37 protein-coding genes, 1 tRNA gene, 1 pseudogene and 1 riboswitch are annotated in these 43,417 nt (G+C 74.8%); of the genes and pseudogenes, 28 read left to right on the top strand and 11 right to left on the bottom strand.

What is annotated here, in order from left to right; genetic code table 11:
* The first annotated feature begins 197 nt into the window (after nucleotides 1-197).
* The 3 genes from ACWGB8_RS19640 to ACWGB8_RS19650 all read left to right on the top strand — a co-directional run bounded on the left by ACWGB8_RS19640 (nucleotide 198) and on the right by ACWGB8_RS19650 (nucleotide 5,228).
* On the top strand, nucleotides 198-2,501 hold the full coding sequence (locus ACWGB8_RS19640; protein ID WP_452214782.1) for a HelD family protein: 2,304 nt from the start codon (nucleotides 198-200) through the stop codon (nucleotides 2,499-2,501).
* Nucleotides 2,502-2,909: 408 nt separating this feature from the next.
* A complete protein-coding gene (locus ACWGB8_RS19645) occupies nucleotides 2,910-4,382 on the top strand; it encodes a malic enzyme-like NAD(P)-binding protein (RefSeq protein ID WP_452214783.1) in 1,473 nt (490 codons plus the stop codon).
* Between the two features lie 564 nt (nucleotides 4,383-4,946).
* Nucleotides 4,947-5,228, top strand: a complete 282-nt coding sequence (locus ACWGB8_RS19650; protein WP_030059737.1) for an HU family DNA-binding protein — start codon at nucleotides 4,947-4,949, stop codon at nucleotides 5,226-5,228.
* A gap of 76 nt (nucleotides 5,229-5,304) precedes the next feature.
* Here the strand turns inward: ACWGB8_RS19650 and murA are convergent, their stop codons facing one another.
* Nucleotides 5,305-6,657, bottom strand: coding sequence for a UDP-N-acetylglucosamine 1-carboxyvinyltransferase (gene murA / locus ACWGB8_RS19655; protein WP_452214784.1), 1,353 nt, complete (start codon nucleotides 6,655-6,657; stop codon nucleotides 5,305-5,307).
* Between the two features lie 312 nt (nucleotides 6,658-6,969).
* Here murA and ACWGB8_RS19660 point away from each other — a divergent pair, with 312 nt between their 5' ends.
* The 6 genes and pseudogenes from ACWGB8_RS19660 to ACWGB8_RS19685 all read left to right on the top strand — a co-directional run bounded on the left by ACWGB8_RS19660 (nucleotide 6,970) and on the right by ACWGB8_RS19685 (nucleotide 14,698).
* Nucleotides 6,970-7,554, top strand: coding sequence for a YqgE/AlgH family protein (locus tag ACWGB8_RS19660; protein ID WP_452214785.1), 585 nt, complete (start codon nucleotides 6,970-6,972; stop codon nucleotides 7,552-7,554).
* Nucleotides 7,555-7,618: 64 nt separating this feature from the next.
* Entirely contained in the window at nucleotides 7,619-7,900 is a 282-nt protein-coding gene (locus tag ACWGB8_RS19665) for a DUF3039 domain-containing protein (protein WP_452214786.1), read from the top strand.
* Between the two features lie 116 nt (nucleotides 7,901-8,016).
* A complete protein-coding gene (locus ACWGB8_RS19670) occupies nucleotides 8,017-9,627 on the top strand; it encodes a beta-N-acetylhexosaminidase (protein WP_452214787.1) in 1,611 nt (536 codons plus the stop codon).
* A 441-nt stretch (nucleotides 9,628-10,068) separates the two neighbouring features.
* Complete coding sequence (locus tag ACWGB8_RS19675; RefSeq protein ID WP_452214815.1) at nucleotides 10,069-10,935, top strand: FAD binding domain-containing protein; 867 nt, start codon at nucleotides 10,069-10,071, stop codon at nucleotides 10,933-10,935.
* A gap of 71 nt (nucleotides 10,936-11,006) precedes the next feature.
* A pseudogene (locus ACWGB8_RS19680) lies at nucleotides 11,007-11,457 on the top strand ((2Fe-2S)-binding protein); the annotation flags it as partial.
* 910 nt (nucleotides 11,458-12,367) lie between these two features.
* Nucleotides 12,368-14,698: a xanthine dehydrogenase family protein molybdopterin-binding subunit gene (locus ACWGB8_RS19685; protein WP_452214788.1), complete on the top strand. Its 2,331-nt coding sequence runs from the start codon at nucleotides 12,368-12,370 to the stop codon at nucleotides 14,696-14,698.
* Between the two features lie 159 nt (nucleotides 14,699-14,857).
* Here ACWGB8_RS19685 and ACWGB8_RS19690 read toward each other — a convergent pair.
* Nucleotides 14,858-14,932 (bottom strand) — tRNA-Cys (locus tag ACWGB8_RS19690).
* Between the two features lie 240 nt (nucleotides 14,933-15,172).
* Nucleotides 15,173-15,238: riboswitch (guanidine-III (ykkC-III) riboswitch) on the top strand.
* Between the two features lie 43 nt (nucleotides 15,239-15,281).
* Between ACWGB8_RS19690 and ACWGB8_RS19695 the strand changes: the two genes are divergently transcribed.
* Together ACWGB8_RS19695 and ACWGB8_RS19700 are read left to right on the top strand one after the other, a co-directional pair.
* Nucleotides 15,282-15,596 (top strand): DMT family transporter, encoded by a 315-nt coding sequence (locus ACWGB8_RS19695; protein WP_452214789.1) that lies wholly within the window; start codon nucleotides 15,282-15,284, stop codon nucleotides 15,594-15,596.
* 112 nt (nucleotides 15,597-15,708) lie between these two features.
* Nucleotides 15,709-17,166 carry an MFS transporter gene (locus ACWGB8_RS19700; RefSeq protein ID WP_452214790.1) on the top strand — a complete coding sequence of 486 codons (1,458 nt, stop codon included), beginning with the start codon at nucleotides 15,709-15,711 and terminating at the stop codon, nucleotides 17,164-17,166.
* A 33-nt stretch (nucleotides 17,167-17,199) separates the two neighbouring features.
* Here the strand turns inward: ACWGB8_RS19700 and ACWGB8_RS19705 are convergent, their stop codons facing one another.
* Nucleotides 17,200-18,471 (bottom strand): hypothetical protein, encoded by a 1,272-nt coding sequence (locus tag ACWGB8_RS19705; RefSeq protein ID WP_452214791.1) that lies wholly within the window; start codon nucleotides 18,469-18,471, stop codon nucleotides 17,200-17,202.
* A 271-nt stretch (nucleotides 18,472-18,742) separates the two neighbouring features.
* On the opposite strand from ACWGB8_RS19705, the gene ACWGB8_RS19710 reads away from it, so the two are divergent.
* The gene (locus tag ACWGB8_RS19710) at nucleotides 18,743-19,417 is read left to right on the top strand and encodes a class F sortase (protein WP_452214792.1); all 675 of its coding nucleotides are present in this window, start codon (nucleotides 18,743-18,745) and stop codon (nucleotides 19,415-19,417) included.
* A 12-nt stretch (nucleotides 19,418-19,429) separates the two neighbouring features.
* Here ACWGB8_RS19710 and ACWGB8_RS19715 read toward each other — a convergent pair whose 3' ends face one another.
* The gene (locus tag ACWGB8_RS19715; RefSeq protein WP_452214793.1) at nucleotides 19,430-19,876 is read right to left on the bottom strand and encodes an SsgA family sporulation/cell division regulator; all 447 of its coding nucleotides are present in this window, start codon (nucleotides 19,874-19,876) and stop codon (nucleotides 19,430-19,432) included.
* A gap of 336 nt (nucleotides 19,877-20,212) precedes the next feature.
* Here ACWGB8_RS19715 and ACWGB8_RS19720 point away from each other — a divergent pair, with 336 nt between their 5' ends.
* The 3 genes from ACWGB8_RS19720 (at nucleotide 20,213) to ACWGB8_RS19730 (ending at nucleotide 23,926) form a co-directional block, all read left to right on the top strand.
* A complete protein-coding gene (locus ACWGB8_RS19720) occupies nucleotides 20,213-22,045 on the top strand; it encodes a DEAD/DEAH box helicase (RefSeq protein WP_452214816.1) in 1,833 nt (610 codons plus the stop codon).
* A 386-nt stretch (nucleotides 22,046-22,431) separates the two neighbouring features.
* On the top strand, nucleotides 22,432-23,082 hold the full coding sequence (locus ACWGB8_RS19725) for an IclR family transcriptional regulator (RefSeq protein WP_452214794.1): 651 nt from the start codon (nucleotides 22,432-22,434) through the stop codon (nucleotides 23,080-23,082).
* Between the two features lie 37 nt (nucleotides 23,083-23,119).
* A complete protein-coding gene (locus ACWGB8_RS19730; protein ID WP_452214795.1) occupies nucleotides 23,120-23,926 on the top strand; it encodes a S16 family serine protease in 807 nt (268 codons plus the stop codon).
* 79 nt (nucleotides 23,927-24,005) lie between these two features.
* Here the strand turns inward: ACWGB8_RS19730 and ACWGB8_RS19735 are convergent, their stop codons facing one another.
* Nucleotides 24,006-24,545, bottom strand: a complete 540-nt coding sequence (locus ACWGB8_RS19735; RefSeq protein ID WP_452214796.1) for an Lrp/AsnC family transcriptional regulator — start codon at nucleotides 24,543-24,545, stop codon at nucleotides 24,006-24,008.
* A 259-nt stretch (nucleotides 24,546-24,804) separates the two neighbouring features.
* On the opposite strand from ACWGB8_RS19735, the gene ACWGB8_RS19740 reads away from it, so the two are divergent.
* Nucleotides 24,805-25,335, top strand: a complete 531-nt coding sequence (locus tag ACWGB8_RS19740) for a VOC family protein (protein ID WP_452214797.1) — start codon at nucleotides 24,805-24,807, stop codon at nucleotides 25,333-25,335.
* A 13-nt stretch (nucleotides 25,336-25,348) separates the two neighbouring features.
* Here the strand turns inward: ACWGB8_RS19740 and ACWGB8_RS19745 are convergent, their stop codons facing one another.
* Nucleotides 25,349-25,897 (bottom strand): hypothetical protein, encoded by a 549-nt coding sequence (locus ACWGB8_RS19745; RefSeq protein ID WP_452214798.1) that lies wholly within the window; start codon nucleotides 25,895-25,897, stop codon nucleotides 25,349-25,351.
* 190 nt (nucleotides 25,898-26,087) lie between these two features.
* On the opposite strand from ACWGB8_RS19745, the gene ACWGB8_RS19750 reads away from it, so the two are divergent.
* The 4 genes from ACWGB8_RS19750 to ACWGB8_RS19765 all read left to right on the top strand — a co-directional run bounded on the left by ACWGB8_RS19750 (nucleotide 26,088) and on the right by ACWGB8_RS19765 (nucleotide 31,614).
* The gene (locus ACWGB8_RS19750) at nucleotides 26,088-26,813 is read left to right on the top strand and encodes a response regulator transcription factor (RefSeq protein WP_452214799.1); all 726 of its coding nucleotides are present in this window, start codon (nucleotides 26,088-26,090) and stop codon (nucleotides 26,811-26,813) included.
* Nucleotides 26,814-26,830: 17 nt separating this feature from the next.
* On the top strand, nucleotides 26,831-28,234 hold the full coding sequence (locus ACWGB8_RS19755; protein ID WP_452214817.1) for a sensor histidine kinase: 1,404 nt from the start codon (nucleotides 26,831-26,833) through the stop codon (nucleotides 28,232-28,234).
* 186 nt (nucleotides 28,235-28,420) lie between these two features.
* Nucleotides 28,421-30,001 carry a glycoside hydrolase family 18 protein gene (locus tag ACWGB8_RS19760; RefSeq protein ID WP_452214800.1) on the top strand — a complete coding sequence of 527 codons (1,581 nt, stop codon included), beginning with the start codon at nucleotides 28,421-28,423 and terminating at the stop codon, nucleotides 29,999-30,001.
* A 212-nt stretch (nucleotides 30,002-30,213) separates the two neighbouring features.
* On the top strand, nucleotides 30,214-31,614 hold the full coding sequence (locus tag ACWGB8_RS19765; RefSeq protein ID WP_452214801.1) for a glycosyltransferase 87 family protein: 1,401 nt from the start codon (nucleotides 30,214-30,216) through the stop codon (nucleotides 31,612-31,614).
* A gap of 155 nt (nucleotides 31,615-31,769) precedes the next feature.
* On the opposite strand, the gene ACWGB8_RS19770 is transcribed toward ACWGB8_RS19765, so the two are convergent.
* Nucleotides 31,770-32,195, bottom strand: coding sequence for an SsgA family sporulation/cell division regulator (locus ACWGB8_RS19770; protein WP_452214802.1), 426 nt, complete (start codon nucleotides 32,193-32,195; stop codon nucleotides 31,770-31,772).
* A 425-nt stretch (nucleotides 32,196-32,620) separates the two neighbouring features.
* Between ACWGB8_RS19770 and ACWGB8_RS19775 the strand changes: the two genes are divergently transcribed.
* From ACWGB8_RS19775 to mycP, 6 genes are all read left to right on the top strand, one after another.
* Nucleotides 32,621-34,234: an RDD family protein gene (locus tag ACWGB8_RS19775; protein WP_452214803.1), complete on the top strand. Its 1,614-nt coding sequence runs from the start codon at nucleotides 32,621-32,623 to the stop codon at nucleotides 34,232-34,234.
* A gap of 178 nt (nucleotides 34,235-34,412) precedes the next feature.
* Nucleotides 34,413-35,135 carry an RDD family protein gene (locus ACWGB8_RS19780; RefSeq protein WP_452214804.1) on the top strand — a complete coding sequence of 241 codons (723 nt, stop codon included), beginning with the start codon at nucleotides 34,413-34,415 and terminating at the stop codon, nucleotides 35,133-35,135.
* Between the two features lie 158 nt (nucleotides 35,136-35,293).
* Nucleotides 35,294-36,064 carry an endonuclease V gene (locus tag ACWGB8_RS19785; protein ID WP_452214805.1) on the top strand — a complete coding sequence of 257 codons (771 nt, stop codon included), beginning with the start codon at nucleotides 35,294-35,296 and terminating at the stop codon, nucleotides 36,062-36,064.
* A gap of 220 nt (nucleotides 36,065-36,284) precedes the next feature.
* Nucleotides 36,285-36,734, top strand: coding sequence for a hypothetical protein (locus tag ACWGB8_RS19790; protein ID WP_452214806.1), 450 nt, complete (start codon nucleotides 36,285-36,287; stop codon nucleotides 36,732-36,734).
* A 61-nt stretch (nucleotides 36,735-36,795) separates the two neighbouring features.
* Nucleotides 36,796-38,232 carry a PPE domain-containing protein gene (locus ACWGB8_RS19795; RefSeq protein ID WP_452214807.1) on the top strand — a complete coding sequence of 479 codons (1,437 nt, stop codon included), beginning with the start codon at nucleotides 36,796-36,798 and terminating at the stop codon, nucleotides 38,230-38,232.
* Nucleotides 38,233-38,290: 58 nt separating this feature from the next.
* Complete coding sequence (mycP, locus tag ACWGB8_RS19800; RefSeq protein WP_452214808.1) at nucleotides 38,291-39,616, top strand: type VII secretion-associated serine protease mycosin; 1,326 nt, start codon at nucleotides 38,291-38,293, stop codon at nucleotides 39,614-39,616.
* Nucleotides 39,617-39,637: 21 nt separating this feature from the next.
* Here the strand turns inward: mycP and ACWGB8_RS19805 are convergent, their stop codons facing one another.
* On the bottom strand, nucleotides 39,638-40,126 hold the full coding sequence (locus ACWGB8_RS19805; protein WP_452214809.1) for an N-acetyltransferase family protein: 489 nt from the start codon (nucleotides 40,124-40,126) through the stop codon (nucleotides 39,638-39,640).
* Nucleotides 40,127-40,188: 62 nt separating this feature from the next.
* On the bottom strand, nucleotides 40,189-40,881 hold the full coding sequence (locus ACWGB8_RS19810) for an NAD(P)-dependent oxidoreductase (protein WP_452214810.1): 693 nt from the start codon (nucleotides 40,879-40,881) through the stop codon (nucleotides 40,189-40,191).
* Nucleotides 40,882-41,010: 129 nt separating this feature from the next.
* Between ACWGB8_RS19810 and ACWGB8_RS19815 the strand changes: the two genes are divergently transcribed.
* The gene (locus tag ACWGB8_RS19815) at nucleotides 41,011-41,412 is read left to right on the top strand and encodes a winged helix-turn-helix transcriptional regulator (RefSeq protein ID WP_452214811.1); all 402 of its coding nucleotides are present in this window, start codon (nucleotides 41,011-41,013) and stop codon (nucleotides 41,410-41,412) included.
* A gap of 188 nt (nucleotides 41,413-41,600) precedes the next feature.
* Nucleotides 41,601-42,218, top strand: a complete 618-nt coding sequence (locus tag ACWGB8_RS19820) for a DinB family protein (protein WP_452214812.1) — start codon at nucleotides 41,601-41,603, stop codon at nucleotides 42,216-42,218.
* A 76-nt stretch (nucleotides 42,219-42,294) separates the two neighbouring features.
* On the opposite strand, the gene ACWGB8_RS19825 is transcribed toward ACWGB8_RS19820, so the two are convergent.
* Nucleotides 42,295-42,756: an RNA polymerase sigma factor gene (locus tag ACWGB8_RS19825; protein ID WP_452214813.1), complete on the bottom strand. Its 462-nt coding sequence runs from the start codon at nucleotides 42,754-42,756 to the stop codon at nucleotides 42,295-42,297.
* 465 nt (nucleotides 42,757-43,221) lie between these two features.
* A partial coding sequence (locus ACWGB8_RS19830) for a hypothetical protein (RefSeq protein WP_452214814.1) occupies nucleotides 43,222-43,417 on the bottom strand: 196 nt, incomplete at its 5' end.

The following is a 43,417-nucleotide window of genomic DNA, read 5'->3' on the forward strand; positions in this document are numbered from 1 at the left end:
GAGGTCGAGCGTGCCGGTGTGGTGGGCGGCGGCCACCCCCACGGTGTGCGGCAGCGCGCCGCCCGGGGGGCGGCGCCGGGGGGGGGGGCCCGCCCCCCGGGGGGGGGGCGCGCGGACCGGGGGGTGCGGCGTAGGATCGTCCGTCCGCCCGATCCCGGGGGCCCGCCCCCGGGGACACCGCCGCAACCGACGAGGCCATGCACAGCAACACGGAAACCGCCACCGCCGCCGATTCCGAGACCGTCCGCGACCGCGAGGTCGCCGGGGAACAGCGCCACCTCGACACCGTCTACCACCGGCTGGAGGAGAAGCTCGCCGAGGCCGAGTACATCCTTGAGGACGCCGCCAAGCGGGTCCACGTCGGCACCCCCGGCGCGCTCGCCGAGCGCGACGCCCAGGTCTACCGGGCCGGCGCGCACCTGCAGCGGCTCAACAACGAGTTCGAGGACTTCCTCTTCGGCCGGATCGACCTGCAGCAGGCCGACGCGCCGGAGGAGCACGGGATCCCCTCCGACACCCCGCTCGACCCCGCCGACCCGGCCGTCGCCGAGACCCTGCACATCGGCCGGCTCGGCGTACTGGACGCCGAGTACGGCCCGCTGGTGATCGACTGGCGGGCCCCGGCCGCCGCCCCGTTCTACCGGGCCACCCCGCTGGAGCCCGGCCGGGTGGTCCGCCGCCGGGTCATCCGCTCCAAGGGCCGCCGGGTGATCGGCGTCGAGGACGACCTGCTGCGCCCCGACCTCACCCCCACCCTGGACGGCCGGGAGCTGGCCGTGGTCGGCGACGGCGCGCTGATGGCCTCGCTCGGGCGGGCCCGCAGCCACTCGATGCGCGACATCGTCTCGTCCATCCAGAAGGAGCAGGACGAGGTCATCCGGGCCGCCGCGGCCGGCGCCACGCTGGTCACCGGCGGCCCCGGCACCGGCAAGACCGCGGTGGCCCTGCACCGCGCGGCGTTCCTGCTGTACCAGGACCGCCGCCGCTACGCCGGGGGCATCCTGGTGGTCTCCCCGACCCCGCTGCTGGTCTCGTACACCGAGGGCGTGCTGCCCTCGCTCGGCGAGGAGGGCCAGGTCGCGATCCGCGCGGTCGGCTCGCTGGTGGACGGCATCGAGGCGGCCACCTACGACACCCCGGAGGCGGCCCGGATCAAGGGCTCGGCCCGGATGGTGCAGCTGCTGCGCCGGGCGGCGCGGGCGGCGCTGGAGCTGGGGGCCCCGCAGGAGCTCAAGGTGGTGGCCCGCGGCGAGGTGCTGCGGCTGGACGCGGGCCGGCTGAAGGCCGTGCGCGGCAACGTGGTGGGCTCCGGCGGCACCCCGCTGAACCTGCTGCGCCCGCGCGCCCGCCGGCTGCTGCTGGACGCCCTCTGGCAGGAGGCCACCCGGCACCTGCCGCGGCCGTCCGACCACTACGCGCGCGAGCAGCGCCAGGAGGAGAAGGAGTCGTTCGACGAGTACGTCTCGGACGAGCAGCCCTTCCTGGACTTCCTGGACGCCTGGTGGCCCGCGGTCACCCCGCGCCGGGTGCTCGGCACGCTGAAGCGCACCCGGCACACCAACCGGATCGCCCGCCGCGCCGTCACCCCGGACGAGGCGCGGGTGCTGGCCGAGTCCTGGCGCCGCCTGACCGAGCACGGCGAGGGCGCGCTGTCGCCGCACGACGTGGCGCTGGTCGACGAGCTGCAGGTGCTGCTCGGCGAGCCGGCCCGCCCCAAGGTGCGCGAGGTGGACGCGGTCGACCTGCTGAGCGGGCTGGACGAGGTCACCACCTACGCCGACCGCACCGCCCGCCAGCGCGAGAAGGTGCCGGTGGAGCGCACCGAGTACGCGCACATCATCGTGGACGAGGCGCAGGACCTCACCCCGATGCAGTGGCGGATGATCGGCCGGCGCGCCCGGATGGCCACCTGGACCATCGTGGGCGACCCGGCGCAGTCCTCCTGGCCGTTCCCGGCGGAGGCGCAGGCCGCGCTGGACGAGGTGCTGTCCGGCAAGCCGCGCCGCCGCCACACGCTGACCGTGAACTACCGCAACCCGGCCGAGATCGCCGAGGTGGCCGCCAAGGTGCTGGCGCTGGCCGCCCCGGGCACCCCCTCGCCGAGCGCGGTGCGCCGGGTGGGCGTGGAGCCGCGCTTCGCGGCCGTCGCGGACCCGTCCGCGGAGGCGTTCGGCGCGGCGGCCAGGGCGGAGCTGGAGCGGCTGCTGGCGGAGGTGGACGGCACCGTGGCGGTGGTCGTCCCGATGGAGCGGCGGGCCGAGGCCGCGCGCTGGATCGAGGGCCTGGGCCCGCGGGCGGTGGCGCTGGGCAGCCTGGAGGCGAAGGGCCTGGAGTACGACGCGACGGTGGTCGCCGACCCGACCGGCATCGCGGGGGAGTCCGAGGCGGGCCTGCGGGTGCTGTACGTGGCGCTGACCCGGGCCACCCAGCGGCTGACCGTGCTCTCCGGCCCGGACGACCTCCCGGACGCCGCCGGGGTGCCCGCGCTGCTGCACGGCTGAGGCGGTCGGTCGGCCGTCCGGCGCGGGCCCCGCGCCGGACCGGCTGACGCCGCGTCGGACGCCGAAGGCCCCTCACCGACCGGTGAGGGGCCTCCATGTGACGCTTATGACACCGACCCGCCATGCTCGCCTCGCGGCAAGTGGTCCCTCGAAGGGACGAAGGTTGGGCCCGGGGGCTTGGATCGAGCCGGTGCCTTGTCCAATGTAACGCATCGGCCCGCAGGGGCAAGAAAGCCGACCGCGTCTTGTGGGTTCCGCACACTCAATGAACGTTATTTCTGGCTACCCCTTGGTAGGTGCGACGATCGAGGTCTAGCATGCGCTGCGCAGGGGCTTCAACAAACTGTTGAACCACTTGGCATGCGGACCCCCTCACACCTACCCCAGTGGACCGGAAGAAGGACGTCGATGGCGACGGTGCCCAGTGTCTCGAACTCGATCACGGTGCGGCTGGAGGTCCCGGCCCGGGGCAACGCCGTCAGTGCGATCACCACGGCCGTCGAGTCCTCCGGCGGTTCGGTCACCGGCCTGGACGTCACCGCCTCCGGCCTGGAGGCGCTGCGCATCGACGTGACGGTCGCCGCCTCCTCGGTGGCGCACGGCGAGGAGATCGTCGAGAAGCTCCGCACCATCGACGGCGTCGCGATCGGCAAGGTCTCCGACCGTACCTTCCTGATGCACCTCGGCGGCAAGATCGAGATGTCCTCGAAGCTGCCGATCCGCAACCGCGACGACCTCAGCATGATCTACACCCCGGGTGTCGCCCGGGTCTGCCTGGCGATCGCGGAGAACCCCGAGGACGCCCGCCGGCTCACCATCAAGCGCAACAGCGTCGCCGTGGTCACCGACGGCTCCGCGGTGCTGGGCCTGGGCAACATCGGCCCGGCGGCGGCCCTGCCGGTCATGGAGGGCAAGGCGGCCCTGTTCAAGCGCTTCGCCGGCATCGACGCCTGGCCGATCTGCCTGGACACCCAGGACACCGACGAGATCGTCGCCATCGTCAAGGCGATCGCCCCCGGCTTCGCGGGCATCAACCTGGAGGACATCTCCGCGCCGCGCTGCTTCGAGATCGAGGCCCGGCTGCGCGAGGCGCTGGACATCCCGGTCTTCCACGACGACCAGCACGGCACCGCGATCGTGGTGCTGGCCGCGCTCACCAACGCGCTCAAGGTGGTCGGCAAGGACATCGGCGACATCCGGGTGGTGATGTCGGGCGCCGGCGCCGCCGGTACCGCGATCCTCAAGCTGCTGCTGGCGGCCGGCGTCGAGCACGCCACCGTGGCCGACGTGCGCGGCGTGGTCCACCAGGGCCGCGACGACCTCAACGAGTCGCTGCGCTGGATCGCCGAGCACACCAACCGCTCGGGCCGCACCGGCAGCCTCAAGGAGGCCGTGGCGGGCGCGGACGTCTTCATCGGCGTCTCCGCCCCGAACGTGCTGGACGGCGACGACCTGGCCACCATGGCCGAGAACGCCGTCGTCTTCGCGCTGGCCAACCCGGACCCGGAGGTCGACCCGGCGATCGCCCGCCAGACCGCCGCGGTGGTCGCCACCGGCCGCAGCGACTTCCCGAACCAGATCAACAACGTGCTGGTCTTCCCGGGCGTCTTCCGCGGCCTGCTGGACGCGCAGAGCCGGACGGTCAACACCGAGATGATGATCGCCGCCGCCCGGGCGCTGGCCACCACGGTCGCGGCCGACGAGCTGAACGCGAACTACATCATCCCGAGCGTCTTCCACAAGGACGTCGCCAAGACCGTCGCCGCCGCGGTGCGCGGGGCGGCGCTGGCCGCCGTCCAGGAGGCGCCGGCGCCGGCCCGCCCGACCCCGGGCATCGTCGGCACCCTCGACACCGGCTCCTTCCCCGCCGTCAGCCTCTGAGGAACCGACACCTGCGGCGCCCCGGGCGGCCGCCGTCAAGCCCCGACGGCGTGTCGCCCGGTGTGTCGCGGAGTGGCGTGCGGATCGGTCAAATGACCGATTAGCGCCCATACCCGGCCATCCCCGCCCCGAACCCTTGCGACACAAGGGCGAGGGGCGTGTTTGGGCTTGTCGTGCCTAGGGCGTACGGTAGCCCTGCACGGGGCAGGCGTGTCCGACAAGTACGGAACGTCCCCCTGGCCTTCCGGCGTGTCGTCCCGACCGCCGCCCGCGCCGGTCCGCCGGAGCCGACGGAGCGTCACACCTCCGGCGGGCGGGCGTTGTTCGGGCCGCGACCGCCGGGGCCCGATTGGCTTTCTCGGGGCCGGTCGGGGCAGGATTCGTATCCAGGCAGGCAGGCGGGCCTTCGCGGCACCGCGCGCGGCACGGGGTACGAACCCGGCCCGCGACCACGCATTGCCTGAATGAGCATCGTGTGCGGACCAGCGGCCCGGCCGGGTTCCCCCGGGAGGGACGACCGATGGGCCCCCGCACACCGCAAGCGAACAGACCACAGGAGTACACATGAACCGCAGTGAGCTGGTGGCCGCGCTGTCCGAGCGCGCCGAGGTGACCCGCAAGGACGCCGACGCCGTTCTGGCCGCCTTCGCCGAGATCGTCGGCGAGGTCGTCGCCAAGGGCGACGAGAAGGTCACCATCCCCGGTTTCCTGACCTTCGAGCGCACCCACCGCGCTGCCCGCACCGCCCGCAACCCGCAGACCGGCGAGCCGATCCAGATCGCCGCCGGCTACAGCGCCAAGGTCAGCGCGGGCTCCAAGCTCAAGGAAGCCGCCAAGGGCGCCTGAGTCACCCCTTGAACGCCGAGAGGCCGGGTCCCCCCGAGGGGGCCCGGCCTCTCGCCGTTGCGCGGCGGGCCGCCGGTCAGGCGGTGACCAGCTCGCCGCTGGGGCGCTCGCTGGGCAGCTCGACGTGGGCGCCGAGGTCGCGCAGCTTCTCCATGAAGTTCTCGTAGCCGCGGTTGATCAGGTCGATGCCGTGCACGGTCGAGGTGCCCTCGGCCGCCAGCGCCGCGATCAGGTACGAGAAGCCGCCGCGCAGGTCCGGGATGACCAGCTCGGAGCCGATCAGCTTGGACGGGCCGGAGACGACCGCCGAGTGCAGGAAGTTGCGGGCGCCGAAGCGGCACGGGGTGGCGCCCAGGCACTCGCGGTACAGCTGGATGTGCGCGCCCATCTGGTTCAGCGCGCCGGTGAAGCCGAGCCGCGACTCGTACACCGTCTCGTGGACGATGGACAGGCCGGTGGCCTGGGTCAGGGCGACGACCAGCGGCTGCTGCCAGTCGGTCTGGAAGCCGGGGTGGACGTCGGTCTCCAGGGCGATCGCCTTGAGCTCGCCGCCGGGGTGCCAGAAGCGGATGCCCTCGTCGTCCACCTCGAAGGCGCCGCCGACCTTCCGGAAGGTGTTGAGGAAGGTCATCATCTCCAGCTGGCGGGCGCCGCGGACGTAGATGTCGCCCTTGGTGGCGAGCGCCGCGCAGGCCCAGGAGGCCGACTCCAGGCGGTCCGGCAGGGCGCGGTGGTTGTAGCCCGAGAGCTCGTCCACACCGGTGATCAGGATGGTGCGGTCGGTGCCCATCGAGATGATCGCGCCCATCTTCTGCAGCACGCAGATCAGGTCGACGATCTCCGGCTCGATGGCCGCGTTGCGCAGCTCGGTGACGCCCTCGGCGAGGACGGCGGTGAGCAGGACCTGCTCGGTGGCGCCGACCGAGGGGTACGGCAGCTCGATCCGGGTGCCGCGCAGGCGCTGCGGGGCGACCAGATAGGTGCCCTGGGGGTGCTTCTCGATGGTGGCGCCGAACTGGCGGAGTACCTCGAAGTGGAAGTCGACCGGACGGCCGCCGATGTCGCAGCCGCCCAGGCCCGGGATGAACGCGTGGCCGATCCGGTGCAGCAGCGGGCCGCAGAACAGGATCGGGATCCGCGAGGAGCCGGCGTGCGCGTCGATGTCCGCCACGTTGGCGCTCTCGACGTGCGAGGGGTCGAGGATCAGCTCGCCGTCCTCGTCGCCGGAGCGGACGGTGACGCCGTGCAGCTGGAGCAGGCCGCGGACCACCTTGACGTCGCGGATGTCCGGGACGTTGCGCAGTCTGCTGGGGCCCTGCCCGAGGAGGGCGGCGACCATGGCCTTGGGGACCAGGTTCTTCGCACCACGGACGCGGATCTCGCCTTCGAGCGGGTTTCCGCCGTGGACCAGCAGGACGTCGTCGGTCATCGTTCTCGCAATCCGGGGTGCTGGAGGAGGGGGTGGAGGGCTCGTCGAGGAGCCGCGGTGGCCGGGTTGTCCGGGCGCGTCCGTGCCCGGGCGTGACCGAGTCAGCACCGTATGAGGGCGTCCACCATCAGTAGATGGTAGTAGGCGTCCGGGTGGTTCCCGTGTGCCTCTCCCGTGATGGTGCTCTCTCCGGGTGCCGACACGCCCGCCGATGCGTCCGTACGGGTGTTCGTGCGGTGCCGTCGGACCCCCGGAGGGCGGAGTCTGTGTTGCGGTGCCCACCCGCGGGGGATCTGCGGGATCATGTGAGGCATGACCGCGGCCAACTCGCACGGCGGCCGGTCCCACACCGGCCGATTGCTCGTGGCGACCCCCGTGCTCACCGACCCCAATTTCGCGCGGGCGGTGGTGCTGCTCCTCGACCACGACGCCGAGGGGGCGCTCGGGGTCGTGCTCAACCGGCCCACGCCGGTGGAGGTGGGCAGCGTACTCGACGGGTGGAACGTCCTGGTCGGGCAGCCGCCCGTGGTGTTCCAGGGCGGACCGGTGGCGCTGGACTCGGCGCTCGGGCTGGCCGTCGCGCCGGGGGAGCCCGGCACCGGCGAACCGCTGGGCTGGCGGCGGGTGCACGGGGCGATCGGGCTGGTCGACCTGGAGGCGCCGCCCGAGGTGCTGGCCGGCGAGCTGGGCAGCCTGCGGATCTTCGCCGGGTACGCGGGCTGGTCGCCCGGGCAGCTGGAGACGGAGATCGACAGCGGCGCCTGGTACCTGGTCGACTGCGAGCCGGGGGATATCTCCAGTCCGGAGCCGGAGCGGCTGTGGCGCTCGGTGCTGCGCCGCCAGCGCTCCCCACTGGCGCTGCTCGCGACGTACCCGGACGACCCCACCATGAACTGAGCTGCGGGGGGCCGCCGCGGCGGCACTGGCCCGCTTTCCCGGAGCGCCCATAGACTTGGCACCCATGAGCACTCTTGAGCCCGAGCGCGGCCTCGGCACCGGCACCCTGGTCGAGCCCGTCCCGCAGGTGTCCAACGGGGACGGCGACCACGAGCGCTTCGCGCACTACGTCCAGAAGGACAAGATCATGGAGAGCGCGCTCTCCGGGTCCCCCGTGGTGGCGCTCTGCGGCAAGGTCTGGGTGCCCGGGCGCGACCCGAAGAAGTACCCGGTCTGTCCGATGTGCAAGGAGATCTACGACGGCATCGGCAAGCCGCAGGACGGCAAGGGCGGCGACAAGCAGTAGCCCGCCGGCGGCCGGACCCGCCGCACCGGACGGTCGTGCGCGCGACCGTTTTGCACTGCGGACCATTGTGGTGATTGGTCTATGCCAGTCGGTCGCGGCGGGGGCAGGATGACCGGATGGACCTCATTCCGGCACCCCAGGGTTTCGTCCGCCTCCCGGACGAGGACTTCGCCCTCGACCACACCACGACCCTCACCGCCGCGCCGGCCCTGGCCAGCGCCGAGCGGTGGCTGCGCGCCTCGCTGAGCGCCGCGACCGGCCTGCCGCTGGCGCCGGGCCGCCCGGGCGGGGGCATCGAACTGGTCCACGACGCGGCGCTGGCCGCCGAGGCGTACCGGATCGCGGTGCGCCGCGGGCACGCGGTCGTCACCGCCGGCGGTCCGGCCGGTGCGATCTGGGGCGCCCAGACCCTGCGCCAGCTGCTCGGCCCCGACGCCTTCCGCCGCGCCCCGCTGCGCCGCGACGGCTGGGTCCTGCCCGGCGCCGACATCGAGGACGCCCCCCGGTTCGGCTGGCGCGGCGCCCTGCTCGACGTCGCCCGGCACTTCCTGCCCAAGTCGGACGTGCTGCGCTTCGTCGACCTGCTGGCCGCGCACAAGCTCAACGTGCTGCACCTGCACCTGACCGACGACCAGGGCTGGCGGGTGGAGATCAAGCGCTACCCGAGGCTCACCGAGGTCGGCTCCTGGCGCGAGCGCTCGATGGTCGGCTACCGGCTCGGCGAGCGCCGCGACGACCGCCCGCACGGGGGCCACTACACCCAGGACGACCTGCGCGAGATCGTCGCGTACGCCGCCGAGCGGGCCGTCACGGTGGTGCCGGAGATCGACCTGCCCGGCCACAACCAGGCCGCCATCGCCGCCTACCCCGAGCTCGGCAACACCGACGTGGTGGACACCGCCGCGCTCGGCGTCTGGACCGACTGGGGCGTCAGCCGCAACGTCCTCAACCCCTCCGAGGCGACCCTGCGGTTCTACGAGGGCGTGCTGGAGGAGGTCCTGGAGCTCTTCCCGTCCGAGTTCGTCCACCTCGGCGGCGACGAGTGCCCCAAGGAGCAGTGGAAGGACAGCCCGGCCGCGCAGGCGCGGATCCGCGAACTGGGGCTGGCGAACGAGGACGAGCTGCAGAGCCACGTCATCCGGCACTTCGACCGCTGGCTCGCCGAGCGCGGGCGCCGGCTGATCGGCTGGGACGAGATCCTGGAGGGCGGCCTCGCCCCCGGGGCGGCGGTCTCCTCCTGGCGCGGCTTCGGCGGCGGGATCGCCGCCGCGCAGGCCGGGCACGACGTGGTGATGTGCCCCGAGCAGCACGTCTACCTGGACCACCGGCAGGCGGACGGACCGGACGAGCCGATCCCGGTCGGCTTCGTGCGCACCCTGGAGGACGTCTACCGGTTCGAACCGGTGCCGGCCCAGCTGGACGGGGACGCGGCCCGGCGGGTCATCGGCACCCAGGCCAACCTGTGGTCCGAGTTCACGGACAGCGCCCGCGACGTCGACTACCGGGCCTTCCCCCGGCTCGCCGCGTTCTGCGAGGTCGCCTGGTCGGCGCTGCCCGCCGATCCCGCCGCGCGCGACTGGGCCGGGTTCGAGCGGCGGCTGGGCACCCACCTGGCCCGGCTGGACGCGCTCGGGGTGGAGTACCGGCCGACCGCCGGGCCGCACCCGTGGCAGAAGTGGCCCGGGGTGGCCGGCCGGCCGCTGGACGGTCCGCCGCCGGCGGTCTGAGCCCCGGGCGCCCGTCCGTACGAGCCCTTGTCGCCCGTCCGTCCGAGCCCCGGCCGCCTGGTCGGCCGTCGGTCGCGCCGGCCGGACGGACCGGAGGACGGCCGCCGCGGTGCGCCCGGGGGCGTGCGCCGAGCGCGCCCCTGGCGTACCCCGGGAACTTCCCGGTGGTCATCGGACGTCAAGAACAGATGAACATCTGCTGCGATTCGGCTTGAACCGGGGCAGATACCGCCCGGTATCCGTCCCAATCGGGCAGTCCCGTTCACCGGCCCCGAAATGATCATCGAGCATTGTGTGCCAGAGTTGCCCAACCCGGCCCGATCGCCCGTACCCTACGGGCCAGGCCGGGCTGCCGACGCGGACACCTCGGCCGAAGGCCGCGGGCGGCAGGCGATCGATGAGCAAGTGGAGCACGGTGGGACCCAGGTGAACCGGACGATCATGCTGCCGGCCTCCCTCGACGAGGCCGTCGACGCGCTGGGCGCCACCCCGGCCGCAGTACCCGTGGCCGGCGCCACCGACCTGATGGAGGCCGTCAACGCCGGCCGGCTGCGCCCCGCCGCCCTGATCGGCCTCGGCCGCATCACCGAACTCAGAGGCTGGCGCTACGAGGACGGCGGCACCGCCGTGCTCGGCGCCGGGCTCACCCACGCCCGGATGGACCGGCCCGACTTCGCCGCGCTCATCCCCGCCCTCGCCGACGCCGCCCGCACCGCGGGCCCGCCGCAGGTGCGCAACGTCGGCACCCTCGGCGGCAACATCGTCACCGCCGCCCCCACCGGCGACACCCTCCCGGTGCTCGCCGCCCTGGAGGCCACCGTCACCCTGGCCCGGGCCGGCGCCACCCGCGAGGTCCCGGTCAGCCACCTGCTCACCGGCCTCGACCCGCTTCGCCCCGGCGAACTCCTCACCTGGGTGCGGGTCCCGCTGCTGCACGCCCCGCAGGTCTTCCTCAAGTCCACCGGCCGCAGCGGCCCGGCCCGCGCCACCGCCTCCGTCGCCCTCGTCCTCGACCCGGCCCGGCGCGCCGTGCGCTGCGCCGTCGGCGCCGTCGCCCCGGTACCGCTGCGCCCGCTGGAGGCCGAGGCCTGGGTGGCCGGCTGCATCGACTGGGACGGTTCGCGGGAGATCGACCCCGCCGCGACCGCCGCCTTCGGCGAGTACGTGGCCGCCGCCTGCATCCCCGACAACTACGGCGCCGAAGGCTCCTGGGAGGCCGTCACCGAGGGGCCGAGCGCCGCCGCCGTCCGGCTGCGGCGTACCGTGGCGGTGCTGGCCCGCCGGGCACTGGGAAGGGCGCTGAAGTGAGCACAGACCCCATCGAGACGCTGGACGCGGCTCCGCTCGACCACGCCCCGCACGTCACCCGCGAACTGCGCCCCACCGCCTCGTACACGCTGCGGGTCAACGGCTTCGAACGGCCCGTCGCCGACGCCTGGATCGGCGAGAGCCTGCTGTACGTGCTGCGCGAGCGGCTCGGCCTGGCCGGCGCCAAGGACGGCTGCGAACAGGGCGAGTGCGGCGCCTGCTCGGTGCAGGTCGACGGCCAGCTGGTGGCCGGCTGCCTGGTGCCCGCCGCGCTCGCCGCCGACAGCGAGATCGCCACCGTCGAGGGGCTGTCCTCCGCGGGCGGCGCCAGCGACGTCCAGCAGGCCCTGGCCGACTCCGGCGCCGTGCAGTGCGGCTACTGCACGCCCGGCATGGCGATGGCCGTCCACGACCTGCTGCAGCGCAACCACCGGCCGAGCGACGTCGAGGCCCGGCAGGCGCTCTGCGGCAACCTCTGCCGCTGCACCGGCTACCGGGGGGTGCTCGCCGCCGTCCAGAGCATCGCCGACGCCCGGGCGCTGGAGGCCGAGGAGGCGGGGGAGGCACTCGCCGGGGATGCGGCGGCCGGAGCCGCAGCCGGAGCGGCCGGCGCCGGGCAGGCGGAGCAGCCGCAGACCGCCGCGGACCCGCAGGCCACCGGCGAGCTGCCGGTGTACGAGGACGCCTGGATCGAGCACGTCCCGCAGCCGGCCCCCGCACCGCAGGCCGCACCGCAGCCGCCGGCCGAGGAGGCCGCGCCCGCCGCAGCCCCGTACGGCACCGCCGACGGCCAGGGCGGCGGCTACGACACCGGCGTGTACGACACCGGTGCGCTGCTCGGCCCCGACGCGCTGCACGACACCACCGTGCTCGCACCGATCCGGGACACCGCCGACCCGGCCGCGCAGGGCGTCCCCGCCCACGGCATCCCCGCGCAGCCCGGGCCCGAGCAGGGCTACTACCCCGAGCAGCAGTACTACCCGCCGACCACGCCCGCGCACGGCACCTACCTCCCCGGCGGGCCCGGCGCCGGCTACCCGCAGCCCGGCTACGACGCCGCCACCGCGTACGACGGCCCGGTCTACGAGCCGACCCCCGCCCACGGCACCCCGCTCGACGGCGGGCCGTTCCCGGGCGGGCAGTTCGAGGACCCGGCCTTCGCCGGCCGGGGCTTCGAGCAGCCGGGCTTCGAGAACCAGGGCTACGACGGCCAGGTGTACGAGACCCCGGTCTACGAGGGCCAGGGCTTCGAGCAGCAGGGCTACGACGGCCAGGTGTACGAGGGCCAGGGCTTCCCCGGCCAGACCCCCGGCACGCCCTACGTCCCCACGCCCCCGCACGGCACCCCGGTCGACGGCACCGCCGCCGCCGGCGTACCGTACGGCGCCACCCCCGCCCACGGCATCCGGCTCCCCGAGGACGACCACGCATCATGACCTCGCCGACCGACATCGCGTCAACGAACCAGCAGCAGGACGGCGGCGAGGACGGCGCACCGGAGCCGTACGGTCTCGGCAGCTCGCCGCTGCGCAGCGACGCCCTCCCCAAGGCGCTCGGCATCTACCCGTACGCCGCCGACCTGTGGGCCGAGGGCCTGCTCTGGGGCGCGGTGCTGCGCTCGCCGCACCCGCGCGCCCGGATCGCCTCGATCGACACCTCGGCCGCGCTCGCCCTGCCCGGCGTGCACGCCGTCGTCACCGCCGCCGACCTGCCGCCCGGCCCGGACGGCAGCCCCGACGGCGCCCCGGGCGGGCCCATCGTGGCCGACCGGCCGGTGCTGGCCGCCGGCGAGGTGCGCCACCACGGCGAACCGGTGGCCGCCGTCGCCGCCGACCACCCGGACACCGCGCGGCTGGCCGTCGGGCTGATCGAGGTCGAGTACGAGCTGCTGGAGCCGGTCACCGACCCCGAGCAGGCGTTCACCGCGCCCCCGCTACACCCGGACGGCAACCTCTTCCGCCACCTGCCGCTGCGCACCGGCGACCCGGAGGCGGCCGGCGAGATCGTCGTCGAGGGCCTCTACCAGGTCGGCCGGCAGGACCCGGCGCCGCTCGGCGCCGAGGCCGGCCTCGCGGTGCCCCGCCCGGACGGCGGGGTCGAACTGCACCTGTCCTCCACCGACCCGCACGGCGACCGCGACCGCACCGCCGCCTGCCTCGGCCTGGAGCCGGACCGGGTCCGCCTGGTGGTCACCGGCGTGCCCGGCGCCACCTCCGACCGGGAAGACCTCTCCTTCCAGGTCACCCTGGCGCTGCTGGCGCTGCGCACCGGCCGGCCGGTGAAGATGACCCTCACCCGCGAGGAGTCCTTCCACACCCACACCTCCCGCCACCCGGCGCTGCTGCGCTACCGCCACCACGCCGACGCCGAGGGCCGGCTGGTCAAGGTCGAGGCGCAGATTCTGCTGGACGGCGGCGCCTACGCGGACGTCTCGGCCGAGGCGCTGGCCGCCGCGACCGCCTTCTCGGTCGGCCCGTACGTCTGCCCGAACGTCTTCGTCGACGCCTGGGCGGTGCGCACCAACAACCCGCCGGCCGGCCGGATGCGCGGCGAGGGCGCCCTGCAGGCCTGCTTCGCCTACGAGTCGCAGCTCGACCAGCTGGCCGCCCGGGTGGGCGTCGACCCGGTGGAGATCCGCCGCCGCAACGCCATGGCCACCGGCGACCCGATGCCCACCGGACAGGCCGTCACCTGCCCGGCCCCGGTGGCCGCGCTGCTGGACGCCGTCGCCGAGGAACCGCTGCCCGCCCTGCCGGTGGACGACCCGGACGCCGAGTGGCTGCTGCCGGGTGGTCCCGGCGGGGCCGGCGACCCGGGCGCGGTGCGCCGCGGGATCGGCTACGCGGTCGGCATGGTGCACATGCTGGGCGCCGAGGGCGAGGACGAGGTCTCCACCGCGACCGTCCGGGTCAGCGGCGACCACGCCACGGTGATCTGCGCGGCCGTCGACTCGGGCCAGGGCTTCGCCACCCTCGCCCGGCAGATCGTGCAGAGCGTGCTGGGCGTCAGCGAGGTCTACATCGCGCCGGTCGACAGCGACCAGTCGATCGCCGGGCCCTCCGCCCGCGGCCGGCACACCTGGGTCTCCGGCGGTGCGGTCGAGCGGGCCGCGCTGATGGTCCGCCACCAGCTGCTGCAGCCGATCGCCGCGAACTTCGGGATGTCGGTGGAGCTGTTGCAGATCGCCGACGGCAAGATCACCTCCTACGACGGGGTGCTCGGCATGCCGGTCGCCGAGGCGCTGGAGGGCAAGGAGCTCTGGGCCACCGCCCAGTGCCGCCCGCACCCGACCGAGCCGCTGGACGAGGCCGGGCAGGGCGACGCCTTCGTCTCGATCGCGTTCTGCGCGATGCGGGCCGTGGTGGACGTCGACATCGAGCTCGGCGCGGTCCGGGTGGTGGACGTCACCGTCGCCCAGGACGTCGGCCGGGCGCTCAACCCGCGTCAGATCGAGGACCGGATCGAGGCCGGGGTCGCGCACGGCGTCGGCCTGGCGCTGCTGGAGGAGCTGCGTACCGACGGCGGCCTGCTGGTCAACCCGTCGCTGACCGGCTACCGGCTGCCGACCTCGCTGGACACCCCCGAGGTGCGGATCGCCGCGCTGCTGGAGGAGCGCGACGTGGTCGCCACCTTCGGGGCCAAGGCGGTCGGCGCCGTCCCCGCGGTGGTCGCGCCCGCGGCCGTCGCCGCCGCCGTCCGCGCCGCCACCGGCCTGCCGGTCGGCCGCCTGCCGATCCGCCCCGAGGACGCCGTCACCGGCTGAGCCCGGCCGGGCGGCGGGCCCGCGCCCGCCGTCCGGACGTCCGGATGTCCGCCGGAATCGCCCCGGAATTCCTCGGGGGAATCCGGCGGATTGCTCGGGGAAATGCATGACGAATTGCCGGGCGGCGCCATTCGGGCGCCGACCGGCAATTCGTTCCTGTGGAGGCCATGACGGGAATCGAACCCGTGTAAACCGCTTTGCAGGCGGTTCCCTCAACCACTCGGGCACACGGCCGTGGGGGTGCTGCGACGGGGGTGCTGCGGGGGCGCTCAGGCACAGCGGCAGCAGCGACAGGCGCGACAACACCGGGGAGCGCTGGTACAGGTCCGGGGGGCCGCGGGGGCCGCCGTCCTCCTGTCCATTCCTGCCTCCTGGTCGTCCGCCGTTTCGATGAATTCATCCTGGCCGAATGCCGGGCGGGTCGTCAATATCCCTTTGTAAATTCTGTGTGGCAGCCTGTGCTACCGTCGGGGACAGGTGGCCGTACGCCGGCCGCCCCGGACGAGCGCGTCGTACCCGGTCAGGACAAGACGGCGCAGCACAGCGGCAACCCGGCCGCTGCTGACTGCGGAGGTGCGGCGTCATGGCCTGGCTCGTTCTGATCGTTTCCGGCGTCCTGGAGACCGTGTGGGCGGTCGCCCTGGAATCGTCCAAGGGCTTCACCCGGCTCGTCCCCAGCCTCGTCTTCTCCGTCGCCCTGCTGCTGAGCATGGGCGGTCTGGCGTACGCGATGCGCACCATCCCGATCGGCACCGGCTACGCGGTCTGGGTCGGCATCGGCGCGGTCGGTACGGCGCTGTACGGCATGGCGGTGCTCGGCGACGCGGCGACCGCGGCCCGGATCGGCTGCCTGCTGCTGATCGTCTCCGGCGTGGTGGGCCTCAAGGCGCTGCACTGACCCCGGGCGCTGCGCCGACCCGAGGGGCCGCACCGGCCCGGGGCGCTGCGGGCCGGACGGACCCGCGTCCGGTCAGGAGTCATATCGTCCTACGGGTCTTACGATGTTCCGTATGACCACAGCCTCCCCCACCTCGGTCGACCCCGCCCCGCCGCCCCTCGGCACCGACCCCGGCGACCCCGGTGGCGGGGTGATGGGCCCCCGGTACCGCGCGCTGACCCTGGGGATCGTCTCCGTGGTCCTGCTGCTCGCCTTCGAGGCGACCGCGGTCAACACCGCGATGCCGGTGGCGGCCCGCCGGCTCGACGGCCTGGAGCTGTACGCCTTCGCGTTCTCCGGCTACTTCACCACCACGCTGTTCGCGCTGGTCGTCTCCGGCCAGTGGTGCGACCGGCGCGGGCCGCTGGAGCCGCTCTTCACCGGGATCGCGGTGTTCGGCGCCGGCCTGGTGCTGGCCGGCGCCGCCCCCGGCATGTGGGTGTTCGTCGCCGGCCGGGCCACCCAGGGCCTGGGCGGCGGGCTGGTGATCGTCGCGCTGTACGTGGTCGTCGGCCGGGCCTACCCGGAGCGGCTGCGGCCCGCGGTGTTCGCGGCCTTCTCCTCGGCCTGGGTGCTGCCCTCGATCGTCGGCCCGGTGGTGGCCGGCACCGTCACCGACCAGCTGGGCTGGCGCTGGGTCTTCCTCGCCGTCCCGGTGCTGATCCTGCTGCCGCTCGCGGTGATGGGCCCGGCCCTGTACCGCTCCGAGAAGGAGCAGCCGCCCCGCGCCGACAGCGGCTTCGACCGCCGCCGCACCCTGCTGGCGGCGATGGCCGCGCTCGGCGCCGGACTGCTCCAGTACGCCGGGCGGCGGCTGGACCTGCCCGGGGTGGTCCCGGGCCTGGCCGGGGCGGCGCTGCTGGTGCCCGCCGTGCTCGGCCTGCTGCCGGCCGGGACGCTGCGCGCCGGGCGGGGGCTGCCGACCGTGATCCTGCTGCGCGGCGTCGCGTCCGGGGCGTTCTTCGCGGCGGAGGCGTTCATCCCGCTGATGATGGTCACCGAGCGGGGGCTCTCGCCGACGCTGGCCGGGCTGACCCTGACCAGCGGCGGGCTGTCCTGGGCGCTGGGCTCCTGGCTGCAGGGCCGGCCGCAGGCGGAGCGGTACCGGGAGGCGATGATCCGGGTCGGCTTCGTGCTGACCGCGGTGGCGATCGCGGGGGCTGCGCTGGTGCTGGTGCCGGCCGTCCCGGCCTGGGCGGCGGCGCTCGCCTGGGGCGTCGGCGGGATCGGGATGGGCCTGACGGTGGCGAGCGTCAGCGTGCTGATGATGCGGCTGTCGGCACCGGAGGACGCCGGCGCCGACTCGGCGTCGCTGCAGGTGAGCGACGCGCTCGGGAACGTCCTGCTGATGGGGCTGGCCGGGGCGCTGTTCGCGGCGCTGGGCGGGGGCTCCCCGGCCGCCGCCCACGAGGCCGTCGAGGGCAGCGGCACGGTCGGGGCGTTCGCGGTGATCTTCGCGACGATGGCCGCGGTGGCGCTGCTCGGGGCGCTGCTCTCCGGCCGGGTGCGGCTGCGCCGGAGCCCGGTGTAGCGGTGCTCCGGCGCGGCCCGGGAGGCCCGGGGCTCAGCCCGCGGCGGGCGGGGGCACCGGGCCGGGGGCGCCGAGGAAGTTCTCCCAGCCCCCGGAGGGCGCCTGCCCGGCGGTGAGGCTCTGCAGCTTGCGGAGCACCGCCGGGTCCTGCACCTCCAGCCACTCGACCAGCTGACGGAAGGACACCAGCCGCACCTCCGGCTTGTCGGCGATCGCCCGGATCACGTCCTCGACGGCGCTCATGTAGATGCCGCCGTTCCACTGCTCGAAGTGGTTGCCGATGATGTACGGGGCCCGGTTGGTGGTGTACGTGCGCTCGAAGCCCATCAGGTAGGCGTCCCGGGCCTGGGTCCGGTACGAGGGGTAGAGCGCCGGGTCGGCCCGGGTGTTGCTGCCGGACTGGTTGAACATGATGTTGTAGTCCATCGACAGCACCTGGAAGGTGTGCCCGGGGAACGGGATCGACTGCAGCGGGAGGTCCCAGAGCGCGCCGCCCTGGACCTTCTGCGGCCACACCTGGGTGCCGTTGCCGCTGCTGTCGTACTTCCAGCCGCGCTTGACGGCGGTCGGCAGCAGGTTGCGCTGCCCCTCCAGGCAGGGGGTGCGGCTGCCGATCAGCTCGCGGCGGTAGTCGAACGGCAGCGCCGGCAGGTCGGTGAAGCCGGTGTTGGTGCGCCAGTTCATCACGAAGTCCATGGCCTGCTGGATCTCGCTGTCCCACTCCTCGGGGGACCACTTGCCGACGCCGTTGGTGCCGCAGAAGTGCCCGTTGAAGTGGGTGCCGATCTCGTGGCCCTCCAGCCAGGCGGCGTGCAGGTTCTGCAGGGTGTCGTGGATGTGCTGGTCGGTCAGGTAGCCGATGTCGGAGGCGCCGACCCGGTGCTGCGGCGGGTGGTAGAGGTCCTTCTTGGACTCCGGCAGCAGGTAGATGCCGCTGAGGAAGAAGGTCATCGAGGCGTTGTGCTCGGCGGCGAGCCTGCGGAACCGGGCGAACAGCCCGTTGTCCAGCTCCCCGGCGCCGTCCCAGGAGAAGACCACGAACTGCGGCGGGCGCTCGCCGAGCTTCAGCGGCTCCGGGGTGGGCTGGTGCGGCTGCGGGCCGGTGTCGGAGGTGGAGCCGTCGCCGATCAGGGTGGCGGGCGGCCTGGGTACCGCCGGGGCCGTCGCGGCGTCGGCCGCCCCGTCCTCGGGCCCCGGCTCGCCGCCCGAGCGCCCGTCGCCGGCGCCCCTCGCGCAGCCGGCCGCGAGGGTGGCGGCGGTGGCCGCGCCGGCCGCGAGCAGCGTCCGGCGGGAGAGAGCGTCCATGGTCACTCCGTTCGTGGGGTGGGCAGCGTCCGAATCCGACCGGTCGGACAAATGGGGTGATACGCCTGTGGGCCCGGCCAGCATGGCACCGCGGATGTGACGACCCGGTGATCCACCACGAACGGGCTCGGCTGATCGCCCGTTCGGTGCAGCCTCGGGCGGCGGGACGGCGCCGGGCAGCGGATCCTGACACAGGCTCGGCAGGCCGCGGCGCACCCGCCGGGCGGCGCGGGCGCAAGGCCGCGACGGGTCGAGCAGGGAGGAGCGCCGGGTGGGCGACCGGCCGAAGAGGAGCGCGTGGCCGGGCACCCTGGCCGCCGGGACCGCCGTCGTGCTCGGCGCCTGGCTGCTCGGCGGCGGCGGGCCGGACGGGCTGCCGCCCGCGCCCGGTGCCGGCCAGGCGCTCAGCGGCTTCGCCCCGGTCTCGGTCGTCCCGCCGCTCGGCCCGTCCGGGCCGACCCGGATCCGGATCCCGGCGGTGAAGCTGGACGCCCCGGTCACCGGCCTCGGCCTGGACGGTGCGGGCCGGCTCGCCGCGCCGCCGGAGACCGACCGCAACCTGGCCGGCTGGTACCGCGGCGGCGCCGCCCCCGGGCAGCGCGGCACCGCGATCCTGGCCGGGCACGTCGACCTCGCCGACGGGCCGGCGGTCTTCTACCACCTGGGCGCGCTGCGCCGCGGCGACCGGGTGGAGATCGACCGCGAGGACGGCGCCACGGCCGTCTACCAGCTCTACGCCATCGAGGTGCACGACCGGAAGGACTTCCCCGACGACCGGGTCTACGGGCAGGCCGCGGACGCCCAGCTGCGGGTGATCACCTGCGGCGGCCCCTACAGCGAGGCGCAGGGGTACGCGGGCAACGTGGTCGCGTACGGCTTCCTGGCCGACACCGTGAAGGCGGGCAAGGGGGCGGCCGGGCCCCGGGCACTGCCGGCCGGCTCCTAGGCCGGCCGGCCCCTAGTGCTGCCCGAGCAGGTCGGCGAGGGCGCGGTCGGCGTCCAGGTACCGGTGCTCCTCGCCCTCCGGGACGGCCAGGCGGGAGTGCCACAGGAAGCGGCGCAGGTCGACGGTGTCGAACTGGAGCAGGGCGGTGCCCTCCGGGGTGTGCAGCTCGACCGCGGTGCGCCGGCCGGGCAGCGGCCGGACGTGGACGTCGCCGATCCCCGCGGGCTGCTCCAGGCCGACCGCGAGCAGCCGGCGGCCGAAGACCCACTCGATGTCGGCCGCCGCGCCGTCCTCCGCGTCCGGGCCGGCCTCGTCCAGGGCGTACTCGGCGGGGAAGAACATCCGGACGGCCAGCGGGTCGTCCGCCCGGTACTGCAGGGTGGTCCGGAGCCGGACCCAGCGGTGGGTGGTGACGGCCAGGCGGGCCTGGACGGTCTGCTCGACGGGGGCGGGGTGCACGGCGGTTCCCTTCTGCGGCGGCGCTGCGGCGCCGGCGGTCGTGGGGCCGGGGTGGCGGATGGTGGGGGTGGGCCGGCCTTGCCCGGAGAGAGTGCGGGGGCGGCTGGGGATTACGCGGTTTCCGGGGACTTTTCGAGTGATCTGCGCCACAGCGGTTTTCGGCCGCGCGGGGCCGCGGACGGCCGCGCCGGGGGCCGGTCCTGGCGGCCCGTTCGACGCCGGGCCGGTACGCTGGACCGGTTGCCCGATCGCCGCCCGACCGCGGGGCGGAGCCGCCAAAGCGCCTCTGACCTGCGACGATCCCCCTCGGAGACCGTGAGTACCGCCGCCGCTTCGATGCCGCTCTTCTCCGACGTGCCGCAGTCGCACGCGCCCGTCCGGGCCGGCGGCAGTGCCGCGCCGACCGCCTCGCACCACCTCTCGCCCGCCTTCCCCGGCCGCGCCCCCTGGGGCACCGCCGGCAAGCTCCGGGCGTGGCAGCAGGGGGCCCTGGACACGTACATCGAGAAGCAGCCGCGCGACTTCCTCGCGGTCGCGACCCCGGGCGCCGGGAAGACCACCTTCGCGCTCACCCTGGCCTCGTACCTGCTGCACAACCACCTGGTGCAGCAGATCACCGTCGTCGCGCCGACCGAGCACCTGAAGAAGCAGTGGGCCGAGGCCGCGGCCCGGATAGGCATCAAGCTGGACCCGGCGTACTCCTCCGGGCCGCTCTCCCGGGAGTACCACGGCATCGTGGTCACCTACGCCGGCGTCGGCGTGAACCCGATGCTGCACCGCAACCGCACCGAGGCCCGCAAGACGCTGGTCATCATGGACGAGATCCACCATGCCGGTGACTCGAAGTCCTGGGGCGAGGCCTGCTTCGAGGCCTTCGAGCCGGCCGCCCGGCGGCTCGCGCTCACCGGTACGCCGTTCCGCTCGGACACCAACCCGATCCCGTTCGTCCAGTACGAGGCGGGCGGCGACGGGATCCGCAAGTCGGTCGCCGACTACACGTACGGCTACGGGCACGCGCTGGCCGACCACGTCGTCCGCCCGGTGATCTTCCTCTCGTACAGCGGCAACATGCGCTGGCGCACCAAGTCCGGCGACGAGCTGGAGGCCCGGCTCGGCGAGCCGATGACCAAGGACCTGATCGCCCAGGCCTGGCGCACCGCGCTGGCGCCGCAGGGCGAGTGGATCCCGGCGGTGCTGCAGGCGGCGGACCGGCGGCTGACCGAGGTCCGCAAGGCCATCCCGGACGCCGGCGGCCTGGTGATCGCCACCGACCAGAACACCGCGCGCGCCTACGCCAAGATGCTGCGCGAGCTGACCGGGGAGAAGGCCACCCTGGTCCTCTCCGACGAGACCGAGGCGTCCAAGCGGATCTCCGACTACGCGGCGGGCGACTCCCGCTGGATGGTCGCGGTGCGCATGGTGTCCGAGGGCGTCGACGTGCCACGGCTGTGCGTCGGGGTGTACGCCACCTCGATCTCCACCCCGCTGTTCTTCGCGCAGGCGGTCGGCCGCTTCGTGCGCGCCCGCAAGCGCGGCGAGACGGCCTCGGTCTTCCTGCCGACCATCCCGATGCTGCTGGGCTTCGCCAACGAGATGGAGCTCCAGCGCGACCACGTGCTGGACCGGCCGAAGAAGGAGGGCGAGGGCCTCTTCGACGAGGAGGACCGGCTGCTCGCCGAGGCCGAGCGGGCCAACGACGGCCCGGACGGCGCCGGCGGCGAGGAGTTCTCGTACGAGGCGATCGGCTCCGACGCGGTCTTCGACCGGGTGCTGTACAACGCCATGGAGTTCGGCATGCAGGCGCACCCGGGCAGCGAGGAGGAGGAGGACTACCTCGGCATCCCGGGTCTGCTGGAGCCCGACCAGGTGCAGATGCTGCTGCAGAAGCGCCAGCACCGGCAGATCCAGCGCTCCAAGGGCAAGCCGGCCGAGGAGGCCGACCTGCTGGAGCTGCCCGCCGAGCAGCGCCCGGTGGTCACCCACCAGGAGCTGCGCGAGCTGCGCAAGGAGCTGAACGCGCTGGTCGCCGCCTGGCACCACCGCACCAGCCAGCCGCACGGCACCGTCCACAACGAGCTGCGCCGCCAGTGCGGCGGCCCGCTGACCGCCCAGGCGACGGCGAACCAGCTGAAGGCACGGATCGCGAAGATCCGGGAGTGGGCCGCATAGCGGCTCCGCCGTCCGGGGGCGCTTGCCCTGCTGCGTCCGCAGGCGTCCCCGCGCGTCCGTTCTGTCCGAAGTCCGGACTGCCCTCGAACCCGCGTCCCGTCGGTCGCGCTGCAATGGGGTGATTTGTCCCGATTTGCCGCGCGCGCCGGAATTGATCTTGACCGAATTTTGGACAAGCACTTCCGTCCCGGGTCTTCCTTCACTACCTTTCCCACACGCTCTCTCGACCGGAAACCCCGCGAGACGGGCTTCGCAGGACCCCCAGGACGTCAAGGACGACACACCGCGGGCCCGAGCGCGGCCACCCACCTGCGCGCGACACCCCCGTCCCCGGACCGGCCGCCCCCCCGCCGCCCGGAGACCGCCGCGGAAAGGAATTGCGCGTCGTGACAGCAGAGACCTCCCAGACCCTGGACCGTGGCGTCCGGGTCCTCAAACTCCTCGCCGACTCGGAACGCGGGCTCACCGTCACCGAGCTCGCGGCCCGGCTCGCCGTCAACCGCACCGTCGTCTACCGGCTGCTGGCCACCCTGGAGCAGCACGGCCTGGTCCGCCGCGACATCGGCGGCCGGGCCCGGGTCGGCCTCGGCGTGCTGCGGCTGGCCCACCGGGTGCACCCGCTGCTGCGCGAGGCCGCCCTGCCGGCGCTGCGCAGCCTGGCCGAGGACCTCGGCGCGACCGCCCACCTCACCCTGGTGGACGGCAGTGAGGCCCTGGCCGTCGCGGTGGTCGAGCCCAGCTGGACGGACTTCCACGTCGCGTACCGGACCGGCCTGCGCCACCCGCTGGGCGAGAGCGCCGCCGGGCGGGCGATCCTGGAGGCGCGCGGCTTCCCCGGGCAGCGCCGGCCCGAGCAGGGCTTCGTCATCACCCGTGCGGAGGAGCAGTCCGGAGCCTGCGGCGCGGCCGCGGCCCTGCTGGGGCTGAGCGGCATCGAGGGCAGCGTCGGCGTGGTGATGCTCAACGGACTGGTCCCCGAGCGGGTCGGCCCGCGGGTGGTGGAGGCCGCGACCGAGGTGGCCGACGCCCTGAGGTAGCGCCCGTGCGGCGGCCCCGGTGTGTTTGGATGCCTCTGTGCCCGAGTCCAAACTGTCCCCGGCCCTGACCGCCCCCCGCACCCGCGCGCTGACGCTGTGCGGGGCCGTGGTCGCCGCGCTGGCCGCCGTGGCCGCGTTCGCCCCGCTGCCGTACACGCTGACCTGGCCCGGCGTGACCGCCGACACGCTCGGCAGCTACGAGGGCGAGCCGGTGCTCACCATCACCGGCGCGCCCGTCCGCCCCACCGAGGGCGAGCTGCGGATGGTCACCATCTCCGCCACCAACCCCGGCGAGACCACCGGCTTCCGGCGGGCGCTGCAGGCCTGGCTCGACCGGGACGAGGCGGTCCGGCCGAGCGACTCGGTCTACCCGCAGTCGGACCCGGTGAAGGCCGAGCAGGTGACGGCCCAGCAGATGGCCGAGTCGCAGGACAGCGCGACCGCCGCCGCCCTCTCCTACCTCGGCCTCTCGCCCGCCCAGGTGAAGGTGAAGGTCGACCTCGGCGCGATCGGCGGCCCGAGCGCCGGCCAGATGCTGGCCCTGGGCATCGTCGACAAGCTGACCGGCGACGGCAAGGGCGGCGACCTCACCGGCGGCCGGAAGATCGCGGGCACCGGCACCATCGACGCCGACGGGCGCATCGGTCCGGTCGGCGGCGTGCCGCTGAAGACCCAGGCGGCGGCCCGGGACGGCGCCACGGTGTTCCTGGTGCCCAAGGGCGAGTGCGCGGACGCCGAGGTGAACACGCCGGAGGGGCTGCAGCTCATCCCCGTCGCCACCCTGGGCGAGGCGGTCGACGCGCTGAAGGCGCTGAAGAGCGGGGCCGCCGTCCCGACCTGCTGAGCCGCGCCGGTCCCGGCCCGCCGGTCCCGGCCTTCCGGTCCGGGACCGCCGCCCGTTCCGGCCCAGCCGGCCGTCGGCGCTACTCGGCGGCGGCCTGGTCCACCAGCGGCAGGATCCGGTACGGCACCGGGTTCTCCAGGGCGATCGCCGTCGACGAGCGGACGATCCCGTCGAAGCCCACCACCCGGTCGATCACCCGCTGCAGATCGGCGTTGGACCGGGCCACGATCCGCACCATCATGTCGCCGTGCCCCGTGATGGTGTGCAGCTCCAGCACCTCCGGCACGGCCGCCAGGTGCGCCCGGACGTCCGCCCCCTGGCCCTGCGAGATCTCCAGCGTGGCGAACGCCGTCACCGGGTAGCCCAGCGCCGCCGGGTCCACCTCCGGGCCGAAGCCGCCGATCACCCCCTTCGCCTGCAGCCGGTCCAGCCGCGCCTGTACGGTGCCCCGGGCCACCTGCAGGCGCCGCGAACACTCCAGCACCCCGATCCGGGGCTCCTCGGCGAGCAGCCGGATCAGTCGGCCGTCCAGGGCGTCGATGGCATCGTTGCCGCCGCCCGCCGCGGCGCCGGAGGGCGCGGAAGAGCCGGGCGCAGCGGGCGGGTTGGCGGTCGTCATGGCGGGTTCCGTCCTCCGGGCGCGGACCGGCCGGGGCCCCGGGACCGTGGGGACCCGAACGGTCGGGAGCCGGTCGGTGGGCATTCTGTACAGCGCTGCGACCGATTCTCCCGCCCCGGCGCACACCTTGACCAGGAGGAAACGGAACAGTTGCGTGGAGGACCACCCGGCGCCACCCTCCAGCCACACCCCCGTGCGCGGGCCCCGCACAGCGCATCGGGGACGAACCAGGTCTCGTACGCCTACCGGGAGGGCCGTCATGACCGACCTCGCAGCCGAACCGCTCACCGCCACCGCGTGTCCCGACGAACCCGACCTCCTGCCGATGGGCCGGGCGGACGCGGTGGTCTTCGCGGTCGGCGACGCCCGGCGCGCGGCCCGCCGCTACGCCACCGCCCTCGGCCTGCGCTGCACCGCCTACGCCGGGCCCGAGACCGGCCGCCCGGAGACCGTCTCCTACGTCCTGCAGGCCCCCGGCACCCGCTTCGTGCTCACCTCGCTCGTCCAGGTCATCGGCCCGAGCGGCCGGGAGCTCGCCGCCCACCTCGCCCGGCACGGCGACGGGATCACCGACGTCGCGGTGGCCGTGCCGGACGTCTACTACGCCTACGACTACGCGGTGGACCGCGGCGCCCGCTCGCTCACCGAGCCGTACGAGATGCACGACCGGTACGGGACGGTGCTGCTGGCCGCGATCGGGGTGCCCGGCGGCACCCGGCACACCCTGGTCGACCGCTCCCGCTACACCGGGCCCTACCTGCCCGGCTACCTGCCGTTCGAGGCGTGGTGACGGGACGCGGCGGTCAGCGCACCACGGTCTGGACGTCCGGCGGATGGCCGTTCCAGGTGACGAAGACCGAGTTGGCGGTCGTGCCGTCCTTGGAGAAGTCGATGCGCATCCACTGGTCGCCGTTCCACACCTGCATCTGCCAGCCCGGGTCGGGCGTCGCGGACACCAGGCTCGCCCGGTCCGGCTTCACGTCCAGCGCGACCTTGCCGCCCGGCACCAGGTAGCTGCGCACCGAACTGGTCGTACTGGGCGCGGACGAGGGGCGGCGGGAGGGCGGGGGAGCGGTGGCGGGCGGCGCGGAGGACGGCCGGACCAGGGCGGAGGCGGTGGCCGGCGGCGCCGACGGGGCCTCGCTGCGCTCGGCGGACTGCACCTGGGACGACGGGGCGGCCGGGCCGGCCGGCTCGGGCACCGCGGTCGCCGTCGGGGCCGGCAGCTGCAGCGCCGTGGGCTGCTCGAACGCCTCCCCGGTCAGCACCGCGTGCACGCCCAACCAGGACAGCGCCACCGCCGCCCCGGTGGCCGCCGCCCAGGCGCCGAGCTGTACGAGTCCGTTCCGCATCGTGCGCACATCCTGCCGCATCCCGGGCCCGGGCAGACGCTCGCCCCGGGTATTGGGCGGGGCCGCTGCACAAACCGCCGGAGGTCGGCGCGAACCGGACGCAACCGGCCCCGCGCGCCCGCCCCGACCCTCCCCGCGACCCACCCCGAGGTACAGACCAGTGCCCCCCGATGGCGTACCGTGCAGGCCCATGGCAACAGTGCTCGTGGTCGAGGACGACCCCTTCGTACGATCCGCCCTCATCCGACACCTGGCCGGCACAGGTCACGCGGTCCGCAGTGTGGGAACGGCACTTGAGGCGCTGCGGGAGGTCGCCCAGGTCGGCTGCGACCTGGTGATCCTCGACCTCGGACTGCCCGATCTGGACGGCAGCGAGGCACTCAAGATGATCCGCGGCCTCACCAACGTTCCCGTGATCATCTCCACCGCCCGGGACGACGAGGCCGAGATCGTCCGACTGCTCAACGACGGCGCCGACGACTACCTGGTGAAGCCGTTCTCCGGCGAGCACCTGAGCGCCCGGATGGCCGCCGTGCTGCGCCGGCTCGGCGGCGGCGCGGCGCCCGTCGCCCAGGTGCTCCGGGTCGGCGGACTCGCCATCGACCTCCAGCGCCGCGAGGTCGTCCTGGACGGCCGGCTGCTCGACCTGACCCGCCGTGAGTTCGACCTGCTCGCCTTCCTCGCCGCCCGCCCCGGTGTGGTCGTCCCGCGCAAGGAACTCCTCGCCGAGGTGTGGCGGCAGACCTACGGCGGCGACCAGACCATCGACGTCCACCTCTCCTGGCTGCGCCGCAAGCTCGGCGAGACCGCCTCCAACCCCCGCTACCTGCACACCGTGCGCGGCGTCGGGGTCCGGCTGGAGGCCGCCGGGCAGGGGAGCGGCCCCGGGCCCGTGCCGGCGGAGCACCGGACATGAGGCGGTTCACCCGCTCGCTGCGCTGGGCCATGATCAAGGCGGCCGTCGCCGGCACCACCATGGTCGCGCTGGCCTTCCTCATCCCGCTCGGGCTGATGGTCCAGCAGACCGCCCGCGACCGCGCCTTCACCGCCGCCGAACGGCAGGCCGCCGCCCTCGGCCCGGCGCTCGCCATCACCACCGACCAGGAGGCCCTGGCCCGCGCCGTCGCCAGCACCGACGCCGGCACCCAGGGCCGGATGGCCGTCCACCTGCCCGCCCCCACCGGGGCCGGCCACGCCGCCGCGGTCGGGCCCACCGTCGGGGACGTCCGGGCCCTGCCCGCCGACCTCGACACCGCCGCCGGGCAGGGCCGCTCCTTCACCGTCGCCGTGCCCGGCGGGTTCGCCCTGCTGCAGCCCGTCGCCGTCGACCTCAACCGGACCGCCGTCGTCGAGGTGTACGTCGACGACGGCGACCTCACCCGGGGCGTCGCCACCGCCTGGCTGGTGCTGTCGCTGGTCGCCCTCGCCCTGGTCGCCATCTCGGTGCTGGTCGCCGACCGGATGGGCGGGCGGATCGTCGCCGCCGCCCGCCGGCTCGCCGCCGCCGCCCGCTCGCTCGGCGCCGGAAACCTCGCCGTCCGGGTGCCGGTCGGCGGCCGGCGCGACGCCGACACCCCCGAGGAACTGCGCGAGGCCGCCCAGGCGTTCAACTCCATGGCCGACCGCGTCGTCCAACTCCTCGCCGCCGAAAGGGAACTGGCCGCCGACCTGTCGCACCGGCTGCGCACCCCGCTGACCGTGCTGCGGCTCAACGCGGCCTCCCTCGGCAACGGCGACGCGGCCGACGCCACCCGGCACGCCGTCTCCCAACTGGAGCGCGAGGTCGACCAGATCATCCGCTCCGCCCGCCGCGCCCCCGAGGACGCACCCACCGTCACGGTCGGCTGCGACGCCGCCGAGGTGATCCGCGAACGGGTCTCCTTCTGGTCCGCGCTCGCCGAGGACGAGGGCCGCCGCTGGCAGCTCGCCGGCGCCGACCGGCCCACCCCGGTACCCGTCCAGCGCGGCGACCTTGCCGCCTCGGTCGACGCCCTGCTCGGCAACGTCTTCCGGCACACCGCCATCGGCACCGCCTTCTCGGTCGACGTGCTCGCCACCGACAGCTCGGTGATCGTCCTGATCGGCGACGCCGGCCCCGGATTCGACGACCCCGAGGCCGCCCTGAAGCGCGGTCAGGGCCAGGGCGGCGACGGCTCCACCGGCCTCGGCCTGGACATCGTCCGCAAGCTCGCCGAGGCCACCGGCGGCGACCTCGCCCTCGGCCGCTCCGCCGTCCTGGGCGGCGCCGAGATCCGGCTGCGCCTGCTGACCCGCACCGACGGCACCCCGGCCCGCACCGGTCGCCGCCGCACCCGCAACGCGCTCTTCCCGCGGTAACCCCCGTCTCCGGCGCCCGCCCGCGGGGCCCCTGGCCGGGCAGTTCCTTAACGGCGCCCTAAGGGAGTTGTACCCCTCGCCCAACAGGCCGATCCGGGCCGTCCGGCGCCGCTAGCGTCGTCCGCGCCGGTCGCCCCCGCAGGGCCCGGCGCCCCGACCCCGGCTCCCCGCGGAGGTACCACCGCCATGACGACCCAGCCCGAACGCCGTCCAGGCCACCGCCGGCGCAGCCGCAAGGGCGCCGTCCTCGCCTCCTCGGCAGTCGCCGCGGCACTCGCCGCCGGCGGTGTGGTCGCCCTCGCCTCCTCGGCCGGCGCCGCCTCGCTCGGCGCCGTCTACAGCCGCACCAGCGCCTGGGAGACCGGCTGGACCGGCCAGTACCTGGTGACCAACCCCGACGACAAGGCGATCGAGGACTGGACGCTCAGCTTCGACCTGCCCGAGGGCGCCCGGATCGGCTCGCTCTGGAACGCCGGCTTCACCACCGAAGGCCGGCACGTCACCGTCCGCCCCGAGGCCTGGAGCAAGCGCCTGGAGCCGGGCCGCAGCCTCGTCGTCGGCTTCGTCGCCCAGGGCTCCGGCGCCGCCCAGGCCGAGCCCGCCAACTGCCGGATCAACGACGCCCCCTGCAAGCCCGGCGACGGCACCCCGCCCACCCCCTCCGGCCGCCCCACCGGCACCCCGACCGCCACCGCAACCCCCACCGCGACGCCCACGCCCTCGCCGACGGCCACCGCCACGCCCACTGCGACCACCTCGCCCTCGGCCACCGTGAAGCCCACCGGCACGCCGAAGCCCACCGCCACGCCCACCGCGACCGCCACCCCGACGACCGCACCCGTCCCGGCCGGCGCCGGCTTCGCCCCGTACGTCGACACCTCGCTCTACCCGCCGTACGACCTGGTCGCCACCGCCAAGGCCACCGGCGTCAAGCACTTCACCCTCGCCTTCGTCGTCTCCGGCGGCGGCTGCACCCCCAAGTGGGGCGGCGTGAGCGACCTCGCCACCGACGCCGTGGCCGCCCAGATCGGCGCGCTCCGGGCCATCGGCGGCGACGTCCGGATCTCCTTCGGCGGCGCCAACGGCAGCGAGCTGGCCCTCGCCTGCTCCTCGGCCGACGACCTCGCCGCCGTCTACCAGCGGACCGTCGACGCCTACGGCGCCACCAAGGTCGACTTCGACGTCGAGGGCGGCGCGCTCGGCAACACCGCCGCCAACACCCGCCGCGCGCAGGCGATCGCCCGACTCCAGCAGACCGCCGCCGCCAAGGGCCGCCCGCTCGACGTCTCCTTCACCCTGCCGGTGCTGCCCTCGGGCCTCACCCAGGAGGGCGTCGACCTGGTCGCCGGCGCCAAGCGCAACGGCGTCGCCATCGGCGCCGTCAACGTCATGGCCATGGACTACGGCGCCGGCGCCGCCCCCAACCCGCAGGGCCGGATGGGCGCGTACGCGATCGCCGCCGCCACCGCCACCCAGGGCCAGCTGAAGAGCGTGCTCGGCCTGGACGACGCCGCCGCCTGGCGCAAGGTCGCGGTCACCCCGATGATCGGCGTCAACGACGTCGCCACCGAGGTCTTCACCGTGGCGGACGCCAAGCAGCTCGCCGACTTCGCCCGGACCAAGCACCTGGCCTGGCTCGCCATGTGGTCCGGCACCCGCGACAAGCCGTGCGAGGGCGGTGCCAAGGGCCACGCCGACGCCACCTGCAGCAGCATCGTCCAGCAGCCGCTGGAGTTCACCCGGGCCCTCGGCGCCTACACCGGCTGACGCCCGGCCCGGCACCCGCACCAGCCGGGCCCCGGTCGGCCGCATCCCGCACCGCGGGACCGCGGCCGACCGGGGCGGCCGCCGGCCCGCCCCCGCCGCCGCGAGGCCCGCCCCCGCCGCCGTCGTCACTCCCGGTGACCGTCCGGCCCCCGGCCCGCGCCCCGGGTATCGGGTATCGTCGCTGGTTGGTCGAGCGGTGGACGGAGCGAACAGTGACAGCGGTGCAAGACGAGCGCAGCACGGTGCCGGCGGCACCCCACCGCGCGCCCGCCCCTCTGCCCGACCGCCTGACCGCCGCCCTCGGCGCACCCGTGCGCGCGCTGCGCGCGGCCCCGCGCCGACCGCTGCTGGCAGCTGCGGCCCTGGCCGTCGTCTCGCTGCTGACCTACGCGATCGTCCGGCACTTCGTCGGCACCTCGATGGTCGACATGATCGTCTACCGGGCCGAGGGCGCCGCCGTCGCGAACGGCACCGACCTCTACGGCCTGCGCGTCACCGAGTGGAACCTGCCGGCGACCTACCCGCCGTTCGCCGCGATGCTGTTCGTGCCGACCACCTGGTTCGGCATCGGCTTCCTCCGGGTGGCGATCACGCTCGGCAACCTCGGACTGCTGGCCCTGTTCGCCCACCTCTCCCTGAACCTGGTCGGCTGGCCGCGCCGCGAGCTGCGCCCGATCGGCGTCGTCCTGGTCGCCGGGCTCGGCGTCTGGCTCGAACCCGTCTTCACCACGTTCCGCTACGGCCAGATCAACCTCGCGCTGGCCTGCCTGATCCTCTGGGACCTCACCCGCCCGGACGGCCGCCGCAGCAAGGGCGTGGCCATCGGCATCGCCGCCGGCATCAAGCTCACCCCCGGACTGTTCGCGGTCTACCTGCTGATCACCGGCCGGATCCGGGCCGCCTTCGTGGCCGGCCTGACCTTCCTCGGCACCTTCCTGATCGGCGCCGTCGCCCTGCCGGACGCCACCTGGGGCTTCTGGACCAAGTACCTCTACGACTCCACCCGGGTCGGCAAGACCGAGATCGTCGACAACCAGTCGGTCCGCGGCGCCGTCGCCCGCCTGCTGCACACCCCCGAACCGGGACTGGTCGCCACCGCCGCCGGCGCACTGGTCGCCGTCGCCGGGCTCGCCATCGCCGCCTGGGCCGCCAACAGCGCCCGCTGGCTGCCGCGCTCCGAGGCCTGGGGGGTCTGCTGCGCGGCCGTCACCGCCGTGCTGATCTCCCCGATCAGCTGGACCCACCACTGGGTCTGGTGCGTACCCGTGCTCGTCCTGCTCGCCTGCGAGGCCGCGGCCGAGCACGCCCGCCCCGCGGCCGTCCGGCGACTGCGCTGGCGAGCGGCCTTCGGGGCCACCCTGCTCGCGTTCTTCTCCTTCGCCATGTGGCTCGTGCCGCACAAGGGCGACCTCGACCTGCGCCTGAGCCCGCTCAGCCAGCTCCCGGCCGCCGTCTACCCCCTCGTCGGGATCTGCTTCCTGGCCGCCGCGGCGCTACGCATAAGGGCGCGGCGGCTCGCGGCGGGCGCCCCGCTGGTGCGGCTGCCCGGCCAGCGGACCGGCGGCCGTCCGGGCCCCGCGCGCGACCGTCAGCAGGCCCCCGCGGCCCGCTGAACCGGTCGGCGCGGCGGACGTCGCGCCGGATGTCCCGCACGTCGCGCCGGGCGGGGTGTGGCCGGGGCCGATGCTTCCGGTGCGGCCCGTGCTGTTGGCTCCGGCATCGATGGCCGAGCGGCCGGTGCGGCCGGTGGTGCGGTCCCGCGGCCCGGTCACGCCAGCAGCTCGGCGAGCGAGCCGTCCAGGTCCAGCGCCGCCAGCTCGCTGCCCGGCGGGACCAGCCGGTGCGCCCGCTCCAGCCAGGCCGCAACCACCGGCAGCGGCGCCTCCAGCAGCGCGTCCCCGGCCGGCGAGCTCAGCGCCAGGCAGAGCACGCTGCGCCGCCCCGACCGGGTCGGCCAGATCCGCACGTCCCCCTGCCCGCACGGCCGGAACGTGCCCTCCACCAGCAGCTCGCGGGCGAACACCCAGGTCACCGGGGTGCCCGTGTCCAGGTGGAAGGTGATGTGCACCGCGAACGGGTCGTGGCTCCCGTACGACAGGCGGGCCGGGACGGGCACGCTGTGCTCCGGGGAGAGCACCAGGTTCAGCTCCAGCTCGTGCTCGACGACCCCCGCCGGACGTTCCATGCGCTCCATGATCGGCTTCCTCTCTGCCTTCGGTTCGTGCCCGGTCCCGGGCCCTTCCACCTTTGAGAGCGCGGTCCGCGCCCGCTCTTACACAGGTTTCCGCGCTTTCTTCGCCGCGTTCGGCGAGGAGGGGTGAACGCGGGACGGCGGGCGCGTGAGCACGTCCCGCGCGCCGGGGAGCAGGGGTGGACAGGGGGAGCGGACGGCCCGGGCGCCGTCCCCGGGGGCGCCCGGCGAGCGCGGGCGGGGTCCGGTCCTACCCCGAACGGACCTGTCCTGTCCCCCGAATGGCCAACTTCCTGTCGCGAGCCCCCCGAAGAGCTACCCTTTGTGACTGCCCTGCGACTGTCCGCCGATCGGTGGTGCCCTGCGCGCCGACGGCGAAGCCGCTCGCCGGGCTCGCCGCATCGGCCCTGCCAGGAAAGAAGACCCCCATGACGGACCGGCCCTCCGCCGACGGCGCCGACCCGGCCGCCGGTCCCGCGCCGGGGTACTACCCCGACCCCTCGGTGCCCGGCTTCGTCCGCTACTGGGGCGGCGCCTCCTGGGTGCCCGGCACCAGCCGGCCCGCACCCGCCGAGGGCGAGGTCCTGGAGCCGCCCCGCTTCGTCGCCCGCCACCGGCAGCCCGTCGGCGGCCGCCCCGTGCCGCCGCCGGTCGTCCCCGCCGAACCCGTCGCCGCGGCGGCCCCGGCCGTCCCGGCCGTTCGGGCTGCGGCGGCCGTCTCGGCTGCCCCGGCGGCGCTCGACGAGACCGGGCCGGTGTTCTTCGACCAGACGGCGGGCGGGGCGTCGTTCAGCATCGCGCCGTACGTGGAACTGGAGCTGCGGGAACGCCGGCTGGGCGCCGAGGGCGGCGCGGGCGGGTCGGCAGCGGGCGCGGGTGACGCCGGGACGGGTGCGGCGGGTGCGGATACGGCGGGTGCGGGAGAGCCGCCGTCGGGCTGGCAGGCCGATCCGCGGACGCAGCGCGGACTGCTGGAGACCGGCGGCTCGCCGCGCTGGGTGTCCTGGGGGGTGCTGCCGGCGTCGGCCGAAGCGGCGGAGGCGGACCCGGCCGCCCAGGCCGCGCCGCTGCCGCAGCAGGCGCGGCCCTCCGGCGAGCCGTCGCTCCGGAGCGAGGCCGCCACCCTGCCGGAGCCCGTGCGGGCCGCCGAACCGCACGCGGTGCGGACGCCCGCCGCGGCGCCGGAGGGCGGCACCGTGGCCGCGGTGGGTCCGTCGGCGGTGGGTCCGTCGGTGGCCGGTTCGTCCGCGGCAGGTCCGTCCGCGATCGGGGCGCCGCCCCTGCGGGCCGCCTCCGCCGCCCTTGCCGCTCCGGCCCCCGCGGGCGCTCCGGCCCCCGTACGCGCTCCGGCTCCCGTACGCGACCCGGAGCCGGCCCCGTCCGCGGAGCCCCCTGCCGCCGCACCAGCCACCGTCGCCGCGAAGCCCCCAGCCGGGGCGAAGCCCGCCGCGGCCGCGAAGCCTTCCGCTGCCGCGGAGCGCCCCGGGACCCGCCGGGTGGAGCCCGCCAGGTCCCGCCCCGCCGCCCGTCGGCGGCCCGCGCCCGCACCGCCCGCCGGTCTCGGCCGCCGCCTGCTCGCCCGGCTGGTCGACACCGCCGTGATGGCCGTCGTCGCGGTCGCGGCCGGCATCCCGCTCGGCAACTCGGCCGCCTCCCACGTCGAGGAGAAGCTCGACCAGGCGAAGATGGCCAGCCACCTCGCCCGGCAGGAGGTGCAGGTCTGGCTGGTCGACGGCGTCGTCCTCGGCAAGGCCGCCGCCCTGCTCGGCATCCTGGCGTTCGTCGGCGTGCTGTACGAGGTGCTGCCCACCGCCCGCACCGGCCAGACCTTCGGCAAGCGGCTGACCGGCATCCGGGTGGTGGACGCCCGCAGCGCCGCCCCCGGAACCGGCGGTCCGGGCCTGGGCCGCTCGCTGCGCCGCTGGCTGGTCCGGCAGCTGTCGGTGCTGCTGCCGGTCGGCTGCCTCTGGCCGCTGTTCGACCGCCCGGCCCGCCGGGGCTGGCAGGACCGGGCGGCCGGCACCCGGGTCGTACGCGGCTGAGCCGTACCCGGACGGCCGCCCTGCCGCCGCCCTGCCGCCGCCCGCCCCGATGTCCTGACGCGGTGTCCTGGCGCAGTGTCCGGGGCGGTGTCGGGGCGGGCCGCCGATGCGGCATCGAACGGGCAAAACGGACTGAATATCCCAACTTCATAGAATCCGTGATGTTCTACTCGGGTTCATGAGTACCAACGACCCCTCAGGCCCCGAGCCGGAGGGGGGCGGCAAGCCCTCCTTCGGCAAGCAGCCCCCGCAACCGGGCGGCGGCACGCCGGAAGGTGCGCCGTCGGAACCGCACGGCACCCCGCCCCCGACCGGCGGACCGTACGACGGACCGGGCGCCTACGGCGGCACCTACGGTGCCCCCGGCACCGGCGGCTCCCCGTACGGCCAGAACCCGTACGGCCAGTCCCCGTACGACCAGCCGCCGCCCGCCGGCGGCCCCCACGGCCACCCCGGCGCCGGCCCGGTGCCCGGCATGCCGCCCCTCGGCAGCTGGCCCAACCGCATCCTGGCCCGCCTGATCGACTACCTGCTCGTCCAGGCCGTAGCCCTCCTGCTGGTCCTGCCCTTCGCCAGCCTCAACGGCCGCACCGGCTCGACCGGCGCCTTCTGGCTCGCCTGCGGCCTCTGGCTCATCTACGACGGCCTGATGCTCAGCCGGGACGGCCAGACCCTCGGCAAGAAGGCGATGAAGGTTCGCGTCGCCATGCTCGACAACGGCAGCTCCCCGACCCAGTCCGCCGCCTGGACCCGCGCCGCCGTCTTCGTCCTCCCCGCCGTCGTCTGCTGCGCGTTCCTCTGGTGGCTGATCGACGGCCTGTTCGGCGTCTTCGACAAGCCCTACCGCCAGTGCATCCACGACAAGGCCGCCAAGACGGTCGTGGTCAGCACCGCCACCTGACGGCCCGTCCGGCCGACCGGTCCCGCCCGGCGGTGCCCCCGCGCCGCCGGGCGCACTCCTGCCCGGAACGGCCGGCACCCCGCGGATCGGTACGGTGATCGCACCCGTACCGCCGTACGGTGACCGCACCCGTACCGCACACCCTGGGGGAACCGACCGTGCCCATCCCCGCCGACTGGCCGACCACCGAGGCCGAGGCGCTCGCCGAACAGCAGCGACTGCGCCCCCTCGTCCAGCCGTACGGCGACCCCGAGGCCCCCGCGGCGGCCGGTGCGCCCGTGGCCGGGCCCACGGCTGGGCCCGTGGCCGTCGGCGCCGCCGGTGCGGGCATCGGGCTGGTCGCCGGGGTCGACGTGGCGTACGACGACGAACGCGACCTCGTCGTCGCCGCCGCCGTCCTCCTCGACGGCGACACCCTGGACGTCGTCGAGGAAGCCACCGCCTCCGGCCGGATCCCCTTCCCCTACGTCCCCGGACTGCTCGCCTTCCGCGAGATCCCCGCCGTCCTCGACGCCCTCGCCGGACTCACCCGCACCCCCGACCTCGTCGTCTGCGACGGCTACGGACTCGCCCACCCCCGCCGGCTCGGCCTCGCCAGCCACCTCGGCGTCCTCACCGGCCTGCGCACCCTCGGCGTCGCCAAGACCCCGTTCACCTTCGACCACGCCGAACCCGCCGTCGAACGCGGTTCCTGGACCCCGCTCGTCGACCCCGCCACCGGGGAGGAGGTCGGCCGCGCCGTCCGCACCAAGCGCGGTACCAAGCCGGTGTTCGTCTCCGTCGGCCACCGCATCGGCCTCACCGAAGCCGTCGACACCACCCTCGCCCTCGCCCCCCGCTACCGGCAGCCCGAGACCACCCGGCACGCCGACTCCCTCTGCCGCCGGGCCCTCACCGCGCTCCAGCAGCAGGCCGGCCCGGCCGCCTGACCGGACGTCCGACCGCCCGCCCGGCCGTTCGGCCGACAGCCCGATCGGCCGCGGCGGACGGCACCCACCGGGCACCGGGTCCGGTCCGCAGAACCCGCGGACGAGCCGCCCCCAGGCGGCAGCGGTGGCATTCTGGTTGACCGGAGCATGTGTTAGACATGGTTCTTCAGGATCGGCGGTCCGAGATCCGGGACCGCTGCCGCTACGGGGGAGGCAGAGAGTGGCGGGGACAGGTTCCACCGGCGGAGGCGGCGCCGGCTACCGCGTCGAGGTCGAACAACTGCGGGCGTTCGCCGCCCAGGTACGCGGCCTGCTGGACGAGTTCCAGCGGCACGCGGACGGCACCAGGACGCACGGCCAGAGCGGCATCGCCAAGAGCTCCTTCGGCACCTTTGCCGAGGCCGTCGAACTCCACGGCCGCTACCAGACCATGCGCGACAGCCTGCGCGACGTCCTCAACCAGCTGCAGCAGGCCGTCGACGAGGCCCAACGCAAGGCCGAACTCACCGCCACCAACTACGAGGAGCAGGAACGCAGCACCTCGCAGGGCCTCAAGGTCAAGCTCGACGGCGACGGCTGGTCCGTCCAGCAGCCCTCCGCGAGCAGCGCCGCGGCCTACGCCCAGACCGTCGCCCCGGCGCGGCACGGCGGCGGGAAGTCCGAGCGGTGACCGCCCGAACGGCCCCCGCCCGCCCCCACCCGTCGGCCATCGAGACCGGAGGCGACCGCTGATGGCGTACACCAACTTCCACAACTACAGCCACGCCCAACTCCGGAAGATGGTCCAGTCCCTCAACTCCGGTGAGGTGATGGCCGCCAGCGACCCCTGGCGCCGCGCCACCCAGACCCTCAAGCAGATCCGCGCCACCCTCACCCGCGCCAGCACCGAGGCCGCCGGCACCTGGGAGGGCGCCACCAGCGACGCCTTCCACAGCCGGATGCTCCACCTCGCCAACACCATCAACAACGCGGCCTCCTACTCCAACGACGCCGCCAACACCCTCAAGGCCCTCGCCGAAGCCATCGACCAGGCCAAACGCGAGATGCCCGAAGAGCCCGGCAACTGGGAGAAGTTCAAGGACGGCTTCGGCGACACCGTCTCCTCCACCTTCGGCGGCGACGACGAGGACACCAAGACCAACGTCGCCGACGAACGCCGCGCCGAAGCCGTCGCCGTCATGCAGACCCTCGCCCTCAAGTACCGCACCGCCACCCCCATGCTGAAGCCGGTGGCGGACCTGCCGACGCCACTCAAGTGGCGGGGCGACGAGCGGGAGGTTCCTGGATCCGCACCGGATTCGAGTGGAACTGCAGCTCTCGGCTCCCTGATGGCCGGTACGAGCCCGATCACCGCAGGGATGGCACCGCGACCGACGAGCGCCCCGACGGTGCCTGCGCCGAAGCCCGTTGTCCCGACTTCAAAGCGCCCGGCTCCTCTGCCCCCGACGGATTCGGGAATCAAGGGCGGCACGGCTCAAGCCACGCCGAAGCCGCCGACTGTGAGCAACGTCGGACCGGGTACCGGGATCGACAGTGCGACCGTCACGAACCCGAACCCCTCCGGGGGTGGGGCGCAGGCTCCGAACAACTCGGGGCACTCGAACGCCACCAACCAGTCCGGAACCACCGGCATCAGCAACCCCGGCGGCCAGGGGCAACCCAACGGCGTCCGCGGCCCCTCCGACCGGCCGTCCGTTGCCGCACCGCAGAAGTCGAGCGGCGGCGGACAGCAGAGCAAGGGGCCGGTCGTGGGCGGACAGGGTCACATCGCCCCGGCGGCTCCCCGCGGCGGAGGCAACACCTTCGGGCCCGGCGGGATGCCGGGCGGCGGGCTTCCCGGAGGGAGCGGTCCCGCGGGCGGGAAGGTCGGCAGTGGCTCTGGCCGCCGCGTCGGCCACGCAGTCGGTGAGGGCGATCACGCACCCGCCGGGTCGGGCGGGAAGCGGGCGTTCACCGAGGGCGGCTCCGGCATCGGTGCCCGCAACCGGGTGCGGGGCGAGATGGGTGGGAGCGGTGCTGCTGCCGGCTTCGGCCCCGCCATGCCGGTGGCAGGAAGCCAGCGCCGCAAGGACGAGAAGGAGCGCGAGGGAAAGCGCCCCGACTACCTGGTCGAGGACGAGGAGACCTGGGCGTCGGACAAGCCGAGGAATCCGAACGTGGTGGAATGAGTTCGGCCGTGGGAGGTCCGGTCGAACTGTCCGTGCGCACTTGAAGAGGTGACCTGGCTTGACGAGCAGCCGACTGGCGCGTGGAGCAGCGGTGCTCGCGGCCGGGGCCCTGTTGTGGGGCAGCGCGGTTTCCCCGGCGGCGGCCGATCAGATCCGCGATGCGCAATGGGCGTTGAAGAAGTACGAGGCCGAAGCGCGGATCTGGCCCCTCTCACAGGGTGAGGGCGTGGTCGTGGCCGTCATCGACAGCGGTGTCAGCCAGAGCCATCAGGATCTTGTCGGTCAGGTGCTCCCCGGTGCCGACTTCTCCAAGGCGGGGACGGACGGCCGATCGGACTCCGATGGCCACGGTACAGCGATGGCGAGTCTGATCGCCGGGCGTGGTCACGGGTCCGGAGCTGGTGTCATGGGCCTGGCGCCCAAAGCGAAGATCCTTCCCATCCGGCTGAGCAGCGAGAACGAATCCTCGAACCCGCAGCAGAACGGTCTTGCACTGGCGATCCGCTACGCGGTGGACCACGGCGCGAAGGTCATCAGCATGTCGGTCGGCGGGGCCTCTCGCTTCGACTCGGTGCAGCGCAGCGCCGTCAACTACGCAGTCTCCAAGGACGTTGTCCTCGTTGCGGCGGCCGGGAACAACGGGCAGGAAAATCCGGTCGAGTACCCGGCGGCCTTCCCGGGAGTAGTGGCCGTCGGCGCGGTGGATTCGAAGGGGACTGTCTGGGACCGGTCGACGCCCGGTCCGGAAACCACCCTGGTGGGACCCGGTGCGGATGTCTACCACGCGTCGACGAAAACGGCGTCCGGCTATGCGGTCGGTGAGGGGACCTCCGGCGCCACCGCCTACGTCTCCGCTACCGCCGCGCTCATTCGTTCCAAGTACCCGGAGCTATCCGCCGGGCAGGTGATCAACCGGATGATCAAGAGTGCCACGCCGCCTCCGGATGCCTCGCCCGTGCCGAACAGCCGGTACGGGTACGGGATCCTGGCGCCGGCGAAGGCGTTGGAGCCGGATCCGGTGGTGGACCGGGGGCCGCGGGAGAATCCGCTGCTGGGGCGGGTGGAGTCGCAGGGGACTCCGCCGGGGGCGGGTACGGCGGTGCCGGCGGAGCCGACGGAGGAGCCGACCGAGGCGCCGTGGGAGCCGGGGGCGAACGGGAACCCGGGGATCACGTACACGCTGGTCGGGTTGGCCGTGCTGGTGGCGGTGGTGCTGGTCTGGCTGGTGCTGGTGCTGTGGTTCCTGCGGCGGCGCAGGCGGCGGGCTCTGGCGCAGCCGCCGGTGCCGCAGGGGGCCGGGGTGCCGGAGGCGGTGCCGCCGGGCTACGGGTACCCGCCCCCGCCCCCGGGGCAGTACCCCGGGGACGGTGGCCGGCAGCGCTGAGCCGTCGGGCTGCCGGGGCGGTCAGAGCTTCTGGTACATGACGTGCAGGCCGACGTAGCCCTTGTCGGGGTGGTGGAAGGCCTCGGGCACGGTGGTGAGGATCTCGAAGCCGAGGGACTGCCAGAGGGCGACGGCCCGGTGGTTGGTCTCGACGACGGCGTTGAACTGCATGGCCCGGTAGCCGTCGGCGCGCGCCCGGTCGAGGACGTGGGCGCAGAGGGCGCGGGCGATGCCGCGGCCGGCGTACTGCGGGTCGACCATGAAGCCGGCGTTGGCGACGTGGGAGCCGCCGCCGCCCTGGTTGGGGTGGGTTTCGGCGGTGCCGAGGACGGTGCCGTCCTCGTCGACGGCGACGAAGGTGCGGCCGGGCGGCTGCTTGAGCCACATGTCCCGGGCGGCTTCCTCGGTGATGTCGCTGTCCCAGGTGAAGGTGTCGCCGGCGGCGACGATGCGGTGGAGGAACGGCCAGATGGCCGGCCAGTCGTCGGGGGTGGCTTCGCGGATGAGCATCCGTCCAGCGTGCCCTGCGGGCCCGGGTGCCGACCAGTGGTTTTCACCCGGGCCGGGCGTGGTCACGGCGCCGGCTGCGGAGCCGGCTCCGGCGCCGGCTGTTCGGCGACGGCGATCTGCTGCCGGTGGTGCGCGGGTGCGGTGATCTCGTCGAGGACGGCGACGGCCAGGTCGGCCTGGGCGATCCGGGGGCCGAGGAGTTGCGGGCCGCCGGTGCGGTAGCGGCCGGTGCGGGGGGCGTCGCGGTCGAGGTCGAGGGGCGGGGTGACGACGACCCAGTCGAGGTCGGCGGGGGAGTCGGCGAGCAGGGTGACGGCGGCGGCGTGGCCGAGGGAGAAGGCGCGGTGGGCTTCGGGGAAGTCGGGGTCGTCGTGGAGGGCGGTGCCGGGGGCGGTTTCCAGGGTGGCGGCCATGCCGACGGAGACGAGGCGCCGGACGCCGGCCCGGTGGAGTCCCTTGACGAGGGCCGTGGTGGCGGCGGGGTAGAACTCCTGGGAGGGCAGGTCGGGGGTGTAGACGGAGGCGACGGCGGCGGCGTGTCCGGCGGCGGTGCGGGCCACGGCGTCCGGGTCGGTGATGTCGCAGCGGACCAGGGTGGCGCCGGCGCCGGCGAGGTCGTGGTGGCGTTCGGGGTCGCGGACGGCGGCGGTGACGGCGAGTCCGCGCTGCCGGGCCTCGGCGACGACGGCGCGGCCGACCTGGCCGCCCGCGCCGAACACCACGATGGATCCGATGTCCGTACCGGTGACGCTCATGGCTGTGGTCCCTCCGTTCGCTCCCCGACGGTTCGGGGTGGTGCGGAGACCGTAGGCGGAGGGGTGCCGGTTACTTCAACGGTACCGGTCGGGGTCCGTACGTCCGTCGGGTCGGCTACCGTCGGGCGCATGACGCAGACCGCGCCCGCAGCCCCGCTGTCCCCGGACCTCTTCGACCCCGACTGCGAGGTGCAGGCGCTGCCGGTGCTGGGCGGGCGGAAGTGGGCCTGGAAGATCATGCGTTGTCTGGAGGGCGGGCCGCGCCGCTTCTCCGAGCTGCGGGTGCCGCTGACCGGGATCACCGCCAAGGTGCTGGCGGAGTCGCTGCGGGCGATGGAGCGGGACGGCGCGGTGGCCCGGGTCGAGTACCCGGAGAACCCGCCGCGGGTGGAGTACGGGCTGACGCCGCTGGGCCGTTCGCTGTTGGGGCCGATGGACGCGGCCTGCGACTGGACGCGCGCCAACCTGGGGTACCTGCTGGAGGCCCGGGAGGCGTACGAGCGCGAGCAGGGGGAGCGGGCCGCCGGCTGAGCGCCCCCCGCGGCAACCCCCGCCCCACCGGCGCCCCCCGCCCCGCCGCACCCCTCCGCTCCGCCGGTACCACCCCCCGCGGCAACCCCCGCCCCGCCGAAGCCCCTTGGCCCGGCTGGCAGCATTTCGGCGCCCGCTGGCGGTACGGCCCCTGGTGGGCCCGTGGGGGCGAGCGCCATCCTGGACGCATGATCACCCCCGAGAACGCCCCCGCCCCCGAGAGCTCAACCGCGGAGAGCTCCGCCCCCCAGAGCCCCGCCGCCGACACCCCCGCCGCCCCGGTGCCCGACACCAAGGACTGGACGTGGGTGCTGGAACGCCCGTGTCCGGACTGCGGGCTGGACACCCCGGCGGTGACCCCGGCGGACGTCGCCGGGATGGTCCGGGCGAACGCGGCCGCCTGGCGGGCCGTGCTGGCGGGCGACGACGCGCAGGTGCGCCGCCGCCCGGCGCCCGGGACGTGGTCGGACCTGGAGTACGCCTGCCACGTCCGGGACGTCTTCCGGCTGTTCCGCGTCCGGCTGGCCCTGATGCTGGACCTGGACGGCCCGCTGTTCCCCAATTGGGACCAGGACGAGACCGCTCTCGCGGAGCGCTACTGGGAGCAGGACCCGGCCGTGGTGGCGGTCGAACTGGCGTCCGGCGCGGAGGAGTTGGCGGCGGCTTTCGAGCAGGTGTCGGGGTCGCAGTGGCAGCGGACGGGTGACCGCTCGGACGGCGCGCGGTTCACGGTCGAGTCGTTCTCCCGCTACCTGATCCACGACCCGGTCCACCACCTGTACGACGTGACGGGCGAGCGGGTCTGAGGGCCGGCCCGCCGCGCGGCGCGGCGGGCCCCGGGCCGGGGTCTCCGGCGGCGGGGCGGTCGGGCTGCGGCCGGGGTCACCAGCCGGAGGCCTCGTGCAGCATGGTGCGGCGCAGGCGGCCGGCCACGCTGGCGGTGTCGGTGCCGATGACATCGGCGATCTCGGGGGCGGCCAGGCCGACGACGTAGTGCAGGATCGCCAGGTCGTCGTCGGCAGGGTGGGCGGCCCGGGCGGAGTCGAGGGAGCGCTGGGCGCGCTCCACGACGGTGTCCCTCAGGATGCGCCAGGCGCGCGCGGTCGGGTTGGAGCTGCCGAGCAGGTCGCGCCAGTGCACGGCGATCTCGGCGAACGCCGTTTGGACGGCGCGCGCCGCGTCGGCGGGGTCGGGCAGCCGGACCCGGGCGTAGCTGAGGTAGCGCGGCCGGTGGAGTTCGCAGAAGGCCGCGAACTCCAGGGGCACGTCCGGTCCCAGCAGTACCTCGGTCGGTTCGCCGGACCTCGGGGGCGGCTCGGCGGTGCTGTCATGACGGTTGGTCATCTCTGCTTCTCGGCACGGGAGATGGTCGGCGGACGGGGTCGGTCGGGTGTGCTCACTCTACGGTAGGCGCTCGGTGCACTGGGTTACCAATCCGATTGAATGCCCGGAACGCGCCGACGCTCGGCCGGTTCCACGACGGTCCGGCGGGAGGGCTCCCGGGGGAGCGGGCTGCGCAGCGACTCCCCGGGAGTTGTTGCGAGCACGTCGTACCTGGTCAGAGAGGGGAACGGCGGGAGCTGCAAGGCGGTCGAGCTGCCACGGTAGGGCCTGCGGCGGCCCACGTCCACGCCCGCGACACTGGTCCGCACCCGTACGGGCGTCCCGGCGGCCATCGCCGCGCACACACTCACGATCATCCGCACAGCCGTACCGGCGGCCCCCGTGGCGGTGCGTCCGTACGCCGGCCGGACGGCCCCCGCCCGCCCTGCCGTGCTGCGCCCCCCGCGCGGTCGGTGCCGGGGTGCCTCAGTGCACCCGGTGGTCCGCCGGGTGGATCCGGTCGTCGGCCGCGCCCCCGCGCTCGACCTGGGTGGGGAAGGACTCGACGGCCCGCCGTCTGGCGAGCCGGGCGGCGGCAGCGGCGGCGGCCCCGGCCGCTGCTGCGGCGGCGGCGGCCTCCGCGGCCGCGCTCTCGGCGTCCGGCGGGCCGGCTGCCCCGGCC

The sequence above is a fragment of the Kitasatospora sp. NPDC054939 genome (assembly GCF_053610105.1).

Coding starts and splice junctions, on each gene's coding strand:
- ACWGB8_RS19685 (WP_452214788.1), top strand. CDS start 12,368: ATGACCTCGCCGACCGACATCGCGTCAACGAACCAGCAGCAGGACGGC.
- ACWGB8_RS19700 (WP_452214790.1), top strand. CDS start 15,709: ATGACCACAGCCTCCCCCACCTCGGTCGACCCCGCCCCGCCGCCCCTC.
- ACWGB8_RS19665 (WP_452214786.1), top strand. CDS start 7,619: ATGAGCACTCTTGAGCCCGAGCGCGGCCTCGGCACCGGCACCCTGGTC.
- ACWGB8_RS19650 (WP_030059737.1), top strand. CDS start 4,947: ATGAACCGCAGTGAGCTGGTGGCCGCGCTGTCCGAGCGCGCCGAGGTG.
- ACWGB8_RS19815 (WP_452214811.1), top strand. CDS start 41,011: ATGACGCAGACCGCGCCCGCAGCCCCGCTGTCCCCGGACCTCTTCGAC.
- ACWGB8_RS19810 (WP_452214810.1), bottom strand. CDS start 40,881: ATGAGCGTCACCGGTACGGACATCGGATCCATCGTGGTGTTCGGCGCG.
- ACWGB8_RS19760 (WP_452214800.1), top strand. CDS start 28,421: ATGACGACCCAGCCCGAACGCCGTCCAGGCCACCGCCGGCGCAGCCGC.
- ACWGB8_RS19775 (WP_452214803.1), top strand. CDS start 32,621: ATGACGGACCGGCCCTCCGCCGACGGCGCCGACCCGGCCGCCGGTCCC.
- ACWGB8_RS19825 (WP_452214813.1), bottom strand. CDS start 42,756: ATGACCAACCGTCATGACAGCACCGCCGAGCCGCCCCCGAGGTCCGGC.
- ACWGB8_RS19745 (WP_452214798.1), bottom strand. CDS start 25,897: ATGCGGAACGGACTCGTACAGCTCGGCGCCTGGGCGGCGGCCACCGGG.
- ACWGB8_RS19640 (WP_452214782.1), top strand. CDS start 198: ATGCACAGCAACACGGAAACCGCCACCGCCGCCGATTCCGAGACCGTC.
- ACWGB8_RS19645 (WP_452214783.1), top strand. CDS start 2,910: ATGGCGACGGTGCCCAGTGTCTCGAACTCGATCACGGTGCGGCTGGAG.
- ACWGB8_RS19705 (WP_452214791.1), bottom strand. CDS start 18,471: ATGGACGCTCTCTCCCGCCGGACGCTGCTCGCGGCCGGCGCGGCCACC.
- ACWGB8_RS19770 (WP_452214802.1), bottom strand. CDS start 32,195: ATGGAGCGCATGGAACGTCCGGCGGGGGTCGTCGAGCACGAGCTGGAG.
- ACWGB8_RS19670 (WP_452214787.1), top strand. CDS start 8,017: ATGGACCTCATTCCGGCACCCCAGGGTTTCGTCCGCCTCCCGGACGAG.
- ACWGB8_RS19720 (WP_452214816.1), top strand. CDS start 20,213: ATGCCGCTCTTCTCCGACGTGCCGCAGTCGCACGCGCCCGTCCGGGCC.
- ACWGB8_RS19795 (WP_452214807.1), top strand. CDS start 36,796: ATGGCGTACACCAACTTCCACAACTACAGCCACGCCCAACTCCGGAAG.
- ACWGB8_RS19735 (WP_452214796.1), bottom strand. CDS start 24,545: ATGACGACCGCCAACCCGCCCGCTGCGCCCGGCTCTTCCGCGCCCTCC.
- murA (WP_452214784.1), bottom strand. CDS start 6,657: ATGACCGACGACGTCCTGCTGGTCCACGGCGGAAACCCGCTCGAAGGC.
- ACWGB8_RS19660 (WP_452214785.1), top strand. CDS start 6,970: ATGACCGCGGCCAACTCGCACGGCGGCCGGTCCCACACCGGCCGATTG.
- ACWGB8_RS19820 (WP_452214812.1), top strand. CDS start 41,601: ATGATCACCCCCGAGAACGCCCCCGCCCCCGAGAGCTCAACCGCGGAG.
- ACWGB8_RS19805 (WP_452214809.1), bottom strand. CDS start 40,126: ATGCTCATCCGCGAAGCCACCCCCGACGACTGGCCGGCCATCTGGCCG.
- ACWGB8_RS19750 (WP_452214799.1), top strand. CDS start 26,088: ATGGCAACAGTGCTCGTGGTCGAGGACGACCCCTTCGTACGATCCGCC.
- ACWGB8_RS19740 (WP_452214797.1), top strand. CDS start 24,805: ATGACCGACCTCGCAGCCGAACCGCTCACCGCCACCGCGTGTCCCGAC.
- ACWGB8_RS19675 (WP_452214815.1), top strand. CDS start 10,069: ATGCTGCCGGCCTCCCTCGACGAGGCCGTCGACGCGCTGGGCGCCACC.
- ACWGB8_RS19780 (WP_452214804.1), top strand. CDS start 34,413: ATGAGTACCAACGACCCCTCAGGCCCCGAGCCGGAGGGGGGCGGCAAG.
- ACWGB8_RS19695 (WP_452214789.1), top strand. CDS start 15,282: ATGGCCTGGCTCGTTCTGATCGTTTCCGGCGTCCTGGAGACCGTGTGG.